Below are 57671 nucleotides of genomic sequence, written 5' to 3'. Positions count from 1 at the left end.
GACGGCTTGCATTCGTCACTCGACGGAGCGGTACAGGCGGAGTTCGAGGAACAGCTTTTTGAATCCGTCGATGCGTTGTTGTTGCCTGCCGTAGGCACTGATGATCAAGGGATCATCCAGAGTGTTTTTAGTGACCGACAAATGCAGCTGGCAGACAGCCATTTTGCAAAGCTGCCAAAACATTGCACAGTATATACAGGAATGGCGAAGCCTTATTTGCGTCAGCTATGCGAGCAGCATTCCCTGTCGCTCGTTGAGCTGTTTGACCGTGATGATGTTGCCATATACAATTCAATTCCGACAGCGGAAGGCGCCTTAATGATGGCCATTCAAAATACGGATATTACGATTCATGGGTCTTCTTCTATGGTGCTTGGTTTCGGTAGAACAGGCTTTACAATGGCACGAACGCTTCAAGGTTTGGGGTCCAAAGTGAAGGTCGGTGTACGGCGTTCAGAGCAGTTCGCAAGAGCGGCAGAGATGGGTTTTGAGCCTTTTTACATCAGTGGTTTATTGCATCATGTGAGCAATATTGACTTGCTTTTTAATACAATTCCGACTATGATAGTCACAGCACAAATTATCGCAAATTTACCTTCGCGAGCCGTCATTATTGACCTCGCATCGAAGCCTGGCGGGACAGATTTCCGCTTCGCTGAGAAGCGTGGCATTAAAGCGATGCTCGCACCCGGACTACCCGGTATCGTCGCACCGAAAACAGCTGGACGTATCATAGCGGATTGCTTATCTCAGTTGATTTTGGACGATACGATTAAGCGGGGGAATGGGATATGAATTGGGCTGGAATTACGGTGGGTTATGCATTGTCAGGCTCACATTGTACGTTTGCTGAAGTTATGCCTGAAATTAAGCGGTTCGTCGATGCGGGGGCCAATGTGGTGCCGATCGTTTCGAATACACTTATGACAACGGACACTAGATTTGGAAAGTCCGAGGATTGGCAAACACAGTTAAAAGCGATTACCGGAAATGAACTTATTTCGACCATTGTGCAGGCGGAGCCACTTGGGCCTTCTAAGCTGCTGGACGTTCTCGTCATAGCACCTTGCACAGGAAATACGACAAGCCGACTTGCAAATGCGATTACGGACAGCGCAGTACTTATGGCTGCAAAAGCCCAAATGCGCAACGGCCGTCCGCTGGTTCTTGCTATTTCGACAAATGATGGACTTGGTTTAAATGCCGCTAACATAGCGAAGCTATTAGTGGCTAAACATATTTATTTTGTACCGTTCGGCCAAGATAACCCGGTGCAGAAGCCTAATTCGCTTGTTGCCAGAATGGATTTGGTCTTGGAAGCATGCGAAGCTGCCCTATCTGGCAAACAGCTGCAGCCTCTGCTTGTCGAACGTCATTCATGACACACGGTTAGAGGGGAGACGACAACAGATGTCGTATCAGAAATTGTTTAACGTTGCAGTTGTTGGTGCAACAGGCGCAGTAGGAGAACAAATACTGAAATTACTTGCTTCCAGAAACTTCCCGATCCGAAAGCTTAAGCTGTTATCGTCTGCTCGCTCAGCCGGCACAAAAATTACATTTAAAGATCAGGAGCTTACGGTTGAAGAAGCAAAACCGGAAAGCTTCGAAGGTATCGACATCGCTTTGTTTAGTGCAGGAGGCGATGTTACTAAAGCATTGGCTCCACATGCGGTTAAACATGGTGCAGTATGTATTGATAACACCAATGCATACCGCATGGACGAAAACACACCGCTTGTCGTTCCTGAGGTAAATATTGAGAAGGTTAGCGAGCATAAGGGCATAATCGCTAATCCGAACTGCTCAACCATTCAAATGGTAGTAGCTCTTAAACCGCTACAAGACCGTTTTGGCATTTCGCGTATTATCGTTTCCACCTATCAAGCGGTTTCTGGTGCTGGAAATCTTGCCATTGATGAGATGCTTCGTCAAACTACAGCTTCACTTCAGGGTGAAGAGGTAAACCCAGCTATTCTTCCAGTAGGAGCACTGCCGGTTAAGCATCAAATTGCATTTAACGCGATTCCGCAAATTGATAAGTTTCAAGAGAATGGTTATACGCTTGAGGAAATGAAAATGGTTCGCGAAACGAAAAAAATTATGGGTGACGAGTCTATCCAGGTTACAGCTACATGCGTGCGAATTCCTGTCGTTTACGGTCACTCGGAATCTCTATATGTTGAGCTCAAAAACGACTACGATTTGGAAGAGGTTAAGCAGCTGCTTGCAGATGCACCGGGCGTTACGCTCGTTGATGATCCTGCTAATCAGCAATACCCGCTTGCGACTGATGCTGCCGGTAAGCCGGATGTTTTTGTTGGTCGCTTGAGACGTGATCTTGGTTCGGATCGCGGACTTAATATGTGGATCGTCTCCGATAACCTGCTCAAAGGAGCAGCATGGAATGCTGTTCAAATCGCTGAACATATCGCAAGAGGTTAATGTATTAAGTAAAAGGTAGTAAAGCTTGCTTCTTCCCTGGATCGATCATGGAGGATTATAATATGCGCATCCTGATTCAAAAATTCGGGGGCACCTCTCTTTCTACCGATCATGCCAGAGAACACGTAATTAGTCATATTACCAGAGAACGCAGCAGTGGCCTTGCTGTAGTCGTAGTCGTATCTGCTATGGGGCGTAAGGGCGATCCTTACGCAACGGATACCTTGCTTCAGGTTATACGTGATAATGGCGACAGGCTGCCAGCGCGTGAGCGAGATATGCTGCTAGGCTGCGGAGAAATTATTTCCGCAGCCGCTTTATGCAGCTTGCTCATTGCGAGCGGCATTCCTTCCGTTGTCCTAACCGGAGGACAGGCGGGCATGATTACTGACGAGCAGTATGGGCAAGCCCGAATCAAAGAGATTCGGCCAGATAAGGTGCTTCATCATTTACGTGAAGGAACCGTTGTAATCGTAACAGGTTTTCAAGGAAGCACTGCATTAGGAGATACGACAACACTTGGCCGCGGCGGAAGCGATACTTCAGCTACAGCATTAGGTGCCGCGCTTCGCGCTGAACTGGTCGATATTTATACGGATGTTAACGGGATTTTAACGGCGGACCCTAGATTAGTCGAGGAGGCGAAACCGCTTCCTGTCGTAAGCTATGCTGAAATATGCAACATGGCAAGACAAGGAGCTAAGGTTATCCATCCTCGTGCCGTTGAGATTGCTCAGCAGGCTCGTATACCGCTCCGAGTTCGTTCTACCTTCTCAAGTGAAACAGGCACATTAGTAACTGATTCAGCTGAGCTTAAGGCTGAGCTGGCGGTTAAGGATCGTCATGTTACAGGAATTGCCCATGCAGCAGGGATTACTCAAATATCTGTAAAGGCTATTGAAGGCCGAAATGATGTGCAGCTGCAAGTGTTTCAATCTATGGCTAAACATCATATTAGTGTTGATTTTATTAATGTAACGCCAAGCGGTGCAGTTTATACCGTATTTGATCATGATGCTAAACGTGCAGTTGATGTACTGAAGGAATGCGGCTTTGCACCTTCAGCTATTAAAGGCTGTGCTAAAGTATCCGTCATCGGCGGTGGTATGAATGGAGAGCCAGGCGTTATGGCGCGTATCGTGGAAGCGCTGACGGAGCAGGGCATTTCAATCATGCAATCGGCTGATTCTAATACAACGATATGGGTGCTCGTTCGTGAAGCGGATATGGTAGAGGCACTTCGTTCTCTGCACGCGAAGTTCGAGCTTCATCGATAGAGCAACTTTTTTGGGAGGAATTCAGATGGAATTTGGAAGACTAATTACCGCAATGGTAACCCCATTTGATGCGGACGGTCATATTGATTGGGAAACGACAGCAAAATTAATTGATTATTTGATTGAGGAGCAGCAAAGCGATAGTCTTGTCGTTTCAGGCACGACTGGCGAATCACCTACGCTCTCCGATGAAGAGAAACTGGAACTGTTCCGATTTGCTGTTAAGCATGCGAATGGTCGTTGCAAAATCATTGCTGGTACGGGCAGCAACAACACAGCCCATTCCATCCATCTGACAAAAGACGCAGAAGCAGCGGGCGTTGATGGCATTTTGCTTGTCGCTCCGTATTATAACCGTCCTAGTCAAGAAGGACTTTATCAGCACTTTAAGGCTATTGCTGAAGCAACAAAATTGCCTATTCTTTTGTATAATGTGGAAGGTCGTACGGGAGTCAACATCTCTGTCGAAACGACGCTTCGCTTAGCACAAATCGACAATGTTGTGGCGACAAAAGATTGTGCTTCAACAGATCAATTAACTCAAATTATTAGTGGTGCTCCTGCAGGATTTAAAGTATACAGCGGGGACGACAGTGCTACACTTCCTGCTTTGGCTATTGGCGCTTACGGAATCGTTAGCGTTGCGGGACATGTCGTTGGCGCGCAAATGAAACAATTAATCGAAGCCTATGTGAACGGAAATGTTCAGGAAGCTGCTCGAATAAATGGTATTTTACATCCAATTTTCAGAGGTTTATTCTATTGTCCTCATCCTGTACCTAATCCTGTGGCCGTGAAATTTGCACTTGGCTTAAAAGGTTTGCCAGTTGGAGGAGTTAGACTTCCGCTTGTTACTGTGACCGAGGCTGAGGCCGCATTCTTACGCAATTTACTGGTGTAAATACACGTAATCGTTGATTGCAGCCGGTGCATCCAGCATCGGTTTTATTTTTTTGGGAAGCATATTGCATAATAGCAATATCGTGTTTCACTTGTATTCCAGCTTTTTCTTCATGTATAATGATTTCAAGTGACTGGGTGCGGCAAATATTTGGAAATGAAATTAACGTCAGAGCGGCATCTGACGATAACAACGCATAGGTAAACAATGTTCGGCATTAATTACCTGTGGATCCGTACAAAATAAATATTGCTTTTCCATATTACGACAATACTTACGAGGCCATTATAGCTTCGCAATAATAATTAGATGCTTACGGAGCCGATCGCTTCGAAATATTTAAGAAAATGCTTACAAAGCTATTTTGCTTCGAAAATTAACCCAATGATTACGAAGCGAATTTCGCTTCGCAAAATTTTAAGGAGGAAAACACTTGTCTAAGAAGAACAACCAGGATAAATTGCTCATTTTTGCACTAGGCGGAGTTGGCGAGATCGGGAAAAACATGTACGTCATCCAATATAACAATGATATCGTTGTAGTTGACTCAGGACTTAAGTTCCCTGAAGAGGACATGCTCGGAATCGATATTGTTATCCCTGACATCTCTTACCTAACGGAAAATCGCGACAAAGTTCGCGGAATTATTATTACACATGGTCACGAGGATCATATTGGCGGTTTGCCTTATGTACTAAAAAGCTTAAATGTGCCATTATATGCAACAAAACTAACACTCGGACTTATCGAAGGAAAATTGAAGGAAGCGGGCTTGCTCGGAGAAACGAAACGTATTCTCATCAATGCAGATAGCGAAATTCAATTGGGCACGATTCGTGCATCCTTCTTCAGAACGAACCACAGTATTCCAGATTCCGTAGGTGTCAGCTTGGATACACCGGAAGGTACTGTCGTTCATACAGGTGACTTTAAATTTGACCATACGCCGGTGAATGAGCAATTTGCTGACTTGCAGCGTATCGCTGAGATTGGCAAGCGCGGCGTTTTGGCGCTATTGTCAGACAGTACAAATGCAGAACGTCCAGGGTACACGCCATCTGAAGCACAAGTTGGCGACAATCTAGAGGATATTTTCCGCAAATCGTCACAGCGCGTTGTCGTAGCAACTTTTGCTTCCAACGTACACCGGATTCAACAAATTATAAATGCTGCTATTGCAACAAAACGTAAGATTGCGGTTGTTGGCCGCAGTATGGTTAACGTTGTAGGTATTGCTTCTGATCTTGGCTACTTGAATATTCCAGAGGGAATGATTATTGAGCCGGAAGAAGTAAACAAATTAGCTGCTGATCGTGTTGTTATTTTGTGTACAGGCAGTCAAGGCGAGCCGATGTCGGCGCTTACTCGCATGGCACGTTCGACACATCGCAAAGTTGATATTTTACCAGGCGACACCGTCATTATTGCGGCAACACCAATACCGGGCAACGAAAGATATGTTGGTCGTACTGTTGATGAATTATTCCGCCTTGGTGCAAATGTTATTTACGGAAATGGTTCCGTTTCAGGCGTTCACGTATCTGGTCACGGCAGCCAAGAAGAACTTAAGCTTATGCTTAACTTGATTAAGCCAAAATACTTCATTCCTATCCACGGTGAATATCGTATGCTTCGTCAGCATGCGAAGCTTGGAGAAGCAATCGGGATTGAACGCGAGAACATCTTCGTTATTGATAACGGTGATACAGTTGAGTTCCAGAACGGCAGCGGCCGCAAAGGCTCGAAAGTACAAGCAGGAAATGTATTGATTGATGGATTGGGCGTAGGCGATGTTGGTAACATTGTATTGCGTGACCGCAAGCTTTTGTCGCAAGATGGCATTTTGGTCGTTGTTGTTACATTAAGCAAGCAAGATGGCGCGATCTTGTCTGGTCCAGATATTATTTCTCGCGGTTTCGTTTATGTTCGTGAATCCGAAGGTCTTCTTGATGAAGCCAATCGCATCGTAACATCGACGCTTACACGTTTGATGAATGATAAAGTAAATGAATGGGCATCGCTCAAAACGAATGTGAAGGATGCGCTTGGTCGTTTCTTGTACGAGCAGACTCGTCGTCGTCCAATGATTTTGCCAATCATTATGGAAGTTTAACATATAAATAATTAATGAAAAGAATCGCTTGTCCTATCCGCAATTGCCGCGGCGGACACAAGCGATTCTTTTTTTATGTAAGAACAGAAGACTTTTCTGCTTGGTTTGTCAAATCAAGAGATCTAGACTGTATTTTGTATAAATTTTTGATCAGACCTCATACTATGACGAGCATCATCATATGAGGGGGATATTTAAATGAATGGTCACACAAACATGCAGTTTACTTCAGAGCAGCCTGAACAACCTATTCCAGACGATAAAAAAAAGGCGAATGCTGTTGTAGAAACGATTCAGCAGCTTGGTCAGACAGCGGCTCCTGCATTAACGGAATCCAATATCTTTTGTATGACCATCATTGGGCAAGTGGAGGGACATCTCGTTTTGCCTCCGCAAAATAAAACGACTAAATATGAGCACCTTATTCCACAACTCGTAGCAGCTGAACAAAATCATAAAATTGAAGGTGTGTTTATCGTTCTGAATACAGTAGGCGGCGATGTCGAGGCAGGACTCGCAATAGCTGAAATGATTTCATCACTCAGCAAGCCAACAGTAACGCTCGTGCTTGGCGGAGGACATTCCATAGGTGTTCCGATTGCCGTAGCTGGCGATATGTCGTTTATTGCAGAGACAGCAACGATGACGATACATCCCATTCGTCTAAACGGTTTAGTAATCGGTGTACCACAAACCTTTGAATATTTGGATAAAATGCAGGAGCGCGTCGTACGTTTTGTAACCTCGCACTCGAACGTGACGGAACATACATTTAAAGAGCTTATGTTCAAGACGGGGGAGCTTACACGGGATATAGGAACTACGGTTATTGGGTCTGATGCAGTCAAGCATGGTCTGATTGATGCCGTTGGCGGCTTGGGTGAGGCGTTAAAGGAATTAAACCGAAGAATTGAGGCCTCCAAGCTCGGCAGAATTGAGGTGAATATCCAATGACACTTTATACGAATATGCCTCTTGAGGTTGTTCTGGAGGGCTTCAATGACGAAATGGAGCAATCGCAAGAGGTATGGTCAAATGGTGTAAAGATGCAGGTGACTCCCATCGCACCGGGAATGGGGAAAATTATTCGTTTAATAGATTGCAGCCTCGACGACTATCTCAATCCAAATTTAATGCCGGGCACGATTGTGAATTATAAATAATGAACAAACAAATGTTCGTGCAAATGTCTCATAGGAACATTTGCCCACCTATGGTATAATCTTTTACCAGAGGTGACGGATTTGGCAAAGAAAAAGAGACGAAAAAAATCAATTGGCACAAACTTAAAATATGAAGTATATGGAATTTTGCTTATTACAATATCAATTATTGCCCTCTCTGGAGAGGCGGCTGTCGGGCGCTCGTTATCCAAGCTATTTGGGCTTGTGCTCGGCAAGTTTTATTTTGTATTAGCACTAATTGGGATTGTCATTGGACTTGCAGTCATGATCAAACGCACTTGGCCTAAAGGATGGACGAACAAGCGAACAGGCTTGTTTATTATGGTGCTTGCGTTTACACTTATGAGCTCCATATCTGAAATTGATCAAAAGCTGAGCCCTACGGTTGATTTGACAGGGTCGAAGATTTTTAATCAGCTTAGCAGCGATTTGAAATTATCTTTAATAAGTGTACCGGCCGAAAATGATTTACCGATTAGAGACAAAGAAATAAGCGGTGGTTTTGTAGGCGCTATTCAATATTCATTATTTTTCTCTTTGTTCGGGTATTATGGCGCGAAGCTTATTATGTTTGTTATGTTCGCGATCTCTATCATGCTTATGACAGGTAAGTCTTATGTGGAGTTAGGGAGATTGGTTACGACTCGTGTCAATCGTATGTTCAAGCTGCTTGCAGCTAAATGGGAGAAGCGAGCTTCCCTGCGTGCTGCCGCAGCAGCACAAGCGAGTGCCAATGTTGGACAGGCTGATTTCGATGATGATGATGAAACAATTGATGACGATCATGAAAGTTATGTTGCTGCTCCTCCTAAGAAGAAGAAAAGAAGATCCTTGTTTTTCTCTTGGAGACAGGATCAAGATGAGGAAGAGTCTGATATATCCAGTCATCCACAGGATGAATGGGTGTTCGAGCCAAATGGAACGGATACGCTTGCAAGCGCGAAGCCTGCCTGGCAAAATGATATCGAACCGCCTTGGGAGAAATCCGGCGCTGATTTACATACAGAATTGAATCCAGATATTCATGAGCATGACAGCACGCCGCCATGGGAAAATGCTGGTGATGGTCTTATAATCGACCATGAGCCGCTTGTGCCTAATCGTGATGAAGCATGGGACCAAACGAATCCTATTCAGGAATTAGCTAATTCAGATCTGCTTAACGATACTCTGGAAGAGGCTGAGGATGATACAGATTTATTGGAGCCTGAAATAATCGCGGCTGGTGCTAATTCTTCAGAAGCGCTTGTGTATGAGGAAGATACGGAGCAACCGATTCCGAAACGTCCTATTGCCGAAGAAAACGCACCTAAGCCTTACCTGCTGCCGCCTTTTACGCTGCTTACTAAACCGAATTTAATGAGTAAAAATGCAGATGCATCCGACATGTACGACTCTCGCCGAAAACTGGAAGCAACGCTGGAAAGCTTTGGCGTACGTGCTAAAGTACTGGATGTTGTTCGCGGTCCAGCAGTAACTCGTTATGAAGTTCAGCCGGCAACGGGCGTTAAAGTAAGCCGAATTGTTGGTTTAACGGATGATATTGCTCTTGCGTTAGCGGCTAAGGATATCCGTATGGAGGCACCGATTCCGGGGAAATCAGCTATAGGGATAGAAGTACCAAATATGGAGGTTTCCGTCGTAACAATGCGAGAGGTAATGGAAACCACTGCGTTTCAAAATGCTGCGTCCAAATTGTCTATCGCGTTCGGCCGAGATATATCGGGACAGACGATTGTAGGCAACTTAGCCAAAATGCCCCATTTGCTTGTAGCAGGTGCTACAGGTTCCGGTAAATCCGTTTGTATTAACGGCATTATTACGAGTATTTTGTATAAGGCTGCGCCAGACGAGGTTAAATTTCTTATGATTGACCCAAAAATGGTTGAGCTGAACGTATACAATGGGATTCCGCATTTGCTCGCTCCTGTTGTTACGAATCCAAAGCGTGCTTCTCTAGCTCTAAAGAAAATTGTTGTTGAGATGGAAAGCCGCTATGAGCTTTTCTCCAAATCCGCAACTCGCAATATCGAAGGCTACAACAATTTAATGGCCGATAACCCTGCAGCTGTTCTACCTTATATCGTTGTTATTGTGGACGAGCTTGCTGACTTGATGATGGTTGCTGCAAACGATGTAGAGGACTCCATTGCAAGGCTTGCTCAAATGGCGCGTGCAGCTGGTATTCATCTTATCATTGCAACGCAGCGGCCATCAGTCGATGTCATTACGGGCGTTATTAAAGCGAACATTCCATCCCGTATTGCTTTTGGTGTATCTTCTCAGGTAGACTCTCGGACCATTCTTGATATGGTAGGAGCGGAAAAGCTGCTTGGTCGCGGTGATATGCTTTTCTTGCCGGTTGGGATGTCAAAGCCGATCAGGGTACAAGGGGCCTTTTTATCCGATCAAGAAGTAGAATCATTAGTAAACTACGCACGCGGTCAAGCCGAAGCGCAGTATAAAGAGGATCTTGTACCGGAAGTTGAGGAGGAATCAACGGATGGGAACGAAATGCTGGATGAGCTTTATGATCAGGCGGTACAAGTGATATTGGAAGCGAAGCAGGCATCGGTTTCCTTGCTGCAGCGGCGGATGAGAATTGGCTATACTAGAGCGGCAAGATTGATTGACCAAATGGAGGCTCGCTCTATTGTTGGTCCTTATGAAGGCAGTAAGCCGCGGGAAGTGCTAATTACACTCGATCAATTTCAAGCTGGAAGAGCTAGCTCATAATTTCCGAAGTTTGCAGAAAACGGAACGAAGTGCATAGAAGTGGGATCAACTTCTCATACTAAAGTTAGGTAACGCTACCTTAAGCGAACTAACTTGCAAGAGAAAGGCAGATCCCATCATGAGAAATCGTTTGATTTTGGTGACCTCGATTATCGTGCTGTTGTTGTTCGGTTCCTTTTCGTTACTGAGTGGAAAGCATGACGGAGTAAAGGAAACGTTCAGCAACGCCACCTTAACGGTAGGCTCAACTGGACAAGACGTAAAAGAATTGCAAGGACGGCTAAAGCACCTCGGTTATTTTAAAGGTGATATAGACGGTAAGTTTGGATCGAGCACAAAAAATGCGGTCACTTGGTTTCAATGGAAGTTTGGGCTTAAATCGGACGGTATTGTCGGTGCCAAAACAAAGCTGAAGCTTTGGGAAGCAACAAAAAAATGGACGCCATCAGCAGCAGCCCCGCCTGCTTCCGGTTCTAATTCTGGCGGTAAAGAAGATGCTGGTTCTTCCGGCAATAAGGCACCCATTGGAGGTTCCAACCGATTAGGCTTGTCGGAAAATGACATACAGATTATGGCTAATGCCGTATACGGTGAAGCAAGAGGCGAGCCGTATGAAGGTCAAATCGCAGTTGCTGCGGTTATTATTAACCGTATGAAGTCTCAAAGTTTCCCTAACACGATTTATGGCGTCATCTTTCAGCCTGGTGCCTTTACAGCGGTTGCTGACGGGCAAATTTGGCTCACGCCTAATGCGAAAGCGCGCGAGGCAGTTATGGATGCCATTAACGGCCAAGATCCTTCCGGCGGTTGTCTTTATTATTTCAATCCAGAAACAGCAACCTCAAAATGGATCTGGACAAGAACACAAATTAAAACAATCGGCAAGCATATATTCTGTATGTAACTATAAGCCATTCTCGAAAGGAAGCAGCCGTTACTGCCTAGTGCAGCAGTGGTTGCTTCTTCCATTTCCTATAGGTTAGAATGGTATAGTGATTTGTTTAATGGAATAGATTTACTCTATAACGCGCCGTTGAAAGGAGCAAACCGAGTGTCCACATTTGAAAGAGGGCAGCTGCAGCGCATTCGTCTGCATGTATTGCCTACAAAACGATTCAAAACGTTTGCCATTTCGTTATTTGCGGGACTTTCACTTGAAGAAGCAACAGTAACACCGGTTGCTCTTATTCCGTTTGTACTGAGAAGAGGCACGGCGAAATTACCAGAAACGATTACTTTTCGTGAGAAGCTTGACGATTTATATGGCGCAGGCTTTGGGTTTGATGTATATAAAAGAGGCGACTCTCAGATTGTCCAATTTCGAATGGATGTCATAAATGATGAGTTTGTTTCATCCGATACTCCACTTCTTGCAGAATCGCTGCAATTTCTAGGTGATGTAATAACAGATCCGCTCATAGATCAGAATGGTTTCCATCAGAAGTATGTAGATGCCGAAAAAACGACGCTCAAAAAACGTTTAGAGGCGATCGTAAATGATAAAATTCGATACGCCGCTGAGCGCTGCTTGGAAGAAATGTGCGCGGATGAGCCTTATCGTTTGCATCCACTAGGCAAGCTTGCTGAAATCGAATCCATTACCTCATCGTCACTATATGAATCCTATTTGCAGTGGCTGGATAATGCTGCGCTTGACTTGTATGTCGTTGGAGATACGACGCTTGAGGAAGTAACGAAGCTTGTGTCGAGCGCCTTCAAGTTGAAGGATGGTTCACCATCTGCTTATTCCACTCCTAATATCCACCACCCTGTTAAGGAAGTGAAACAGGTTACAGAACGGATGGAGGTCAGTCAAGGCAAGCTGAATTTAGGGCTTCGTACGGGAGTCGGGTATGTTGATGATGCTTATCCAGCTGCATTAATGTACAACGGCATCTTGGGCGGATACCCTCATTCTAAGCTTTTCTTGAATGTGCGCGAGAAAGAGAGCTTGGCTTATTATGCTGCATCCCGTCTTGATGGACATAAAGGGCTATGCACAATTCAATCCGGAATTGAGTTTGCAAATTACGAGCGAGCAGTTGTGATTATTAAAGAGCAGCTTGAAAGCATGCGTCAAGGAAAGCTCTCGGAGCTTGAGATGAATCAAACCAAGGCGATGATATCCAATCACCTCCGTGAGCTTCAAGACTCAGCGTATGAGATGATCGCTTATGATTTTAATGGCGTGTTAACGGGTAAAGATCGAAGTGCAGAGCAGCTGCTTGAGCAGGTTCAAGCGGTAACAGCTGAGGATATCGTTAAGGTTGCAGAGCAAGTACAGCTCGATACGATTTACTTTTTGCGCGATCGAAAGGAGGCATAAAAGGTGCAAACCCTAAATTATCCAAATGTTCAGGAAACCTTGTATCGTGAAGTGCTTGATAATGGACTTGAAGTTATCGTGCTTCCGAAGGAAGGCTTTCATAAAACGTACGCGACATTTTCTACAAAATACGGATCCGTTGACAACCGTTTTTCAGTTGGCAGCCAGCCGCCTGTAAAAGTGCCGGACGGTATTGCACATTTCTTGGAACATAAAATGTTTGAAGAGCCTACAGGTGATATTTTCGCAGTATTTGCCTCTCAAGGTGCATCGGCTAATGCCTTTACAAGCTTTGACCGAACCGTATACTTGTTTTCGGCTACGGAGCAAATTAACGCGAATTTAGAGACGCTTATCAATTTTGTTCAGAATCCTTATTTTACGGATACAAATGTGGAGAAGGAAAAAGGGATCATTGAGCAAGAAATCAATATGTACCGCGACAATCCGGATTGGAGAGTCTATTTTGGATTGATTGATGCGCTTTATCATGAGCATCCTGTTCATATTGATATCGCCGGCACTGTCGAGTCCATCAGGCAAATAGATAAGGAAACGCTATATCGCTGCTATGAAACGTTTTATCACCCATCAAATATGTTGTTGTTTGTTGTTGGCGGAGTGAAGGCGGAGGAAGTATTCCAGCTTGTCCGCGACAATCAAAATAGCAAGTCGTTTGAACCTCAAGGACCGATTGAACGTTATTTCGAGAAAGAGCCGGAAACAGTGAAAATTGCGCGTAAGGTAACGGAGCTTCCTGTATCATTGCCTAAATGCATGCTGGGCTTCAAAGAAAAGCAGACAGGTCTTGAAGGGGAAGCGCTTCTTCGTCAAGAAGTAACGACTAAGCTGATGTTGGATGCTTTAATTGGGCCTAGCTCTAAGCTTTATCAGCAGCTGTATGAAAATGATCTGATCTCTGATTCATTTGGAAGCGAGTATAATTCGAGTACGGGTTATGCTTTCTCCGTTATCGGCGGAGATACTCCAAATCCTGATGAGCTTATTAAGCAAATCCGAACGGCGGTTGAAGCCGTTTTGGTAAGCGGTATTGAGCCTACTGCGTTTGAAAGATCCAAACGTAAAAAAATCGGTGGATATTTGCGTATGCTTAACTCCCCAGAAGCAATTGCCGGTGAATTTACAAGATATCGATTCCGTGACAGCGACATGTTCGACGTCCTCGATTTCTATGAGAAATGTACACTTGAACAAGTGAATGAACGGCTCCGCGAGCATTTTGATTTCGATCAGCTTGCAGTATCCATTGTGGAACAGCCTTCAAAATGAAGACGCTCCAACAGATGACGGTTCTTATTACGGGGGGAAGCCGCGGCATCGGAGCAGCTATTGCTAAACGATTTGCAGCGGAAGGCGTAAATATCGTTATCCATTACTTGCAATCTCATGAAACAGCAAATGAAACGGCACGAATGTGTATGGCTCTTGGTGCGAATGTGTTAACCATTTCTGCTGATCTGCGCTCTAAGGAGCAGCTGGAGCGGATGCGGGAGAAGCTGGAGAGCCATAATATGCTTCCCGATATATTGGTTAATAATGGAGGAATTTCACATTATGGCATGTTAATGGATGTGACAGAGGAAGAATGGGATGATGTGATGGCGGTTAACCTAAAAGGAATGTTCCTTTGTTCGCAGCTATTTATGCCGAATATGATTGCACAGCGCTTTGGCCGCATCATAAATGTTTCTTCTATTTGGGGAATGTCAGGAGCTTCGTGTGAGGTTCTCTATTCCACGACGAAGGGTGGCATGAACGCCTTTACTAAGGCGCTGGCGAAAGAGCTGGCGCCGACAGGCGTTACTGTCAATGCGGTTGCTCCTGGTGCAGTTGAGACAGAAATGATGGATGGATTCAATGCAGAGGAAAAGGCAGCTATTCAGCAGGAAATTCCGGTTGGACGTTTTGGCTCAACAGATGAAATTGCCTCACTTGTATATTTTCTTGCACTGCCGGAATCTTCCTATATTACGGGCCAAGTCATTAGTCCGAATGGCGGATGGCATACGTAGTCGGTGGCAGCTGCTTCTTGGGACAAGCTTGTTGCATAATTAGAACAGTGTTTACGCATCATATGACTGTTGATGATTTTTTTCTATACCCTTAGGAGGCGAAGAAACATGTCAACCGTACTTTCTAATTTTGCAACATGGAAGCAATTTTTGGCAGAGCGTGTATCGCAAGCCAAAAAAATCGGCATGACGGAAGAAACGATTTCAAGCTTAGCTTATGAAATCGGTACTTTTCTCGACGAGAAGGTCGATCCGAAAAATGAGGAAGAACGCGTATTGAAGCAGCTATGGGACGCTGGCGATGAAGCAGAACGCAAAACACTTGCATGCTTAATGGTCAAGCTCGTTCAGGAGTCTTAGCAGCAATCGTACGAAATCGTCATCTTCCTTAACAGAAGCAGAAGCAGAAGAGCCTCCTCTAGGAGGCTTTTCTGCAATGTTTCTTTTTGGGTTGCAGGATTGTGACGAAACTTGTAGAATTATGTTTCATGATGTATGTAATCTTCTTTTACATACTTCTACAAGAACAGGTTTAGGACGGTGACCGCATTGGAATCGAAACAATGGTACATGGAATACAAAATACATAAAAACCGCCCGGGATTACTTGGAGATATCGCCTCATTGCTCGGTATGCTTGAGGTTAATATTATGACAATTAACGGTGTGGAAGATAGAACAAGGGGCATGCTGCTTCAAACTGACGATGATGAGAAGATTGAGTTGCTTGGCAAAATGCTGCAAAAAGTAGATAATATTACTGTTAACAAACTGAGAACGCCTACAATTGTAGATATTTTGGCAGTGCGACATGGACGCTACATTGAGCGTGACTCTGATGATCGCAAGACGTTTCGTTTTACACGCGATGAGTTGGGCATTTTGGTCGATTTTTTGGGTGAAGTGTTTAAACGAGACGGCAATCAGGTTATAGGAGTAAGAGGGATGCCGCGAGTTGGGAAGACGGAATCCATTATTGCAGGAAGCGTATGCTCGAACAAACGATGGTCCTTTGTGTCCTCCACCTTATTGCGCCAGACGGTTAGAAGCCAGATGTCAGAGGACGAAATGCAGCCAAATACGATTTTTATCATTGATGGCATCGTCAGTACGATTCGTTCAAATGAAAAGCATTACAGCTTGCTTCAGGAAATTATGGCTATGCCATCAACTAAAGTAATTGAGCATCCGGACATATTTATTAAGGAATCCAATTACGATTACAGCCATTTTGATATTATTGTTGAATTACGGAACAACCCAGATGAAGAAATTTCTTATGAGTCCTTTACAACTAACTATACAGACGATTTCTAATCGGAAGGAGGCCGTCTCATGTCTGACTTAGGAGAATTGCTTCGCAAGGCGAGAGAGCAACGTGGATTAACGCTTGATGATATTCAAGAAACGACAAAAATTAGAAAACGGTATTTGGAAGCGATTGAAAGTGGAGACCACACGGTTTTGCCTGGTCCTTTTTATGTACGAGCATTTGTGAAAAATTACTCAGAAGCTGTTGGGCTTGATCCGGACGAAGTGCTTCGTTTGTATCAGCATGAGGTGCCTGCAGCGCCGGTAGAACAAATATCTGAGCCGATTGTATCAAGATCACCAAGACGTGTGCAGTCCCAGTCTTCAGAAAGACTAGGGAAAATCGGCTTCAATGTGATGATGTGGTCGTTTCTTATTTTAATTGTTGTCGTCATCTGGGTGTATGTTATTAATAATGACACAGGTGGTGCCAAACAAACCGACAACAATACCAATATCACGGAAGTTTCAAAACCTCCAGCTACGAACGAGGGAGGAACCGCGGGTGGAAACGAAAACACGCCAACCGACAATCCAACACCGCCAACACCAACTCAAGCACCAACAACGGTTACTTTCGGAAGCAAAGTAGGCAAAGCGGATCAATATGATATCGGTCCTGTTGGCGTTGCCCATAAGGTTGAAGTTAAAGTGAGCGGCGGCAGAAGCTGGTTAGAGGTACGTTCAGACAGCAATCAAGGCGAGAAGCTTTATTCTGCGAATGCTGAGGACGGTAGTGTAGAATCATTTGAACTTACGGGTCCGCTTTATATCAATGTTGGTAGAGCAGATTTGACGGAAATTAAGGTTGATGGCGTTATTGTTCCTGACGGGGACAGAGCAGGCTCGAAGAAGCTGCTGCTTAAACCTCTAATTGACGAAAACGCTGCAACAGGTGGAAATACTGATACTGGAACTGAATCTGGCACTAACACAGGTACAGGTACAGGTACAGGTACGGAAACGAATCAAACGAAAACGGAATAATGATTACCGTAACAAAGGAGAGATTGAATTGGCATCAGAAAATGCATTTGATATTGTATCCAAGGTGGATATGCAAGAATTAGCCAATGCGATTAAGCAGGCGGAGCGGGAAATTGAAACACGCTTTGATTTCAAAGGCAGCAAGAGTTCCATTGCACTTGAGAAGGAAGATCTTGTTGTTGCTTCAGAGGATGAGTATAAGCTTAAGAGTGTGCTGGACATTTTATTATCCAAAATGGTAAAACGCGGAGTTCCAATTAAAAATATGGACTATGGAAAAATTGAAGGTGCTTCCGGCAATACGGTTCGTCAGCGCATTAAGCTAAGACAGGGTATTGAGCAGGATGTTTCAAAAAAAATTAATATACTTATCCGCGATTCAAAGCTGAAGGTAAAAAGCTTGATTCAAGGCGACCAACTGCGCGTTTCTGGAAAAAGCTTAGATGATTTGCAAGCTGTTATGAAGCTGCTTAGGGAAGCTGATTTGCCTGTAGAGCTTCAATTTACTAATTATCGTTCCTAACAAGCAAAAACACCTTCAGCGTCCTCTGGATGCCGAAGCAGCTTTGACGAAGAAATATAAGATGAGTAGGTGCAAAATATATACTTTCTTATATTTAAAAAGGCTTCGTTTCATCGGTTTCCGAGAAACGGGGCTTTTCGTTTTGGTAAAGCCATAGATGAAAAATGAGGCTTTAGCCGCTTTTGACACGTGTAATGGCATGTATTATACTTGTTTAGACAGCTTTACAGTTGGATCTGGGGGATACATAGATGAGAGAAAAAACACATGCGGTCACTCAAAGCTGCTTAACAAATGAATTGCAGCTGGGACAAAAATCTGATTTTTTTTACAAACAAAGGGTTCGCGTAACGCACACCTATGAGTTAGATCGATCTGAGGAGGGAATTGCGTGAATCTGGCGAACCGCATTACACTAGCCAGAATATTTTTGGTGCCGGTTATTATGTTTTTTCTGCTTATTAAAGTGGATTTGGGGTCGTTCACGATTTCTGACTTCTCCATTACATACAATCAAATTGCAGCGGCACTCATTTTTATTGTGGCAGCAAGTACAGACGGTCTAGATGGTTATATTGCAAGGAAAAACAAAATTGTAACTAACCTCGGCAAGCTGCTTGACCCTTTGGCGGATAAGCTTCTCGTGGCGGCAGTGCTCATTTCACTTGTTGAAATGGATAAACTTAATGCGCTGATTGCCATTGTTATTATCAGTAGAGAGTTTGCTGTTACAGGACTTCGTCAAATCGCACTTTTAGAGGGTTCTGTTATGGCTGCCAGCACTTGGGGGAAATGGAAGACGGCGATTCAAATTACGATGATTATCGCTCTCCTTATTAATAATTTCCCATTCAATTTTATTGATTTTCCATTCGATGTTATTGCAAGCTGGGTAGCAGCTGCTATTACGGTTTACTCAGGCATTGATTATTTCTTGAAAAACAAACATCTGATTCCGGTAGAATAATGGTAAAGCATCTTTCCGTCAAAAAGGGGAGATGCTTTTGCTTATATGGCTATAATTACTCATACATTTGAATATGAAGGAGAACTTGAATCATGAAAGCAGAAATTATTGCAGTCGGGACAGAGCTGCTGCTCGGGCAAATTGTTAACACGAATGCCCAATACTTATCGCAGAAGCTTGCAGAGTTGGGTGTAGACGTCTATTTTCAGACTGTAGTTGGGGATAATTCTGCTCGCCTGAGGCAAGCCATTGAGATCGGCAGAAGCCGAGCGGATTTGCTTGTTTTTACTGGCGGACTCGGACCAACACAAGATGATCTTACAAAAGATGTATTAGCTGATTATTTGAACCGTGAGCTGAGTATTCATGAGCCGTCTATGTCAGCAATTGAGCAGATGTTCAGCTCGCGCGGCATTCATATGGTGGAGAGCAATCGTCGTCAGGCTTTGATGATCGATGGCGGGGTTCCGTTGGAAAATACTACAGGCTTAGCTGTTGGCAACGGTTTGTCTGTTGATGGAACACTTTATTTGCTGCTGCCGGGACCGCCGCGTGAAATGAAGCCGATGATGGAAGATGCCGGTGAACGGTGGCTGCGTTCGATGATGGGAGAGGCCAATCCGCTTTATTCTCGCATTTTAAAGTTTGCGGGGATAGGTGAATCCAACCTCGAAGCTAAGCTTCTGGATCTGATTGATGGGCAGCTTGATCCTACGATCGCACCATATGCAAAGGAAGGCGAGGTTTCGATACGCATATCGACCAAAGCGAGCTCTTCCATTGAGGCTGATCTGAAAATCGATAAAAGTGTGCAGCAGATTAAGGAGCGGGTAGGCGAATATTTGTATGCAGAGCAGGATATCCCTCTGGAGGAGGAGGTTATACACCTGCTGAGAGCCTCAAGACGCAAGCTGGCGAGCGCGGAAAGCATTAGTGGGGGTTTGCTTGCCGAGCTAATTACAAACGTTCCTGGAAGCAGTGGAGAGTACGTAGGAGGGGTTGTCACCTACACCAATATAATGAAGCATCATTTGCTCAGCATTCCGATGACTCAGCTTGAAGGCGAAGGGGCTCCTGGAGCGATTAGCGATTCGACTGCCGCTTTAATGGCAGAGCGGGTTCGAGAACTCTCCGATGCTGATTTTGGCGTTTCTTTGACAGGAGTTGCTGGTCCAGCACAATCAGAAGGCAAGCCAGTGGGGCTTGTCTATGTAGGAATTGCCGAGCGCGGCAAACCGACCGCTGTTCATACGCTGAATTTGAGTGGCGGCAGAGGCATGATCAGAATGAGAGCAGTAAAGTCTGCTTTGTATCGTTTGTGGCTTGCGCTGCAAGCACGGTAATTTTGCTGATTAGGAATGGCAGATGCATGTTTGGCAAATGGATGATTGCCATAAATAATGTTTGTCAATTGACGGTTTGACCGTTATAATAAAGCTTAGTTATCGGAAGAACCGTAGCGAAGATTACCTTTGCTGCGGTTTTTTTATGTCCATTTAAGGGGGCGAAGCGAAAAGGCGAATGTATGTTCGAAAAAATGCTTGTCAACCTGCCGGAAAAAAGGTATCATAAAATTATAAATAAAGAAGGATGTGAGTTTCTTGTCGGATCGTCGCGCTGCACTAGAAATGGCTTTGCGTCAAATTGAGAAACAATTTGGTAAAGGCTCCATCATGAAATTGGGAGAATCCACACACATGCAAGTTGAGACCGTGCCTAGCGGTTCGCTTGCTCTAGATATTGCTTTGGGAATAGGCGGATTACCGCGTGGACGGGTTATCGAAATATATGGACCAGAATCTTCTGGTAAAACGACAGTAGCTCTTCACGCGATTGCTGAGGTTCAAAAAATTGGCGGACAAGCTGCCTTTATCGATGCCGAGCATGCGCTTGACCCGCTTTATGCAAGCAAGCTTGGTGTAAATATTGATGAGCTATTGCTTTCGCAGCCTGATACAGGCGAACAAGCTTTGGAAATTGCCGAAGCTCTTGTAAGAAGCGGTGCGGTAGATATTATCGTTATTGACTCCGTTGCGGCACTCGTACCGAAAGCTGAAATCGAAGGCGACATGGGTGATTCTCACGTAGGTCTTCAAGCTCGTCTGATGTCTCAGGCTTTGAGAAAGCTATCGGGAGCAATTAGCAAATCGAAAACAATTGCGATCTTTATTAACCAATTGCGTGAGAAAGTCGGCGTTATGTTCGGTAACCCCGAGACAACACCAGGCGGACGCGCATTGAAATTCTACTCGAGCGTACGTCTTGACGTTCGTCGTATTGAGACGCTGAAGCAAGGCAATGACATGATAGGTAACCGTACTCGTATTAAGGTTGTTAAGAACAAGGTTGCTCCACCGTTTAAGCAAGCTGAGGTGGACATCATGTACGGCGAAGGTATTTCCAGAGAAGGTACGCTTGTTGATATCGGTGTTGAGATGGATATCGTTCAGAAGAGCGGAGCATGGTTCTCTTACAATGGCGAGCGTCTGGGCCAAGGTCGTGAGAATGCGAAGCAGTATTTGAAAGATCACAAGGATGTTGCCGAAGTTATTGAAAAGCAAATTCGCGATGCGAGCAACTTGTCTGCAGCAGCAACTCAGGCTAATTTCAAACCTGATGAAGACGATGAAGAGTTCGAAGATCTAGAATAAATTGTCCGGCAATTATACGTGTTGATGCTTCGCCGTCCTGTTAGGGACGGCGAAGCTGTGTTTAGAGAGGATGTACCGTATGACCCAAAGGCATTCAAGAACCGAAGAAGAATGGATGATATTATCCGTTAAGCAAGACAAAAAAGAACGGAAATTATACCATCTCTTTGCCGAGTCAGAGAAAGCTATACTGTCCGTGCATGAAGATATATTGATTCGTTATCGATTGACCAAGGGACAACTTGTAACCGAAGCTCAGGCCGATGAAATACGAATGGAAGATGAGCGCTATCGGGGATATATAATGGCTATCGCTTATTTGGGAGCTAGACCGCGAACGAGAAAGCAGATTGAGCAATATTTGAATCGCAAGTTTTTTGAAGCTGACAATATTCAGTATGCCCTTGACCGTTTAGAAAGAGAGCATATTGTGGATGATGAACAATATGCACGCCAATTTGCGACCAGCCGACTTAAGAATCGCTTAAAGGGTCGACGGTTCATTCAGCAAGAGCTGCAACAGCGAGGCGTGTCGAAAGAAGCCGCAGCAGAAGCAATCGGTTCACTGGACCAGAAAGTGGAATTAGCATCTGCTAAGAAGGCTGCGGAGAAGAAATGGCGATCTTTAAAAGGCGAACCATTTGAGAAAAAACGTAAGCTTATGGGGTATTTAATGCGCAGCGGCTTTCCGGGAGATATCGTGAAAGACGTGATAAAGTCGATCGATCTGGATGGGGAAGAAGACTCATTCGAGGAAGATGATGGGCTTTTGCTTGACAATTGATTTTACGAAAAGATAAAATGAGGTTGTATTCCTTCATTATTGAATCAATTTTCCTTCCAAAAGTTGATTCAATACGATTATTTTCGTCAAATTAGTAAATGTTTAAACGGTTTGAAGCCGGTTGAAAACCTAATATCATCCCAAGCAGTGCCTTGGTGTATGCAACAAGGAGGTGAACAAGATGCCTAATGAGATCATTTGGATCTTGATCTGTCTCTTTGTTGGCGCAATATTCTTTGGGATTGGTTATTTTATTCGAAAGTCGATTGCCGAGGCCAAAATTTCAAGTGCTGAGCAGGCTGCTATTGTAATCGTAGAAAATGCGAAAAAAGAAGCGGAAGCTCAGAAGAAAGAAACTGTGCTAGAGGCAAAAGATGAAGTCCACAAACTTCGTTCCGAAGCCGAGAGAGACATTCGTGAACGTCGCAACGAGGCTCAACGTCAGGAAAGACGTTTGCTCCAAAAAGAGGAGTCGCTGGATAAAAAGTTAGAAGCGCTAGAACGCAAAGAAGAAACTGTAGCCAACAAAGAAAAACGGATCGAAGAAACGCAAGAGCAGATCGACTCCATTTACAAGCAACAGTTAAGTGAATTGGAACGTATATCGAGTCTGACAACGGAAGATGCGAAATCGATCATTTTATCCAATGTTGAACAGGAAGTACGACATGAGACAGCACAGATGATTAAAGAGATCGAGCAGCAAGCGAAAGAAGAGGCCGATAAGAAAGCCCGTGATATTATATCACTAGCTATTCAGCGCTGTGCGGCAGATCATGTGGCTGAGACGACGGTTTCCGTCGTAACCTTGCCTAATGAAGAAATGAAAGGCCGTATTATTGGGCGTGAAGGCCGTAATATCCGTGCTTTGGAAACATTGACTGGTATCGATCTTATTATCGACGATACACCGGAAGCGGTCATTTTATCTGGTTTCGACCCGATAAGACGCGAAATTGCCCGCACTTCTTTGGAAAAGCTTGTGGCTGACGGTCGTATCCATCCTGCCCGCATTGAAGAAATGGTTGAAAAATCTCGTAAAGAAGTGGATGAGCGTATCCGTGAATACGGTGAGCAAGCTACTTTCGAGGTTGGCGTTCATAGCTTGCATCCGGATTTAATCAAGATTTTAGGTCGATTGAAATATCGGACAAGTTATGGTCAAAACGTGCTGAAGCACTCAATGGAGGTCGCTTACTTGACTGGATTGATGGCAGCAGAGCTTGGTCAAGATGTTACGCTCGCAAGGCGTGCAGGCTTGCTGCATGATATCGGTAAAGCGCTTGACCACGAAGTTGAAGGATCACACGTTGAGATCGGCGTTGAGCTCGCTAAGAAATACAAGGAGCATCCTGTCGTTATTAACAGTATTGCCTCCCATCACGGTGATACGGAAGCCACTTCCGTTATCGCGATGCTCGTAGGAGCAGCAGATGCTTTGTCCGCTGCACGCCCAGGAGCTCGTCGTGAAACGCTTGAAACGTATATCAAACGACTGGAGAAGCTTGAAGACATTTCCGAATCGTTTGAAGGCGTTGAAAAATCATACGCGATCCAAGCTGGCCGCGAAGTGCGCGTCATGGTGCAGCCAGAGAAAATCGATGATACAGAAGCATTCCGACTCGCTCGTGATATTACGAAAAAAATCGAGAGCGAACTTGATTATCCGGGACATATTAAAGTTACGGTTATTCGTGAGACACGCGCGGTTGAATATGCAAAGTAAGTAAACAAAAAAATATAAGCTTTTCAGAAAAGTGGCTGCTAGTTAGCCACTTTTCTGTTTGCAGGCGTACAAAAAAGGAAGTGTAATGAATGAACGTATTATTTATCGGCGATATCGTAGGCAATGTAGGAAGAAGTGCGTTAAAGCGAGTACTGCCAGCACTTAAAAGTAAATATAACCCTCATATTATTATTGCGAATGGCGAGAATGCCGCTGCTGGTCGTGGGATTACAGCAACCATTGCTAAGGAATTTTTCGAATGGGGAATCCATGGCATAACGATGGGCAACCATACGTGGGATAATAAAGATATTTTTGAATGGATCGACAACGAGCCGCGCTTGGTTCGCCCAGCAAATTATGCAGAAGGCGCGCCTGGACAAGGCATGGCTTTTATTAAGGCTGGCGGAAAGCAGCTCGCTATTATTAACTTGCAAGGCCGCACCTTTTTACCGCCAATCGATTGTCCATTCCGCAAAGCAGACGAATTGATCGAAGAGGCAAAAGAGCAAACGAACAATATCCTTGTTGATTTTCATGCGGAAGCAACCTCGGAGAAAATCGCGATGGGATGGCATCTCGATGGCAGAGCTTCTATCGTGCTTGGCACACATACGCATGTACAAACGAATGATGATACGATCCTGCCTGGGGGCACGGCTTACATAACAGATGTTGGCATGGTTGGCCCTAAAGAAGGGGTGCTTGGCATGGAGCGAAACGCCGTTTTGCATAAATTTATTACGCAGCTGCCGGTTCGTTTTGTAGTGGATGAAGGAAAGTGGCATTTGCATGCAATCTCTGTTCAAATCGATGATGCGACGGGACAGGCACGGAAAATTGAGAAAATTCGTCTTACGGAAGATGAATGGCTTCTGATGTAATACTATGATTCTAGTGAAAGTTCTGACAATTCAGAACAGTTTGTTAATATGCGGAATAAAAGCAGGAATTTTTTAAACTCCCTCGAATACTATTTAAAAGTGGAATCCATCCAACAGTCCAAGGGGAGGTTCTTTTTATGGATGTATTAAAAGTTTCAGCAAAGTCCAATCCAAATTCCGTTGCAGGTGCGCTAGCTGGCGTTCTTCGTGAACGTGGTGGTGCGGAGCTGCAAGCCATTGGTGCTGGTGCGTTAAATCAAGCGATCAAAGCAGTTGCGATTGCTCGTGGATTTGTCGCTCCCAGCGGGGTGGATTTAATTTGTATACCGGCTTTTACTGACATTGTTATTGATGGGGAGGATCGAACAGCAATCAAATTGATTGTTGAACCTCGGTAGCAAGTCCAAGCGGCGTTATGGTGTAAGCCAATTGGATTAAAAAACAATCGTTCGCCTGTTTACGTCGTAGACAGGTTTTTTTGCTGCAAATTATAAACGGTGAGGTGCGTCTATGAAAGTGGTAGATTTCCATTGCGATGTGCTATGCAAACTGTTGATTGATGAAAATTTATATTTTCAAGGCATTAAGCCCGGCAAATTAGATGTTACATACGAGCGTTTAAAGGCTGCAGGAACGATCTTGCAAACTTTTGCAATCTATATTCCACAATCAATGAATGGTCGACTAGAGCCGATTTTGGAGAGTATAGATCGTTTCCACCAGATGGTATTAAGCTGCGAGGACATGGTGTGGGTAAGGACAACCCATGACTTGGATTCTTGTATTAAGGATGGAAAAATCGGAGCATTACTGTCGCTTGAAGGTGTTGATGGTCTTCAAGGACAAATGTCGCTGCTTCGCATTATGCATCAATTAGGCATACGTGCAGCTGGAATGACATGGAATCATGCGAATTGGGCTGCGGATGGAGCGATGGAGCAGCGTGGCGGGGGCTTGACCGCAAAAGGGAAATTGCTAGTAGAAGAATGCAATAATTTGGATATACTAATAGATGTATCACATTTATCTGAACGTGCGTTCTGGGATGTTGCTGAGCTTTCCAAGAGACCGATCCTAGCTTCTCATTCAAATGCAAGAGCAATCTGTGATCATCCGCGAAATTTGAGGGATGCACAAATTGAAAAAATAATTGAGATGCATGGAGTAGTAGGGGTTACTTTTGTGCCTTGGTTTGTATCCAGCGCGGAAGTCGTTGTCATCGATGATTTATTGCGTCATATTGAGCATATTTGTGAGCTGGGCGGAGCATCGCATATTATGCTCGGCTCTGATTTTGACGGAATTGATAGCTATATGAAACAATTAACGCATCCTGGAGAACTCGTTAATCTTCAAGAGGCACTTCTTAAACGATATTCTGAGCAGCAAACCGAACAGTTTATGTCCGGCAATGCACTTCGTTTTCTTAGGGAAAATCTCCCTTTTAACTAAAATGAATTCGATCTATTTGCGGTATGGGATTGATCGAAACAAACTATGCTTATATTAAGCGTTTACATCTTGATTTTTATAGATATGCGCTTTAAACTTGTTGTGACTGTTATGAATTATACTATATAATTACTTGATGAAATAGAATATTGCACGTTTTAGACAAAGAGGAGTTGGGCATTTTGATTAGTCAATTGTCTTGGAAGATCGGGGGACAACAAGGTGAAGGCGTCGAAAGTACAGACCGGATTTTTTCCACGGCGCTAAACCGTTTAGGCTATTATTTATATGGATATCGTCATTTCTCCTCGCGGATCAAAGGCGGACATACGAATAACAAAATTCGTATAAGCACGAAGCCGATTCGTGCTATTTCGGATGATTTGGATATTTTGGTTGCTTTTGACCAAGAGAGCATTGATTTGAATGCGAAGGAATTGCGTCCAGGCGGCGTTATCGTAGCAGATGCAAAGTTTAACCCAACGATACCTGAAGGCATAGATGCTAGACTGTTTGCTGTTCCGATTACGAAGATGGCTGAGGAGCTAGGCACTTCATTAATGAAAAACATGGTTGCCTCAGGCGCTTCTTGGGCGCTTCTTGGTCTTCCGCTTGAAGTATTCAATAAAGCGGTTGAAGAAGAGTTTGGACGCAAAGGCGCAGCTGTTGTAGAGAAAAATATCGAAGCGGTAAAAAGCGGCGCTGAGTTTGTGCTGGAGCAAGCGGGCGGACCGCTTGACGAATTTAAGCTAGATGAGGCGGATGGGCAGCAGAAGCTGTTCATGATTGGCAATGAAGCAATCGGTCTAGGCTCTTTGGCAGCTGGTTGCCGTTTGATGGCGGCTTACCCGATCACACCAGCTTCCGAGATTATGGAATATTTGATTAAAAAGCTTCCGAAATTCGGCGGAACAGTCGTGCAAACGGAGGATGAAATTGCAGCGGTAACGATGGCGATTGGTGCAAACTATGCTGGCGTTCGCACAATGACCGCTTCTGCGGGTCCTGGACTGTCCCTAATGATGGAGGCTATTGGTCTTGCAGGCATGACAGAAACACCGCTAGTCATCGTTAATACGCAGCGTGGCGGTCCTTCAACGGGTCTACCTACGAAGCAAGAGCAATCGGACTTGAACGCAATGGTTTATGGTACACATGGAGAGATTCCAAAAATCGTCATTGCTCCTGCATCGATTGAAGACTGCTTCTACGATACGATTGAATCGTTCAATTTGGCTGAGGAATACCAAGTACCGGTCATACTGATGACCGATTTGCAGCTGTCGCTCGGCAAACAATCCTGTGATCAGCTTGATTACAGCAAAATTGAAATCAAACGCGGCAAACTAGTCGAGAATGTGCCTGCCCTTGAAGGCCACGACTTGTTTAAACGCTATGAGCTAACAGAAGACGGTATTTCCCCTCGTGTATTGCCTGGCGAGAAGGGCGGTCTGCATCATGTGACAGGCGTAGAGCATGATGAAACTGGACGTCCATCGGAGAATGCAATGAACCGTCAGCACATGATGGATAAGCGATTGAACAAGCTGAATGATATGTACATTCGTGAAGCTATTCGTGTTGACGCACCTCATGAAACGCCTGATTTGCTTATTATCGGTATGGGTTCTACTGGCGGCACGATTGATGAAGCTAGAAGCTTGCTAACTCTAGATGGCGTGAAAACGAACCATATCACGATTCGTCAAATTCATCCGTTCCCAACTAAACCCCTGCTTCCTTACTTGCAAAATGCGAAAAAAGTAATTGTCATCGAAAATAATGCAACCGGACAGCTGGCAGGACAAATTAAAATGCATGCTGGTTTTGCAGAAAAAATCGATAGCTTGCTTAAATACGACGGTAACCCATTTTTACCTTCCGACGTTCACAAAGCATGTAAGGAGTTGAGTTTAGATGGCAACGTTCAAAGAGTTTAGAAATAATGTAAAACCTAACTGGTGCCCAGGCTGCGGAGACTTTTCTATTCAAGCGGCGATTCAACGTGCAGCAGCTAACGTAGGACTAGAACCTGAGAACCTAGCGGTTATATCAGGTATTGGATGTTCAGGCCGGATCTCTGGCTACATTAACGCATATGGCTTTCATGGCATTCACGGCCGCGTGCTGCCTATCGCACAAGGTGTAAAGCTTGCTAATCGCGAGCTTACCGTAATCGCTTCAGGCGGAGACGGAGACGGCTTCGCTATTGGTATGGGGCACACGGTTCACGCGATCCGTCGCAACCTGAATGTGACTTATATCGTAATGGATAACCAAATTTATGGCTTAACCAAAGGTCAAACTTCACCGCGCAGCGCGGAAGGCTTCAAAACAAAATCGACGCCGGAAGGCTCGATTGAGTCGACGCTGTCACCGCTTGAGATTGCGTTGTCTGCGGGTGCAACATTTATTGCTCAATCATTCTCGAGTGATTTGAAGCAGCTGACGAAATTAATCGAAGAGGGAATCAACCACGAAGGTTTCTCCTTGATTAACGTATTCAGCCCATGTGTTACCTTCAACAAAATCAATACGTACGACTGGTTTAAGGAAAATATCGTGAACTTGGAGCAATTCCCTGATTACGATCCAACAAACCGCGTGCAGGCGATGAACAAGATTATGGAAACAAACGGCATGCTTACAGGACTTATCTATCAGAATAAAACGCGTAAAGCCTATGAAGATTTGATTACAGGCTTCAAGCCCGAGGCTCTAGCTAAGCAAAATATCAAAATCACCCCAGAAGAATTCGATAAGCTTGTTGCCGAATTTAAATAAGTGGTATGATAAGCATGCGGCCAAAAGGCCGTATGCTTTTTCTTTCAACTCTGTGGAAAACAACAAAATTAAATCAGGAGAGTGACAACATGATACATAGAGGAGTACCAATCGGAGTATCTGCAAGACATATTCATTTATCACAGGAGCATGTTGAAATATTGTTTGGGGCAGGTTATGCGTTAACTGAAATGAAGCCATTGTCTCAGCCAGGACAATACGCTGCGAATGAAACGGTTGCGGTTGTGGGTCCAAAAGGAACATTTGGAAAAGTGAGAATTCTCGGACCTGCACGCAAAGAGACGCAGCTCGAAGTATCGCGTACGGACGCATTTGCGTTAGGCGTTAACCCGCCAGTTCGGGAATCAGGTAATACAAAAGGCTCTGCAGGCATTAAGCTTCAAGGACCTGCTGGAGAGGTTACAATCGAAGAGGGCGTCATTGTAGCGGCTCGTCATATTCATTTCCACACAAGCGATGCTGAGCGGTTTGGTATTGCGGACAAGCAGTCGCTGCGGGTTCGTTTCGCTGGCGAGCGCGGTGTCGTATTCGAAAATGTTGTTGCACGTGTATCTGATCAATTCGCACTTGATATGCATATCGATACAGATGAAGCAAATGCAGCAGGCGTGAAAAACGGAGATATGGCTGAAATCATAGATTAGTCAATAAAAAAAACAGCTTCCCTGTCGTCAGAGACGATGAGGAAGCTGTTTTTTTTGTTTGGAAAGATGGAATTAATGTCCCATCATCATGGATACTTCAGGTTTATTCTCAGCATTGGTGCCATCTTCTTGCTTCGGTCTGCGAAGCAGGAAGGCTGTGAGGGCGCCAACGATTGAAATGGATGCCAAGATGAAGAACGTATCCCCGTAAGAGGAGTACACTACATTTGGTCCTGGGTTAGTTACACTGTAATGCTCTACTCTGCTAGCGAGAATCGTCGACAAGCCAGCGATTGCAAAGGAAGTCATAACCTGCTGCGCAGCTGCGGTCAGCGAGGTTACGCGGCTAACGAGCTCCTTAGGAGCGGATTGCATAATATGTGTGTTAAGCGGCATCATCGACAAGCCCATACCTGCACCGAGAAGAGCAATCGGAATCATAAGAGTGAGAAGAGTCGTGTCCGCTGAAAGCTGGCTAAGGATGAAGCCTGCAATCGTAACAATGGATAAACCGGCAATGACGATTGGACGAGCACCGAAACGGTCAAACAGCTTGCCGCCGATCGGCATGAAAATACCTGCTGCTAAAGCTTGTGGAAGCAAAATAAGTCCAGTATCAAATGCGGAGTAACCTTTGGCGATTTGCAAGAAAATCGGAATTAAGAATAATGTTCCGAATAATGCGATTTGAACAATCCACTGCAAAATAATGCCGCGTGTGAAATTGCTTGATTTAAAGACGCGAAGCTCAAGCAAAGGCTCCTTGCGCTTCAGTTCTATGATGATGAAGAGGATAAGCGAAATACCGCCTACGATCATACCGATCAAAGCTTCAGGCGAGGTCCAGCCGCTGCCTGCGCCGCCTTCACCGCCGCCAGCAGAGCTTACGCCATAAGCAAGACTGGCAAAAGCAAGTGGGGCAAAAATCATACCTAAAAAGTCTAGGGAAGGAACATGTTTGCGTTCAATTTTTGGCAAGGTGCGAAACCCTACGATAACGGCAATGACACCAATCGGTAGATTGATAATAAATATCCAATGCCAAGATACATAATCAACGAGCCAGCCTGCTACTACAGGTCCAAGAGCGGGAGCTAACAGCATTGGAATACCGATCATACCCATAACTGCTCCTTGTTTGCCAGGAGGGCTGAGTCTAAAGGTAAAGGCCATTGCGATTGGAGCAACCATACCGCCGCCAAGACCTTGAATGATACGGAATACGATAAGCTGTTCAGCGGTTGTTGCTAATGCACAAAGACCGGAACCAATCGTAAACATAATGATTGAGAACAAAAAGACTTGTTTGGCGCCAAAACGATCTGACATCCATCCCGCAAGCGGAATAACAGCAGCCTGTGCAAGTGCATAACCCGTAATGGTCCACTGAACAAGCGACATCGAGCTTTTGAAGTCGGCCATTAAGCCTGGCATAGCGACATTCATTGCGGTGCCGTCCAAAATAACCATGAACATACCGACGATAATGGCAATCAGCGGTGCAATAATATTGCGCATGGACATCGGATCACCAGCAGGTGCTGCTTTTTTTAAAGCTGAAGCCATTTTATTTCCTCCTATCCAAATATGAGGGTCTATCCAACTATTGTTGACCTCTGCGTACCAGCAGGCTACAATAAAAGGTGACCGCTTCTATGAGCGGACAATTGTCCGCATTACTGAATAATAAAGACGAATGGGGCAATTGTCAATCGTAAGATTTGTAAACGCGGGAAAAGGAGATAGGAACGATGACTGCACCAGAAAACAGCAGAACGAAACAAGCGCTCAGCAAAGCGATTTTGCGTACGGCTAATCACTTGTTTACGGAGCATGGGGTAGAATCGGTCAGTATGCATCAAATCGCCAAATCAGTCGGTATTGGACAAGGCACCTTGTACCGGAGGTATTCAAACAAAGGTGATTTGTGTATGGATATGATGAAAGAGAATTTTGAAATTTTCATCAATGAGATCGACGCGTATTTGACAGAAGGGGCTATGCTGTCCGTACATGAGCGATTGAGCGGAGTAATGTGCAAAATTATAGCGTTTATCGATAAGGAATCGAAATGGCTTGGCGTGATGCAATCTTTTAATAAAATCGAACTTGAACATCCTAAAGGTGATTTTTTCCAATCACCGCCTTATCTATATTTGCATAGTGTCCTGCGCGGCTTGCTTGAGGAAGCAATGGAGAAAGAGCAAATTAAGCCTGTTGATCCTTGTTATGCTGCACATTCCTTTATATCCATTCAATCCCCGCATACGTTTAGGCAATTGCGGTACGTGATGGGCTACACTTGTGAAGAAATACAGGATCGGTTTTGCAAGACATTTATTGATCCTTTATTTCGTTAATTGAATACTATTGTAAAAAGGAGGGCAGCGTATAAGCTGCCCTCTCTTTTATTTGTCTTGAAATTATAGCTGATGCGCAGTCAGCACTGGAGAAATAATGTATAGTGTATCTTCGTTGTTGGTCGGCCTAACTAAGATCGGTTTATTTTTTCCTGTAAATCGCAACAACACTTGTGTGCTGTCAATCGCTTGCAAAATATCTCTCATATATTTTCCATTGAAAAAAACAACAAGCGGCTCACCAAAAATAGGGTTAATGGCGAACTTTTCGGAGACATCGCCTATCTCAGCTGCTGCTGCAAATAATTCGACTTCACAAGATGAAATGCGCATCCCGATGGCATGTGTATCACTAACGAGCAAGCTGACGCGTTGGACGGCCCGAAGAAAAGGAGCAGTGTTCATCGTTATTTCGGTTGAAAAGGTTTGTGGCACTAATCTTTCAACTACAGGAAATGTTCCTTGAATAAGCAGCGATTGCATACTGAAATTTAATGTGTTGAAGGAAATGACATGGTCTGAAATCGTAATTTGTGTTTTGCTAGATCCATCTGACAACATTTTGGAATAATCGGACAAATGTTTTGCTGGAATAACAAACGGAACTGAATCTGAGCTGTTTTCACTTAGATTTGAGGTGCTTGTAGCAAGCCGAACGCCATCGGTAGCAGAAAGCCTCAGCTTTCCATTAATGGTTTGACAAGAAATTCCTGTCAATATCGGTTTCGCTTCAGAAGTGGAAGCTGCAAACGAAACTTGCTTCACAATCTTTTTAAACGCTATATTATCGATTTGAAATTTAGCTTTATTCTCCAAGCTGCGCATATCTGGAAATTGTGAAACATCCATTGTAGCCAGACTGTATATAGAATGATCTGATTCAATATGTATAAAATTATGTTTTAACTCTGCGAGTTTTACTTTGCTTTCATTTGAAAAACTGCGGACAATATCGAGCAAAAGACGAGCGGGGATAACTGTACTTCCTTCTTTATCAATTTTAAGCTGGTCACATTGACAAGGGATAATATATTGAAGAGCCATAGATGCATTGCAGGCTGTGAGAGAAAGACCATGGGCTCCGGCTTGAATTTTAATGCCTAAAAGAATAGGGGAAACTGCTCTTAATGCCAAACCAGCAGCAATATGCTGAAGTCCAATATGCAACGATTGCTGTCTCACTTCAACAAGCATGATTGTCACCCGTCTTTACAATAATTTGTCGTGTGTATTTAATGATGACTCTATTATTCCGCGAATTACTTCAGACCGGGAGAGACCAGATGTTTTGCACTGATTTTCAAGCTCGCTCCAGACCTCATTGGTGAGCGTCAAAGAAATTTTTTTAGTCTCCCCAAATCCCTTTCTTCCGGCACCAGCACGAGGTCCTCCACGGGAAAACATGATGGAAACCTGTCCTTCTTCGTCGGGCACAGCAATTTTAATCTTTTTTCCAGCCATAAAACTACTCCTTTTTCGTTTGAATAAGGTTACTCTAATCAATAATCTATATATTAACTTTAGCATGTAAATTATGACATTGCAATGTGGGTTCTAAAACATTAATCAATGTCCATTTGTATGACTGCCATTTGACTATACATAGCAATAAAAATGATAGTAAAAGAATGAAACCATTTCTATAAGCTTTTTTTGATTTGCTTGTGATGGATTAGGCGGGGGCGTTATGATATAATTTCTAATTGATATGTTCAAATGAATAAATATAATTGATTATGGAAATTGCAGATAAAGGAAGTGAATCCCCATGACGAAGGAGACCAAAAGCACACCAGACTTAAAATCTGGCACGGGTGTTAAGGACTACTCCAAGTATTTCGATTTTTCGGATGCAAAGATTTTACGAGAAGAAGATGGCATGACTACCGTTCGAATTAAAGGTCGGAATATACAAATCAACTCTGCTCCCAATCACAAGGATGAGAAGAAGCGGGGCAAAGAGGATATCGAGGTGCATTATGACTTTGCGATCCCTGCTGAGCTTCGATCGATGGGTATAGGCAAGTTTTATTTAATCCAAACGTATGGCTGCCAAATGAACGAGCATGACACTGAAGTCATGAAGGGCATGTTCGAAGAAATGGGTTATACAGCTACTGAGGATCGAAATCTTGCAGATGTGATCTTACTTAATACATGTGCCATCCGTGAGAATGCTGAAGATAAAGTGTTTGGCGAGCTTGGCCATTTGAAAGCGCTGAAGACGGAGAAACCGGATTTGCTGTTAGGTGTTTGCGGCTGTATGTCACAGGAAGAATCGGTTGTTGGACGTATTTTGCAAAAGCATTCTTTTGTAGATATGATCTTTGGTACGCATAACATTCATAGACTTCCATACTTGCTGCAAAATGCTTATTTCAGTAAGGAACTGGTCGTTGAGGTATGGTCCAAGGAAGGCGATATTATCGAAAATATGCCTAAGAAACGCGAAGGAATGCGTGCTTGGGTTAATATTATGTACGGATGCGATAAGTTTTGTACGTATTGCATCGTGCCATATACACGCGGGAAAGAGCGCAGCAGACGTCCAGAAGATGTTATTGCTGAAGTGCGCGACTTAGCTAGACGAGGATTTAAAGAAATTACATTGCTTGGGCAAAATGTTAATGCTTACGGCAAGGATTTTGAGGACATCAACTATCGCTTTGGCGATCTGATGCATGATATGTCCAAAATTGACATTCCGCGTATTCGCTTTATGACGAGCCATCCGCGTGATTTTGACGATCATTTGATTGAGGTGCTTGGAACAGGCGGCAATTTGGTTGAGCATATTCATTTGCCTGTACAGTCCGGCAGCACCGAAATATTGAAACGAATGAGCCGCAAGTATTCTCGCGAGATGTATCTAGAGCTGGTTGCTAAAATTAAAAAAGCAATACCTGGTGCGATGCTCACTTCAGATATAATCGTTGGTTTCCCTGGTGAAACAGACGAGCAGTTCGAGGATACGATGACGCTGGTGAAAGAAGTTGGCTTTGATTCGGCTTATACTTTCCTTTACTCTCCGCGTGAGGGTACACCTGCCGCTAGTATGGAAGATAATGTTCCGCTAGAGGTGAAAAAAGCTCGTTTACAGCGTCTCAATGCACAGCTTGCTGCAAATGCGAGAGAAAAGAATGAGCAGCTTCGCGGTGAAATTGTCGAGGTTCTCATTGAAGGCGAAAGCAAAAACAACGCTAACGTCCTTTCCGGACGGACGCGTACGAATAAATTAGTGCATTTGGAAGGTCCAAAGGAATGGGTTGGCCAGTTTATTATGGCTAAGGTTACCGAGGCACAAACTTGGTATATCAAAGCCGAAAGTATAGAACAGGATGCACAAGAAGCCGTTAGCTAACGGTAAAACAGGAGAGATGACAAATGGCAGAGCAGCATACAGCAGATAATCAAGCAGCGCAATGTGACCATGATCATGAGCATGGCGAAGGCTGTGGAATTCCGAGTTTCCATACTCGCGATCTCATCGTTCGAGAGGATATTTCGAAAAAAGCGAAAGAATTAGCAAATCTCATCTTTACTTCAGAGGAAGTACAGCACTACCGCCGTGCAGAGCTGCAAATTAACGGCAATGAGCGTGTGCAGCAGTTGATTACAAAAATTAAGAAAAAACAAAAGGAAGTTGTTGCATTCGAGACCACTTTCAAAAATGCAGACATGGTTAAAAAGATCGAAGGCGAAATGGAAGAGCTGCAGGACGAGCTTGATGGCATTCCTATCGTGTCCGAGTTCCAACAAAGTCAAAGCGACATCAATTATTTGCTTCAGCTCGTTATTTCGATCATCCGTGATACAGTGTCTGAGAAAATCAACGTTGAGGATGCGTCAGAGCCAGCCCCTGAAGAGTGCAGCGACTAAAATAAGCTAGACTAGCGTTATAAGCCGTATGTATTGCAGCTCCTTTTTTGGGATGCAGACATGCGGCTTTCATTTTTACATATGAAATGCAACTTTTTCCAAATTAACAGAACTGGCGGAAGGGATAAATCCAAATGAAATATAGACAAATAAACCAAAACACTGAAGAAGATTTTCAAGATTTAGAATTCGATATCATTGAAAGCCATCTGATAAATCATCGAAATTATTTTCTTGTTCATGGTCAATATGGAAATGAAATTGTTGGCTTTGAAGTGTTAATAAACAAGGATATGATTCCTGGATGGAATCAGGGAGAAATCAATCAAGAGGCATTTTATTTTGAGGGAATAACTCTTAAATCAATTGGTAAAGAATCAGATGCGTTCATTACGGCTTTGTTGGAGCTCTATGGCTATGAGGGAGAATTAAAGTGTGATGATGAAATCTCATTTACATGTTTTGCACTAGAGGGTGACCCTAGAAATATTGCAAATGAAGATATTAAGTTTAAGGTCTTTTTCGATGATAATAATGAACTTGATTTGTATTGCGAAATATATATGAATATATCGGTACAGAATAAGGTTTTTGAATTGAAAGAAAAGGATACTGAATATCGCGGGAACATTTTAAGAACTTTAGGAAAGTAACTCACGAGGCATATCGAAGTAGATGTCTAAAACAAAAACCGCTATATTCCGATTCAAGATGCATAATCGGATAAAGCGGTTTTTTGCTTTCATAGAACAGCGGTTTTAAACGTTAAAAGTTGTTATCTCTTCGCTGTTTCTTACGGTTGACGAGCGTATGTGGACAATGTAAGGTGTTAAAGAGGTTGCTAAAATAGCGCCTGCCAATGATTTAAGTGCATCACCGACAATGAACGGATAGAATCCGACCGTCATCGCTTTCTGGAACGAAAGGTCCAGAGCATTCATAAGCCATGGAATGCCTAGAATGTATGAGGTGATGGAGCTGAATAGCTCGAAAATGATGAAAAAAACAATAAAAGCTAAGGCTTTATTTCCCTTGGACATTTTACTGCGTAGAAACCCGCCAATCGCTAGGCTAACCAATAGCGAACAGAATGGGAAGGCGAATATAAAGCCGCCAGTAGGTCCTGTTAGATGAGGAATACCGCCTTGCCCACTAAATAGGGGCAGGCCGATAGCAGCAAGCAAAATGACGATAAATATGCTGAGGAAAGCGTTGCGCGGCGTCAGAAAGAGACCGGCTAATCCAACAGCCAAGGTTTGAAGAGTAATCGGGACAAATGAGCCGCCGAACTTTATTGTCAAAGAGCTCATGACGATAAACAAAGCTGCGAACAAAGAAATAAAGACGAGTGAGCGAATGTTGCTGGTTTGCATAATGATGTTAGTCTCCTTTATGTACTTGCGGTAATATTGTTAACCATTTATATTTAAAACAGGTTAACAAATCGAATTGTAGCATAGCCTATCGTTTTCGGGAAGAGGTTGGGTGAAATTTTTTGAATCAGAGCAATCAGGTACAATTGAAGCAGGTTACCGTTACGCCTCCGGCAATAGGTGAAGGACAAAAACGGAAACCAATAATAAAAGATATTTCGCTTGTTATAAAAGAGGGAGAATGGATTACTCTGCTTGGCTGCAATGGAAGCGGGAAAAGCACAGTTGCGAAAGTAGCTGCTGGTTTTCGGGTAGCAGGCGTCAGCGGTCAAGTTTTAAGGAACATTCAGACTGCTGCAAAGGGGAAGCCGATTCCAATTGTTATGCAGCAGCCTGAGGCAGCGATGATCGGGGCAACGCCTCTCGAGGATATTATTGTCATGCTGGAGCAGAATGAGCAGGAAGCGGCCAGTATTCAATCTGAAGCCGAGCACGCGCTGCAAAGAGTAGGCATGGGTGAGCGAATGCATCAACCGATTGAAACCTTATCCGGAGGGCAGAAGCAGCTCGTTGCGATAGCTGGGTGTTTGGCACTTAAAGCGCCTATGCTTGTACTTGATGAGGTAACAGCGATGCTGGACCCTGAAGCAGCAATCTCAGTGCTGGAGCAAACGAGAAGTTTGCAGCAAGCCGGAATTACGGTCATTTGGATTACGCAGAAGCTGGAGGAGCTGCAGGCGGGAGATCGAATCGTTGCGATGAATGCCGGTACGATTATGTACGATGGCGGGGTAGAAGCCTGGTTTGCTAGATCGGCTGCGGGAGCAAGGGATAGTTTTTGTGAGCAGCTTGGTTTAGAGGCTCCTTATTGTGCTCAGGTGGCATGGGAGTTAGAGGAGCAGGGTGTGAAGCTTTCGCCTTTTCCGTTCACAGCAACTATGCTGGCAGAGGCGGTGAAGCAATATGGGCGATGACTGGCAGTTAAACGGCATTAGCGTGCACGCGGAGAATGACAATAAAAAACAGCTGCTAAAAGAAGTACATACGTCCTTTAAAGCAGGTGAAATCACACTTTTAATCGGGCGAAATGGTGCTGGGAAGTCAACGCTGCTTGAGACATTGGCGGGCATACGATCGATTCAAAGCGGAAATATTGAGCTTGGCACCGATCAGTTATGGATGGAGAATGGCCGCCGCAGCCGTCTAAATCCTGAAGTGGTGCTTAAGCTTGGCATATCGATGCAAAATGCGGAGTCACAGTGGTTTGCGTCATCTGTACGAGAAGAAATGGTTTATTCTCTTAAGCCCTATAAGCTCGATTCATCCATAATCGAGGAGAGAATCGCGGAAGCTCTTGCGAGAGCAGGGCTGCCAGTGGAGCTGTTGGAGCGTGATCCATGGACGCTCAGCGGCGGTCAGCAGCGACGGCTGTCACTCGCCTGCTTATTGGCGTGTGAGCCGGATTGGCTGCTGCTGGATGAGCCGACGGCGGGGTTAGACGCCGTCGGTATTCGCCGCTTGTGCGCGGTGCTGGAAGCGCACAGGGCGGCGGGGCGCGGAGCGGTCGTGGCAACGCACGACCTCGATGCGCTGCTGCCGCTGGCGGACGCGGTCGCCGTCGTTGACGGCGGCACGGTCCGCGCAGCGGCTAAGGCGGCGGCGATCGCGCATGCCGCCTCTGCGCCGCAGGCGCTTCGCGCGCTGGACGCGCTGCGCGAGGAAGCGGCTATGCCGCTGGAGCAGTTCATCCAGCGCGCAGACGCGGATGAGGCGCCTTGGCCGGCGCCGCAAGAGCTTGCTGCGGCGATTTCCATTGCACTCGCGAGTCGAGCCGTCCAGAAATCAGAAGAAGCAGCCGTTGTTGTAGCAAATGGTATAGCATGCAGCTTAGATACTGAGCACAACAAGCCAAACACGTTTTTAAAAGAAGAACCAAAAGAAGAATCAAAAGGTAAGCTCGCTGAAAAAACGAAAACAGAGTTTTCTCAATTAGGAGCTACCAAACCATCGGTTCTGCTTCGTTCAAATTATTTTGATCCTCGTGCGCTTGTACTCGTTTATTTATTTCTATCTGCGAGCATTTTTGCGCAAAAAACAGCATTGGAGCTAACGGTCGCAGCTGTTTCAACGCTATTGCTTTTAATTCCGTTTCGTACACTCATTTGGCCTTGGAGACGAGTCATTCGCGCGTATGCCATTATGATTATTATTTTTTGCGTAATAGCAGGAATTGGCATTCGACCGCTTTCCTTTGATTTGGACAAGGTTTGGCCAATAGTTATTCGATTAGGCAAGCTTTTGTTGATTATGCTTTTAGGCCTGCCTATGCTAAAGCTGATGACGCCTCTACGACTTCAGCGCTCGCTTGAGCAAACCTTCGGTTTCCTAGACAGGCTGAAGGTGCCCATTCATTCCTTTGCAATCATCGTCACTCTTATTTTTCGGTTTATTCCTTTACTAACAGGAGAGTGGGAGCGGTTTGCGAAGCTGGCTCATGCGAGAGGAAAGGCAGTTACGCCTCTTAAGACGGTACCGATGAAAAGGCTTCTACCGATTCTGATTCCCTACGTACGTTCAATATTGCGTCTTGCGGAGCAAATGGCGGATGCGCTTGAAGCACGCGGCTTTGGTTATGCGAAGCGAAAGCCGACCTATAGCTTTCGGCTTCGCTTCGGACGAGCAGATGCTCGTCTAATGAGTATTGCAGCAGCAGCAGGCTCATTGCTATTTCTTTTTGCTGTATTGTTTTAAAAGAGGGAGAACCTGCGAAACCCAACGTCCATCTTCATCAGCAAGCAGCGTATGCCATCCGTGCAGCGCTGCTTGCTTTGTGTTTTTAGGATGATCATCAACAAATAAAACAAAGCTGTCAGGCGGCAGCTGTTCATTTACTTTGTCAAAAATAGCTGGATGAGGTTTTTGGAGTGCTGCTTCACTTGAGATTGTGATACTTTTCAAATAAGGCTTGATAGGTGTAATGATGGGTTCAACCCATGCAGGTAAATGATTGCTTAACACATGAATATCAGCAACAGCATTCCAATTGCCGATTTCTGAAATGGCAGGAAGCGGCAGTAGGCATCTATCGATAAAACTTCTGGCTAGCGCACTAGTTAAGTTTGGCGTATACTCTGCAATCCATCTCCAAAATTGTTTCTCTGTTATTTGGCCTGTCCATAGCCGCTCGCTAATTTGCTGCTTATATTCGGAGTAAAGTTGTTCTTCAGAAACGATCGCTTCCGCAGCTAGCAGCTGCCAGAAGAGCGGCGACAGGTTTGTCGCCAACACGCCTCCAATATCGAGCACGAGCTGCGGCTTAATCATCCGCTTACCTCCTCTGCATGATTCGTGCGCGCGGCAAACTTAGCTTTGCGATCTGACATCGCCCACTTGATTACCAGTGCAAATGCGAAAGCTCCAAGCAGTGAGCCAAATAGGAAACCTCCGTTCAATCCCCAGCTTTCATTGAGCCAACCAGCAAGGAATGGTCCAGAGAACATTCCAATGGCATATAGCGCTTGATATAAGCCCATTGCTGTTGCACGGCCAGGAAGCTCGACATCTCGAATCGCTAGTCCCAGCAGAAGCGGCATATGTAAGCCTTGCGCAAAACCATTAATCGTTTGCGTTGCGACAAGTACACCAAAAGAATCCGCAAACACCATAGCTCCTGTGCAAATAGTACTCAATATAAAGCCAGCGCCAATCGTACCCCAATAGCCGAATTTAGGCGTAAACCACCTCGCTGTAACGAGTGAGGCAAAAGCATGGGGGAGCATAAAAGAAAATACGAGCAAGGTGAGCTTCAGGCCGTCTGCACCCATTTCTTGAGCTTTGAGCGGTGTAAATCCGAACATCGTTATAAAAAGAATGCCATGAGCAAGGATGGACAACAAAGAAACCTGCAGCAATGTTTTAGTTTTTACCACATTCTTGATCATGGCAAACGACATTCCTGGCTGTTCCTTCAGCTCCGAGCGAGGCTCTTTCAGCATGAAAGCGAGCACTAGACCAAGGACAGCAATGACAGCGCCTACAATAAATGGAGCACTTGAGCTAAAACCATCCGTTAACCATCCGCTAAAGAGCATACCGATCATTTGTCCGGATACCGTCATCACGCTAATATTGCCCATTGCACGACCTGTCTGCCCGGCTCCAAAATAGCTGGCATAAAGCACGGTGAACGCGACCCAAGTAGATGCGCAAACGCCTGCCATCAATCTGCCAGCAAGCGGCCATACCCATGAATCAGGGATGAGGAACAGCAAACAGCTTATCGCAGCGGTTAGCATCCCTAATAGGATGAAAGGCTTGCGCTTTCCGAAACGATCTGACAAAATGCCGAGCGGAAATCTTACGAACATTTGAACAAAACCATAGCTTCCAAGCACGATGCCGATAAAAGGCAAGGACAATCCCCGATCACTAAGGTAAGGTGAAAGCGTAGGGACATATACATACATGGAAGTCCAATATAAAATGGTTATAGTAGTAAAAAGCAATCTTTGTGCTCCAGAGATTTGATTCATCGTTGTGGAAGCCCCCTTTGCTTTCACTTTATCGCAAGTCTGGTTCGGTTGTCACTTCCTATTTTGGGCGCTATAATGAAAACTTTGTACAGCAAAGAACGTATTAGGTAGACAATTATTTTTATTTTTACAAGAAAAAAAAACACTAACTGATGAGGAGAATGTTCATGCAAACAGAAAAACGCACAACAAAAAGCTGGATGAAAGAAGTAAGAGAATGGGTCGTTTCACTTGGTATTGCCGTTGTTGTAGCGCTTTTGTTCCAAAACTATGTTTATGCTCAATCGGAAGTACATAATGTATCTATGCAAAATACGCTGGTCGCTGGACAACGATTAATCGAAGACAAATGGTCTTACCGGCTTCATGAACCTCGTCACGGCGACATCGTTATTATTAGCGGGCCCGAGAGCGATTTGCGTTTAATAAAACGTGTCGTGGGCTTGCCTGGAGACGTGGTTGATATACAAAACGGGGAAGTATATTTGAATGGCGAAAAAATCGAAGAGCAATATGTTAAGGGTCAGACAGTAGCTGGCAGTGTTTCAGTGCCTTTTACAGTTAAAGAAGGACAGCTGTTTGTTATGGGTGACAATCGTGAGCATAGTATGGATAGCCGTGAGCTTGGTCCAATTGCTAGATCCAGCATCGAAGGCAAAGCCGTATTCCGTATATGGCCGCTGCCTAAGTTCGGTACACTGAGCGAATAATTATTTTATAGCATTAAATAAAAACGTCATTAATTAAATAAACAAAACCATCAAACGTAATACTTTTGTAAGAAATGGTTACAAATTCGTTTAGAAATAGCCGTTATGATTAACCATAGAAACAACGAGAGAAACACACTTAACAAAAAAGCAGCAGCGAGGCGTGAACAGGATTGTCCATTCGAGTAAAGCTGTATATGTCATACTTGGCGATGATTTTTGTACCGATCATATTAATGAGTGCTTTTATGATATTTATTTTTTATGCTCGCGGAGTTGAGGATGTTCGTCATTATTATGAAAATGAAAACAGAGAGCCTTATCTTCAAGCCTTGGTGTATGGCGAATTATCCTATGTGCTCCGCAATGATTCCGGTGAGCTCGAGAAGAAGGAATACGTAGCCGAAATTCAAGAGCGATTAGGTAAGCTATGGGCAGGACTTCTTATTTCCAGGGATGGAAAGATTACTTCTGTAGCGCCTTTCTTGGATCAGTCAGCTGTTCATGCTGATTGGCAGCAATTATTGGACGAGCCGCCTTCGAAGGTTGCATTTAATTCATTTCGATTCGAAACGAGTACCGTCGATTTTATTTATCCTGATGGGGGAGAGGGTCGTGCTGTCCTATTCCGTCGAAATGATACGGTTCCTATCTATTGGAGACCGGTCGGCACAGCTTTCAGTTTAGCTTTTATTGGATTAACGAGCTTGCTGCTTACTTACTTTGTATCAAGAAGCATCATTCGTCCCATTAAGAAACTAGAAGCCGCAGCTCTACAAATTAAGGATGGCGATTTGTCTCACAAGGTTGAGGCCACGACGAAAGGTGAAATCGGACAGCTAAGCATCGCGTTTGAGGATATGAGGATAAGATTGAAGCAGTCGATTGATCAAAGCCTTCAGTATGAAGAAAACCGTAAAATGCTGCTGTCTCATATCTCGCATGATTTGAAAACGCCAATATCTGCGATTAAAGGGTATGTTGAAGGGATCATGGACGGTATCGCGAACACGGATGAAAAGCGGAAGCGCTACATGGAGACGATTTATCGTAAAGCTACAGATATGGATCAATTAATTGATGAGCTGTTCCTATTCTCGAAGCTTGATCTTCAAACGGTTGCCTTTGATTTTAAAGTGATGGACATTAAACGCTACTTAGAATATTTCTTGGATGAGCAGCGGTTTGATCTAGAAAAATCAGGGGTAGGATTGCAATACATCGAGCATGGTTCTGATCCGCTGATGATCGCAGCCGATCCTGACAAGCTAAGCCGTGTTTTAACTAATATACTGAACAATTGTGTCAAGTATATGGGACAATCTTCTGGTCTCGAAAAACATAACATCGTTGTTCGAGTAACAGAACTGGAGGAGCACGCTCTGATTGAAATTGAGGATTCAGGTCCCGGAATTGAGAAGGATGATTTGCCTTATATCTTCGATCGTTTCTATCGCGCGGAGCAATCACGCAATTTAGAGACAGGTGGAAGTGGTCTCGGTCTTGCAATCGTCAAACAAATTATTGAAGGGCACGGCGGTACGGTCTGGGCGGAAAATGCAGAGCATGGAGGTGCGTTGTTCTGTCTAAAATTGCCTAAGTCAGTATCCGTCAAAACGGTGGGTGGTCATGAAGAGCATACTAATTATTGAAGATGAGAAAGCCATTGCCGAGCTGGAACGAGATTACTTGGAAAGTTACGGTTTTAATGTTCAAATTGAAGGGAGAGGTGATATAGGACTTGAGAAAGCGCTCGAAGGAAAGTTTGATCTTATCATATTAGATGTAATGCTTCCTAAAATCGACGGCTTTGAAATTTGTCGTCAAATTAGACAAACGATCAATATTCCAGTGCTGATGGTAACCGCGAAAAAAGAGGATATTGATAAAATACGAGGATTAGGACTTGGCGCTGACGATTATATGACCAAGCCCTTCAGTCCAAGTGAGCTGGTAGCACGCGTGAAAGCTCATTTGGCTCGTTACGAGCGTTTGACAGCTGACAAAGGGGAGCGAGGCGAGCATATTCGCATACGCGGATTGTTTATCGATAAGCCTTCACGAAGAGTCATGATTCATGAGCAGGAAGCGATGCTTACTTCAAAGGAATATGAGCTTCTGCTGCTTTTAGCTTCACACCCTAATCGCGTGTTTGAGAAAGAAGAGTTGTTTGAACGTATTTGGGGGCTTGATTCAAATGGAGACGCAGCTACGGTTACGGTTCATATTCGGAGGCTGCGTGAGAAAATTGAGCATGACCCATCCAAACCTCAATATATAGAAACAATTTGGGGAGTGGGCTACCGTTTTAAAGTATAGATAGAAGATGAGGAGTGGGAGAGATTGAAGAGCATCATCCGATTTTCGCTTAATAACAAATTTGCTTTATGGATTTTGACGCTGCTTGTGTTATTTGCTGGACTTTATTCAGGAATGAATATGAAAATGGAAACGTTGCCCGATATTACGGTTCCAATCGTAAGCGTCACAACTGTATTGCCGGGTGCTGCACCTGAAGAGGTAATGGAGAAAATTACGAAGCCGATTGAGCAGCGGACTCGCAATCTTAAAGGTGTTAAAGTCATTAGCTCAACATCCTATGAGAATGCTTCATCTGTCGTTATTGAGTACTCCTATGAGACAGATATGGAAAAGGCGGAAGCGGAAGTTAAAAATATCCTATCCGAGATTAAGCTTCCAACAGGAACGCAAACCCCATCCGTTTCACGGATCAGCTTGAATGCATTCCCTGTCCTTGCGATGAGTATCTCCAATGAAAAGATGAATTTGGAGCAGCTTACGAAGGAAATAGAAGAAAATGTGTTGCCGCGCTTTCAAGGTATTGAAGGTGTAGCGAGCATTCAAGTTTCTGGACAAAATGTTAAGGAAGGTGAACTATCCTTCAAAACGGATAAGCTAAAGCAAATCGGCTTAACCGAAGAGATGGTGAAAGGCATCATCCAAGCGTCAGCTATTTCTGTACCGCTAGGTATTTATGAATTTGGCGAGACAGAGAAGGCGCTGGTCGTTGATGGAAACATAACGACAGAGAGTGATTTGAAAAACTTAGTCATCGTGCCAGGTGTTAAGCTTAGCGATGTTGCTGATTTAAGCATCGTAGGCAAAGCAGAGTCTATTTCTCGTACGAATGGCAAAGACTCCATTGGTTTTAACGTAGTCAAAGCGGCTGATTCGAATACGGTTGACGTTGTTAATAATGTAAAAGCAGAAATAAAAGAGCTTGAAGGCAATAATGATGGTTTGTCTATTGTAACGACACTAGATCAAGGCAAGCCGATCGAGGATTCCGTTCACACGATGTTAAGCAAGGCGGTAATCGGCGCATTGTTCGCTGTCATTATCATTATGATTTTCTTGCGCGATATTCGTTCCACGATTATTGCTGTTGTTTCGATTCCACTTTCCATTCTGATCGCTCTTCTGATTTTGAGTCGGATGGATATTACACTGAACATTATGACACTTGGTGCGATGACCGTCGCGATTGGGCGGGTAATCGATGACTCGATTGTCGTTATCGAGAATGTATATCGACGAATGGCGCTCCCTACAGAGAAGATGAAGGGCAAGGAATTAATTCTTGATGCGACGAAGGAAATGTTCGTACCGATTTTGGCTTCCACAATCGTAACGATAGCCGTATTCTTGCCTCTTGGACTTGTTTCGGGCATGATTGGTGAAATGTTCCTGCCGTTTGCATTAACGATTGTATTTGCTCTACTAGCATCATTGCTTGTTGCCATTACGGTTGTACCAATGCTGGCGCATATGATGTTCCGCAAAGGGATGAAAGCAGGCAAGGCGCATCACGATAAGCCGGGCCGCTTAGCGGAATGGTATAAAGGTGCACTTCGCTGGTCTCTTGATCATAAATTGGTTACTTTTGGTTTAGCAACACTTCTACTTATCGGAAGCTTGTTCCTGCTCCCAGTGATTGGAACGAGCTTCATCGCTGGCGACGAACAGAAAATGATGATTGTTTCCTATAATCCAGCACCTGGAGAAACACTTGAACAGGTAGAGAAAATGGCTCTTGAAGCTGAAAAGAAATTGCTCGATCGTGAAGGTGTTACAGTCGTGCAATATGCAGTCGGCAGCCAAAATCCATTTAGCCCAGGAGCTTCAAAACAAGCGTTATTTAACCTTAGCTATGATGAGGATTATGCTGGTTTTACTGCTGAGAAAGAAAAAATTGTACCTATGCTGCAAGAGCTAGGCGGCAAAGGCGAATGGAAACAGCAGGATTTCGGAGGCGGAGGTCTTGGCGGATCGGGCATATCGATGCTTGTGTATGGTCCGGATATGAACACGGTTCAGCCTATCGTGGATGACCTTATGAAGAAGCTTGCAGATCATAAGGATTTGAAAAATATTGATTCCAGCTTATCAGAAACGTATGAGCAGTATCGCCTTGTAGCTAATCAAGAGAAGCTAAGTCAAAACGGATTAACAGCAGGCCAGATTGCAATGGCACTTAGTCCGGTTCGCGAGCGTCCCGTTCTGACGACAGTAGAAGTGGATGGCGAGGAATTTAACGTTTATGTGAAGGTTGATACAAAAACCTATACGAATAAATCAGATCTAGAGAATGTGAAATTGACTACTCAGTTAGGTACTGAAGTTGCTTTGAAAGATGTCGTGACTATCGAAGAAGGTGAATCGCCAAATACGATAACAAGACGTGATGGTCGTATGTATGCTGAGATTTCAGCAGATGCAACTTCATCTGACGTCGGCAAGGTTTCGGCAGAATTGCAGAAAATGATTGATGAGACTGATCTTCCTGCTGGCGTCGATATCGAAATGGGCGGAGTAACGGAGCAGATCAATGAGTCATTTATGCAGCTAGGCTTAGCAATGCTTGCAGCGATTGCTGTCGTTTATCTCGTGCTTGTCATTACATTTGGTGGAGGACTTACACCATTCGCAATTCTGTTCTCCCTTCCGTTTACGATTATCGGTGCACTAGTAGCACTGTTAATTGCAGGAGAAACACTGAGCGTTACCGCAATGATCGGTGCCCTGATGCTCATTGGTATCGTGGTCACGAATGCGATCGTCCTTGTTGACCGTGTTATTCAAAAAGAGAGAGAAGGACTTTCCGTCCGCGAATCACTTATTGAAGCAGCGGGTACACGTCTTCGTCCGATTCTAATGACGGCGATTGCAACCGTTGGTGCATTGCTTCCGCTTGCATTTGGATTCGAATCAGGCGGTTTGATTTCTAAAGGTATGGCGGTTACCGTAATTGGCGGCTTGACGAGCTCAACACTGCTCACGCTCATTATCGTACCTATCGTTTATGAGTTCTTGAACCGTAAACGCAAACCACGCACTGCAGAAGAAGCATAACGATTCGAGATAGCAGAGAGGCTGTCACAAGGTCATTGACCTTGTAGACAGCCTCTCTTTTTAGTTGTTCCGTTTGCATAATGGGCGACTAGGTAAATGGATTAGTAACACTAGCGGAGCTTTTTTCATACGTATATGTCATGAACGATTATCGGCATATGACCAGTTTGGGTTGTTCTCATTTTCATTTCCTATTTTGTGAGTGCCGATGATAATCACATGAACATATAACGGAGGCTACTAAGATGAATGAATTTAAGAACGATCTTCAAAATTTGAACATGGATGCATTTAAATCGAGTGGAATGACGCCGAATGCTGGTCAAGGTCAAATGGATCCAAATAATGCTCGTTTGTGTATCGGCTTTTGTATTGGTTTTTGTATCGGGTTTTGTTCATGCGGCGGCTGTGGCGGGTGCGGCGGCTGCGGAGGTTGTGCAAGATGCGGTGGCTGTGCTCGCTGCGGAGGCGGCTGTGCCCGCTGTGCTGGTTGTGCCCGTTGCCGTTAGTTAACTAAATATTCAGATGTAAATAGAAGGTTCAAGACACCCCTGCAAACGCATTTCGGGATGCTGGGGTGTCTTTCTATGCGAGTGCAGGTATGACGGACAAATAGCCATACATATCTTTATAGAGGAACTCTTGTTACGAAAAGCCAGATTTCAAAATAAGGAGGAATGAATTTTGGATCCTTCTATGCGCCTTAAAGTGAGAGGAGATACTTTTTTTCTCCCGAGCTCGGACGGAAGTGTCTATTTCCGCAACAATATTGGTTCATTTCGGATGGAAGGCAATACGATTGATCAATGGATAGAGAAATTAATTCCGGTGTTTAATGGCGAGCATTCGATGCATGAAATAACGGATGGATTGACAGTTCAATACCGTGATCATGTTTATGAGATTGCAAAAGTGTTGTATGCGAATGGTTATGTCCAAGATGTAAGTCAAGATAGGCCGCATCAGCTTCCGAGCCATATTGTTAAGCAATATGAGGCTCAGATTGAATTTTTGGACAGCTTTGATGGGTCTGGGGCATACCGTTTTGAGCTGTTTCGAAAGTCCAGCGTGCTTGTTGTCGGGAACGGGAATTTTTTGGTGTCAGTAGTGAAATCATTACTTGAATCCGGCCTTCCTCAATTTCACTTCATCAATATGAACTCGGAAACGACGGGACCTAGACGAATTACGGAGTTGGTGCACCATTACAGACCATTCGATTCAGAGGTCAAGGTGGACGAGATCAGCTTGCCGAGGGATGGGGGAGTGGAATGGTCGTTAGTAATACAGCCATACAATGCAATATTTTATGTGTCAGATCCAGAAGGGGAAGCTGAGCTTCAATCTCTTAACCAAGTATGTCTACAAAATAATAAAGTGCTGCTGCCGGCTATAATTCTAGGGCAGGCAGGTCTAGCGGCTCCGCTCGCCTATTCAAATTCGGAGGGTGACTGGGAATCAGCAAGGCGCAGAGTCCATTATGCTTCTATCTATAAGGAAACAAATGATTATGCTGGTTCATCTGTTGCGGAATCGCTGCTCGCTAACGTGATCGTTTTTGAATGGCTAAAAACAGCTGCAGGTGTAACGAAATTACAAAATAACAAACTTTTTCTGCTGAACCTAGAGACGCTGGAAGGCAAGTGGCATCCGTTTCTTCCCCATCCGTTAGCCAATGAAAAACAAAAGGCGAAGAAGATTGAAGATTATGAGCTTCTTTCGGAAGAGAGCACGGGAAAACGTGATTCAAGCGGATTACTCCCTTTCTTCAGTCAATTAACATCCATGGAGACGGGCATCTTTCATATTTGGGAGGAAGGAGAGCTTCGTCAGCTGCCGTTGTCGCAATGCCGGGTTCAGTCAGTTGATCCTCTAACAGAAGGCCCAGCGCTGCTGCTCTCGGAAATTGTATGCAACGGTATTAGACATGAGGAGGCACGCAGAGAAGCGGGGCTTGCTGGAATTGAAGCCTATGTGTCTCGTATGGCCAATATATTCATCAACCAGACTCCTGAAATTGGCTCTGCATTAGAGCCTGTGTTTATGGGCGTAGGAGCAGGGGTGACGATCGAGGAAGGCGTCTGCCGCGCTTTGCAAAAGTATTTATCCGAAGAATGGATAAGGCAATACAAAGCAGAACCTCCTTCTATCACATCGATAAAGCTTAGTCATGTTGAGGATGAACGATGTCGTTACTATATAAAAGCGCTAACCACGATGCAAGGATCCCCTTCCTTTGGCATCAGTGAGACTTTAATTGGTTTTCCAGTTGTATGGCTGAGAACTAGCGATTGCTGGTATCACGCAGTTGATTTAAATGAAACGAGGGCACTTCGCAGAGTTTTATTGGGCGCATTGCTGGACATTCAGAACAAAGATTCTCTCTTTAAAGGGAAAATAAATCAATTGGCTTCTGTAAATGTGAAGGAAGACGAAGTGGTGAACCTCTCCATAACCGAGTGTGATCCATTTGAGCATCGAGAGGTACTGAAGAATGCATTGCTGCATCTACAAAATAACCAAAAGCGTCTTCTTGTGTATAACTTAACTTCGGAAGCTTTTTTCAATGAGGAGCTAGCGGGAGTATTCGGCATCTCGCTCCGAGAGGAGACAGAAGAGTGAGCGCTAAAATGGCAATTGTGGGCGAAGGGCTGCTCGCAGATTACGTAACCGATCTATTATCTGAATTTTGTGAGGTTGAACGAGTGAGCGATCTGTCGTTTGGTGTTCCAGAAACGGCAGAGTTTGCGCTCGTACTGAGCGATGGCTATGATTCAGCTTCTCATCTGATGGCAGAGGAAATGTTTAAGCAATCGGGGACACCATGGCTGCGCGGCTTTGTATCCTTTGGTGAGGGCGTAATTGGTCCGCTTGTCATTCCCGGGACAGCAGGCTGCTCGCAGTGCGCTGATCTGCGGCGTTTGATGGCTGGAAATGATCGAAAAGAAATGTGGGAGCTGCAGCATCTTTTTATGCACGGTGAAGTTTATCCGGATATTTGGTCTTCTCGAAGCGGGCTTCTGCATGTGGCTCATCATATTGCTGTTGAAGCTGAACATTTCCTCCTTAACAACAAGGCTCATCTCGCAAATCGTGTAAAGCTGGTACATTTGCAAACGCTCAACAGTTCGGTTCATTTTTATTTGCCTGATCCGCTTTGTACGATTTGTGGAGAAATACCTGATGATTCGGCTATAGGTTCGCGAATTAAGTTGCATCCAAGCCCCAAAATTAGCGAAAATAGCTATCGAACTCGTTCGATGAGTGAGCTGAAAGCTGTATTAGCCAATGATTATCTGGACAATCGCACAGGGTTTTTGAATGGAAAAATGATTGACCTGATGTCGCCGTTTGCGGATTCGAGCATTATTTTACCGATGTTTTCGGGAGATGAAGGCTGCGCTGGCCGTACAAATTCATTTGCAGACAGTGAAATGACAGCCATACTAGAAGGTTTAGAACGTTATTGCGGTATATCACCTAGAGGAAAGAGGACAGCGGTTCATGACAGCTATGAGCATTTGAGTGAGATTGCCCTTGATCCCGTTCGGGTAGGCGTGCATGAGAAGGAACAGTATGCGCGTCCCGATTTTCCATTTCAACCATTCGACCCGAGCAGAAAAATCGATTGGGTGTGGGGTTATTCTTTTTTGCAGGAGAAGCCTATTCTCGTGCCGGAGCTGCTCGCTTATTACAGCTCCGGCTGCGGCCACGGATTTGTATACGAAACCTCAAATGGCTGTGCTTTAGGAGGTAGCCTGGAGGAAGCTATTTTTTACGGAATACTGGAAGTAGTTGAACGGGATTCATTTCTCATGACCTGGTACGCACAGCTTCCGCTTGATCCTATAGATCCTTATTCCTCCGGAGATCTGGAATTAACCTTAATGGTGGAGCGTTTACGAGATGTCACCCAATATGATGTCCATTTATTCGATTCGACTATGGAGCATGGCATTCCAAGTGTATGGGTGCTTGCCAAAAACAGAACGGAAAATGGCGTTAATATGATTTGTGCTGCTGGGGCGCATCCCGATCCAGTGCGGGCAGCCAAAGGAGCCATCCATGAGATAGCGGGCATGCTGCTCGCGTTTAATGAGAGGTTAGAAGAAAACCGTGAGCAGTATGAACGTATGCTTCATGATCCTTTTCTAGTTCGGCAAATGGATGATCATTCGATGCTGTACAGCTTGAAGGAAGCTGAGGAACGTTTGAACTTCCTTCTTCAAAATGAGAGGCCGCTCCGTACATTCGAAGAGGCATTTAAACCAAGGCCAAAGCATGCAGATTTGACAGATGAATTAAACGTATTCCTCAAAGTTTTCCGTGAATTAAATTTAGAGGTTATCGTGATTGATCAAACGACGCAGGAAACGCTGAGAAATGGGCTCCATTGTGTAAAGGTGCTCATTCCAGGTATGCTCCCGATGACGTTTGGTCAACATCTTGTCCGCTTGAGAGGACTTGAGAGGGTGTTGCGAATACCAGCTGAGCTGGGTTACATCAAGGAGCGGTTAACGCATGAGCTGCTTAATCCTTATCCGCATCCGTTTCCATAAGCACTGACTGCTGTCATGCAATGGATCTCGGCGAGTTGGCACTTAGGAGGGGAGATATGAGTCTGAAGGCTTTTTTGCACCAATTGCAATATGATCCAGACAAAACCAAACCTCAAGATGTGGAAATTGATTGGGATAACGCTCCTCTACCGTACAAATTATATCGTCATGTACCGGCATTTCCTCTCGCTTCGGATGTTCCGCTTACTTTGACGGGCAAACGGGAACATACGATGCCAACGCTACGGGATATAGGCCATTTTCTTTGGTATACGTTCGGGCTGACACAGCTTAGCCAATCTGTTCTTGAACAACATACAGGGGAGGAATGGGAGGACTCCTTGCAGCTTTGCAGACGTTTTGTTCCATCAGGCGGAGGGCTGTATCCAAGCGAAGTATATCTTTATTTGAAGCTGGATGAATTACCTAACGGAATTTATCATTATAATGTGGCACATCATCGTTTGATGCTGCTGCGTGAAGGCCAATTTGATCGATATTTGGGCAATGCGCTAGGTGATCGGTGCGACATAACAAACTGCTTCGGAGCCGTATTTGTGTCCACTTATTTTTGGAAAAACTTTTATAAATACAATAACTTCTCCTATCGATTGCAAGGATTAGATGCTGGCTTGCTCGTTGGTCAGATGCTTGAAGTGGCTAAACGTTATGACTTTGAGGCGGGTGTTTACTTTCAGTTTCTAGATGGTGCAATCAATCATATGCTTGGTCTACCTGATACGGAAGAAAGTGTATACGCTACGATTCCTCTTGCGATAGATGCAAATATGGAATGGTTCCACCATGGTGATAACGCGGAAAAAAATATTTCTTCAGATGAATTATGCAGTATGCTTCCGTTCATTAGACATGAGCAGTACATGCGATCAAAAAAGGTATTGGAATATCCGTTGCTGATTAAGCTAAATGAAGCATCCATCATGGAATCCGCACGCGCGTTTAAACAGCTAGAGGGGCAGCAAATACTAGCCAGCAGTAGAGATGTTTATGCTTTACCGAGCGTAAATCGGATGACGTATGATCTAGCATCGGTATGCAGGCAGCGCTACTCGCCAGAAAATGAATATGTATTGCAAACCGTGAGTCTAACAGATTTGGCAGAACTATTGCAGGAGATCATGAATTCTTATAAGTATCGTAATGATTTGGATGGTTTAGTGCGGAGTCCACCGTCGCGCGTCCATTTATATGGCTGTTTTTATGGGGTTGATGGGATTCAAGATGGAGCGTATTACTATGATGATGCGGCTCACGCGTTGCAGCTTGTCCGTGCGGGTGACCAAAGGCCATGGCTTCAGTATGGCATGTCTTTGGATAACGTGAATTTATTCCAGGTGCCGCTTACTTTTCATGTGGCAGGTGATCTGGAGCATTTTCACAAGGAGCTGGGCTTTCGCGGCTATCGTATTCAACAAATGGAAGCGGGAATGCTCGTTCAACGTCTGCTGCTTGCCGCTTCCGCATTGAGAATGGAAGGACGCCCGCTGCTAGGATTCGATGTTAGCTCCATGAATGAACTTTATGGATTAACGCCAAATGGACAAACGAGTCTTATTCAAATTCCTATTGGCCAATGTCGACCTCGCTCACGACTTGAAGGCAGTTTGTCGCAATAGTTGATGAGGAGACAAAGGGGCAGATTGAATGATGGCAATCATTCAATCTGCCCTTTTTATGTTTTGCTTTTTTAACCGTTAGGCTGCTCGGCTGCTGCCTTTTTCTGAAGCTCCCCAGCTGGCTGGCATGTAACAGGGAAGCAAACATGGTGCGGATGGTGTTGCATCATGGGGTGAAACCAAGCATGATGATAATCTAAAGTCGAGAGCTCCCATCCATCATGAGGATGATGGTGATCGTAGTGCATGTGCTCATCCCACATCTCATGCATCATGGGATGATAATCATCCATCATGTGATGAAAGTGATGCATATGGTGGAAATCCTCCATCATCGGATGAAAATCATCCATCATGGGATGGAAGTGATGCATGTGATGAAAGTCATGAAAGTCGTGCATGTAAGGATAATGATGCATTTGACTTAAATCAACACAGCAATGAGCTGGAGCGGGAGCGGGAGCGGGTGCCGTCTGTACATTCACAGTTTCCGGTCCCAAATTGGCCTGGGCAGGGCTTGTTTGCATTTGTTGAAAATACTCAGGCATAACAGCCGATTGCGGCATATAAGATTGATTGCGTATCATGGTGTGCCTCCTTTTTATCATACTCTACAATATGCTTTGAATGAAAAAAGGGCACTTATCCCTATAAATTGGGCTGCAGCCTTTAGGAATGAAGAATAGGACGAAGCGAAGAGGGTGACGCTAGTACCATCACAATCCATGAAATAGGTGGTTGCAAAATGATAATTAATATTGTAATTAAGGCTGTGTTCGCACTGCTTAGCTTTACGCATACGGAAGTGTTTGCAACAGAAGCGGTTCATTTGCATGCGGAGCCGGCCTACGCAAAGTGGGGAAAGCTGGCCATGCAAGAAACGTCAAAAGCATACGAGGATGCTTCAATTGTTAATTACAAATACGAAGGAAGAAAAAAGCTAACTAATGGAGAATCAGAGGAATGTTTTGTTCTACTGTTAAATAGAGATGCCAAGCAATTTGCTATTCGCGTTACGATTAGAATAAACACGATTACGGACAAACTCATAGATGTGGAATTGAAAGAGCAAATGAATGGAACTTAATTGAAACAAAACAGCTGCCAGCTTCGTAATATAAGCAAATGTTTTAAATACACGCTTCTTGATGAAGCGAGAGGAGCATAATTATGCTAATTTCAACAACACCAACAATAGAAGGCCGTCCTATTCAAGATTACATAGGAATCGTAACAGGAGAGGCGATTATGGGTGCAAATGTCGTTCGTGACTTTTTTGCATCGATTACAGACATCGTTGGAGGACGCTCCGGCGCGTATGAGAGCAAGCTGAAGGAAGCTCGTGACGTAGCCATTGATGAGATGAAAAATCAAGCTGCTAAGATTGGAGCAAATGCAATCGTTGCGATTGACATTGATTATGAGGTTGTGCGTGAAGGAATGTTAATGGTAGCTGTCAGCGGAACAGCAGTACGCCTGTAAAATAATTTACCATAAAATTGGAAAACGATAAAACGATGATCACCTTAAGCACAGCTTATATGATCAAGTTTTGTCGTTTTTTTTTTTGCATTTTATGATTATTTAGAAAAAGAAGCAACAATTCAATTGTAAAATCCGTTAAAATAAGGATGTGTATAAATGGAAGATCAAGTAAAGAGAGGGGTCAAATGGTGAACCGTTTTATTCATTTAAGAAATCGAACCATCGCATATGCGGTCATGATTACTTTGATTGCAGCTTTCTTAGCGGGAACTGGCAACGCACAGGCAGCAGCAACGGAGAAGGGAATTTTATTGGAAACGAGTGTCGGATTTCAGGGCTACATGAAACAATCCGAGTGGTATCCTGTTAGGCTTACACTGACAAATCAGACAGCTGAGGATTTGAAAGGCGAAGTTGTTATATCTATAGTAGGCTCTAATGACTTGATCATACCCACAGAGCTGCCTCTAGGCACAGCCATACAATTAACAGCATCTATTCAAGGCGAGCTTCTTAATCGGAGCAACAGTAAAATACGATTTTATATGGACTCCTACAAATCCGGCAAACTTATTCCGATTTTCGGCAACGATTACATAGATGCAAGAACGGCTAACAGCTACACCATTGGTGTCATATCTCGTGACCCGGACACTTTGAATTTTATGCCATCGTTAAATCAACGAGGCTACGAAATAACGGTCATTCCGATTGCGCAGAAGGAACTGCCCAGTGACCCCATTTTACTCAAAACACTCAACACGATTGTTATCAATGATATGCCAACCACAGGTTGGGATGAAGTACAGGTTAAAGCCATAACGGATTGGGTACAGCAAGGCGGCACACTTGTGTTAACTGGAGGCGTAGGCTATGGCAAAACCGCAGATGCCTTTAAACAGATTGCACCGCTAGAATCGTCAGGCACATCGACCATATCCAGCGCGGATTCACTTGCCATCTTCGGAGGTACCGCACTTGCACTTGAAAAACCTTTGGTCGTCTCGACAGGTCGTATAATAGATGGCAAAACGGAGCTTGCTGAGAATGGTCTGCCGCTTGTCGTATCCCGTGAACATGGATTTGGCAGCGTAATTTATATCGCTTTTGATCCATCACTTGAGCCTATGTCTACATGGACTGGCAGCGCGATGCTATGGGCGAAGGTGCTTAAAAAAAATTTGACGCCGCTTCAACCTGGCACGATGAGCATCAACAATAATATGAAATGGAATATTGAAAGCATTATAGATGAGTTCCCGTCGATTAAACCGCCCAATTTTATGCTGCTTATGTGGATGTTTATCGGCTATATGATCATCGTTGCGCCGGTACTGTATATAATTTTAGCTAAGGCAGATCGCAGAGAGTGGTCTTGGTGGCTTATCCCTGCTTTTTCGGTTATTACCGGTTTCGCAATCTTTTTCTTTGGTGCTGAAGATAAGCGAAATTTATCAGCCCATACGATTGAGATCATTGAGTTGACTGGACAAGGAGACGCTGTACGATCAGGTGCAACTGCGGTGTTCATTCCAACTGGGGGAACAGTGACTGCAGAATTTGATAAAAGAGTAAATTTATCTTTTTACACCAATTACAACCAAAATGGAAATCAGAATATGGATGATAAAACGCAATTGATTTCCGAAAATGATTCGACTACAGCACTATGGCGCTCCGTTCCCTATTGGTCGACACGGAAACTATGGATAGAAAAGCAAACGATGAGTAGTGATACGGGGCAGTTAACTCTTGCTTATAAGCAGATCAGACATGCGATTGAGGTAACTGCTACTAACAATACGACAACTAATCTTACGAATGTTTCCATGCTAATCAATGGGCAAGCTCAGCTCTTTGGCGATTTGAAGGTCGGCGAGAGTGGGCAAACGACAATTACAACGAGTACGGTTAATCAATCAGGCTATTTCCCTTATGGTCAGATGATGTTTCCTAATCCAACTAACCGAGGCAATGACGGGTATAATCGAGAGCGACAGCTTGTAGACAACTT

The 57671-nt window shown here is 44.4% G+C and carries 53 protein-coding genes (2 of these 53 running past the window's edge); 46 read left to right on the top strand and 7 right to left on the bottom strand.

Features of this window, described 5'->3' with window-relative positions:
- The 29 genes from dpsA to pduL all read left to right on the top strand — a co-directional run.
- Positions 1-795 carry the 3' portion of a dipicolinate synthase subunit DpsA gene (gene dpsA, locus ACIFSR_RS03205; RefSeq protein ID WP_430054915.1) on the top strand. Its footprint begins 105 nt before the window's first position, so the window shows 795 of its 900 coding nt (coding positions 106-900); the start codon falls outside the window, past its left edge; its stop codon occupies positions 793-795.
- On the top strand, positions 792-1382 hold the full coding sequence (locus tag ACIFSR_RS03200; protein ID WP_339208967.1) for a dipicolinate synthase subunit B: 591 nt from the start codon (positions 792-794) through the stop codon (positions 1380-1382). The genes dpsA and ACIFSR_RS03200 overlap by 4 nt, the downstream gene beginning before the upstream one ends.
- A 28-nt stretch (positions 1383-1410) precedes the next feature.
- A complete protein-coding gene (asd, locus tag ACIFSR_RS03195; protein WP_339208968.1) occupies positions 1411-2445 on the top strand; it encodes an aspartate-semialdehyde dehydrogenase in 1035 nt (344 codons plus the stop codon).
- Positions 2446-2507: 62 nt separating this feature from the next.
- On the top strand, positions 2508-3722 hold the full coding sequence (gene dapG, locus ACIFSR_RS03190) for an aspartate kinase (RefSeq protein ID WP_430054913.1): 1215 nt from the start codon (positions 2508-2510) through the stop codon (positions 3720-3722).
- Positions 3723-3747: 25 nt separating this feature from the next.
- Entirely contained in the window at positions 3748-4623 is an 876-nt protein-coding gene (dapA, locus tag ACIFSR_RS03185; RefSeq protein ID WP_076269197.1) for a 4-hydroxy-tetrahydrodipicolinate synthase, read from the top strand.
- A 433-nt stretch (positions 4624-5056) separates the two neighbouring features.
- On the top strand, positions 5057-6736 hold the full coding sequence (locus ACIFSR_RS03180; protein ID WP_053375776.1) for a ribonuclease J: 1680 nt from the start codon (positions 5057-5059) through the stop codon (positions 6734-6736).
- A 216-nt stretch (positions 6737-6952) separates the two neighbouring features.
- Complete coding sequence (locus tag ACIFSR_RS03175) at positions 6953-7690, top strand: ClpP family protease (RefSeq protein ID WP_430055122.1); 738 nt, start codon at positions 6953-6955, stop codon at positions 7688-7690.
- Positions 7687-7899: a YlzJ-like family protein gene (locus ACIFSR_RS03170; RefSeq protein ID WP_339208972.1), complete on the top strand. Its 213-nt coding sequence runs from the start codon at positions 7687-7689 to the stop codon at positions 7897-7899. The genes ACIFSR_RS03175 and ACIFSR_RS03170 overlap by 4 nt, the downstream gene beginning before the upstream one ends.
- An 81-nt stretch (positions 7900-7980) precedes the next feature.
- The gene (locus ACIFSR_RS03165) at positions 7981-10656 is read left to right on the top strand and encodes a DNA translocase FtsK (protein ID WP_430054909.1); all 2676 of its coding nucleotides are present in this window, start codon (positions 7981-7983) and stop codon (positions 10654-10656) included.
- 118 nt (positions 10657-10774) lie between these two features.
- Positions 10775-11560 carry a spore cortex-lytic enzyme gene (gene sleB / locus ACIFSR_RS03160; protein ID WP_076269200.1) on the top strand — a complete coding sequence of 262 codons (786 nt, stop codon included), beginning with the start codon at positions 10775-10777 and terminating at the stop codon, positions 11558-11560.
- Positions 11561-11707: 147 nt separating this feature from the next.
- Positions 11708-12982 carry an EF-P 5-aminopentanol modification-associated protein YfmF gene (yfmF, locus tag ACIFSR_RS03155; protein ID WP_339208974.1) on the top strand — a complete coding sequence of 425 codons (1275 nt, stop codon included), beginning with the start codon at positions 11708-11710 and terminating at the stop codon, positions 12980-12982.
- 3 nt (positions 12983-12985) lie between these two features.
- Positions 12986-14272, top strand: a complete 1287-nt coding sequence (yfmH, locus tag ACIFSR_RS03150) for an EF-P 5-aminopentanol modification-associated protein YfmH (RefSeq protein WP_076269201.1) — start codon at positions 12986-12988, stop codon at positions 14270-14272.
- Entirely contained in the window at positions 14269-15015 is a 747-nt protein-coding gene (gene ymfI, locus ACIFSR_RS03145) for an elongation factor P 5-aminopentanone reductase (protein WP_076269202.1), read from the top strand. The genes yfmH and ymfI overlap by 4 nt, the downstream gene beginning before the upstream one ends.
- 108 nt (positions 15016-15123) lie before the next feature.
- Entirely contained in the window at positions 15124-15375 is a 252-nt protein-coding gene (locus ACIFSR_RS03140; protein WP_076269203.1) for a DUF3243 domain-containing protein, read from the top strand.
- A 189-nt stretch (positions 15376-15564) separates the two neighbouring features.
- Positions 15565-16332, top strand: a complete 768-nt coding sequence (locus tag ACIFSR_RS03135) for a DUF3388 domain-containing protein (protein ID WP_076269204.1) — start codon at positions 15565-15567, stop codon at positions 16330-16332.
- An 18-nt stretch (positions 16333-16350) separates the two neighbouring features.
- Complete coding sequence (locus tag ACIFSR_RS03130) at positions 16351-17313, top strand: RodZ domain-containing protein (RefSeq protein ID WP_430054904.1); 963 nt, start codon at positions 16351-16353, stop codon at positions 17311-17313.
- 28 nt (positions 17314-17341) lie between these two features.
- Positions 17342-17836 carry a YajQ family cyclic di-GMP-binding protein gene (locus tag ACIFSR_RS03125; RefSeq protein WP_076269206.1) on the top strand — a complete coding sequence of 165 codons (495 nt, stop codon included), beginning with the start codon at positions 17342-17344 and terminating at the stop codon, positions 17834-17836.
- 251 nt (positions 17837-18087) lie between these two features.
- Positions 18088-18231 (top strand): hypothetical protein, encoded by a 144-nt coding sequence (locus ACIFSR_RS03120; protein ID WP_179089831.1) that lies wholly within the window; start codon positions 18088-18090, stop codon positions 18229-18231.
- On the top strand, positions 18228-18803 hold the full coding sequence (gene pgsA / locus ACIFSR_RS03115) for a CDP-diacylglycerol--glycerol-3-phosphate 3-phosphatidyltransferase (RefSeq protein ID WP_138751526.1): 576 nt from the start codon (positions 18228-18230) through the stop codon (positions 18801-18803). The genes ACIFSR_RS03120 and pgsA overlap by 4 nt, the downstream gene beginning before the upstream one ends.
- 92 nt (positions 18804-18895) lie before the next feature.
- The gene (locus ACIFSR_RS03110; protein ID WP_430054900.1) at positions 18896-20146 is read left to right on the top strand and encodes a competence/damage-inducible protein A; all 1251 of its coding nucleotides are present in this window, start codon (positions 18896-18898) and stop codon (positions 20144-20146) included.
- 258 nt (positions 20147-20404) lie between these two features.
- Positions 20405-21454, top strand: a complete 1050-nt coding sequence (gene recA, locus ACIFSR_RS03105) for a recombinase RecA (protein WP_054028920.1) — start codon at positions 20405-20407, stop codon at positions 21452-21454.
- A 79-nt stretch (positions 21455-21533) separates the two neighbouring features.
- Positions 21534-22238 carry a regulatory protein RecX gene (locus ACIFSR_RS03100; RefSeq protein ID WP_339208982.1) on the top strand — a complete coding sequence of 235 codons (705 nt, stop codon included), beginning with the start codon at positions 21534-21536 and terminating at the stop codon, positions 22236-22238.
- Between the two features lie 181 nt (positions 22239-22419).
- The gene (rny, locus tag ACIFSR_RS03095) at positions 22420-23964 is read left to right on the top strand and encodes a ribonuclease Y (RefSeq protein ID WP_076269209.1); all 1545 of its coding nucleotides are present in this window, start codon (positions 22420-22422) and stop codon (positions 23962-23964) included.
- Between the two features lie 89 nt (positions 23965-24053).
- Positions 24054-24848, top strand: a complete 795-nt coding sequence (locus tag ACIFSR_RS03090; RefSeq protein WP_430054896.1) for a TIGR00282 family metallophosphoesterase — start codon at positions 24054-24056, stop codon at positions 24846-24848.
- A 137-nt stretch (positions 24849-24985) separates the two neighbouring features.
- The gene (locus tag ACIFSR_RS03085; RefSeq protein WP_006036664.1) at positions 24986-25246 is read left to right on the top strand and encodes a stage V sporulation protein S; all 261 of its coding nucleotides are present in this window, start codon (positions 24986-24988) and stop codon (positions 25244-25246) included.
- A 112-nt stretch (positions 25247-25358) separates the two neighbouring features.
- Positions 25359-26300 carry a dipeptidase gene (locus ACIFSR_RS03080; protein ID WP_430054894.1) on the top strand — a complete coding sequence of 314 codons (942 nt, stop codon included), beginning with the start codon at positions 25359-25361 and terminating at the stop codon, positions 26298-26300.
- A gap of 182 nt (positions 26301-26482) precedes the next feature.
- Complete coding sequence (locus tag ACIFSR_RS03075) at positions 26483-28240, top strand: 2-oxoacid:acceptor oxidoreductase subunit alpha (RefSeq protein ID WP_430054891.1); 1758 nt, start codon at positions 26483-26485, stop codon at positions 28238-28240.
- Positions 28218-29084, top strand: a complete 867-nt coding sequence (locus tag ACIFSR_RS03070; protein ID WP_076269213.1) for a 2-oxoacid:ferredoxin oxidoreductase subunit beta — start codon at positions 28218-28220, stop codon at positions 29082-29084. Before ACIFSR_RS03075 ends, ACIFSR_RS03070 begins: the two co-directional genes overlap by 23 nt.
- Before the next feature lie 89 nt (positions 29085-29173).
- Positions 29174-29749: a phosphate propanoyltransferase gene (gene pduL, locus ACIFSR_RS03065; protein ID WP_372239009.1), complete on the top strand. Its 576-nt coding sequence runs from the start codon at positions 29174-29176 to the stop codon at positions 29747-29749.
- A gap of 72 nt (positions 29750-29821) precedes the next feature.
- On the opposite strand, the gene ACIFSR_RS03060 is transcribed toward pduL, so the two are convergent.
- The gene (locus tag ACIFSR_RS03060) at positions 29822-31315 is read right to left on the bottom strand and encodes a DHA2 family efflux MFS transporter permease subunit (RefSeq protein ID WP_430054888.1); all 1494 of its coding nucleotides are present in this window, start codon (positions 31313-31315) and stop codon (positions 29822-29824) included.
- 185 nt (positions 31316-31500) lie between these two features.
- Between ACIFSR_RS03060 and ACIFSR_RS03055 the strand changes: the two genes are divergently transcribed.
- Positions 31501-32109: a TetR/AcrR family transcriptional regulator gene (locus ACIFSR_RS03055; RefSeq protein WP_339208993.1), complete on the top strand. Its 609-nt coding sequence runs from the start codon at positions 31501-31503 to the stop codon at positions 32107-32109.
- 63 nt (positions 32110-32172) lie between these two features.
- On the opposite strand, the gene dnaN is transcribed toward ACIFSR_RS03055, so the two are convergent.
- Positions 32173-33303 carry a DNA polymerase III subunit beta gene (gene dnaN, locus ACIFSR_RS03050; protein WP_430054884.1) on the bottom strand — a complete coding sequence of 377 codons (1131 nt, stop codon included), beginning with the start codon at positions 33301-33303 and terminating at the stop codon, positions 32173-32175.
- Positions 33304-33318: 15 nt separating this feature from the next.
- Positions 33319-33570 carry a hypothetical protein gene (locus ACIFSR_RS03045; RefSeq protein WP_430054882.1) on the bottom strand — a complete coding sequence of 84 codons (252 nt, stop codon included), beginning with the start codon at positions 33568-33570 and terminating at the stop codon, positions 33319-33321.
- Between the two features lie 307 nt (positions 33571-33877).
- On the opposite strand from ACIFSR_RS03045, the gene miaB reads away from it, so the two are divergent.
- The 3 genes from miaB (at position 33878) to ACIFSR_RS03030 (ending at position 36641) form a co-directional block, all read left to right on the top strand.
- Positions 33878-35470, top strand: coding sequence for a tRNA (N6-isopentenyl adenosine(37)-C2)-methylthiotransferase MiaB (gene miaB / locus ACIFSR_RS03040; protein ID WP_430054880.1), 1593 nt, complete (start codon positions 33878-33880; stop codon positions 35468-35470).
- A 23-nt stretch (positions 35471-35493) separates the two neighbouring features.
- Positions 35494-35988, top strand: coding sequence for a RicAFT regulatory complex protein RicA family protein (locus ACIFSR_RS03035; RefSeq protein ID WP_076269237.1), 495 nt, complete (start codon positions 35494-35496; stop codon positions 35986-35988).
- A 134-nt stretch (positions 35989-36122) separates the two neighbouring features.
- Entirely contained in the window at positions 36123-36641 is a 519-nt protein-coding gene (locus ACIFSR_RS03030; RefSeq protein ID WP_430054877.1) for a hypothetical protein, read from the top strand.
- Between the two features lie 105 nt (positions 36642-36746).
- Here the strand turns inward: ACIFSR_RS03030 and ACIFSR_RS03025 are convergent, their stop codons facing one another.
- On the bottom strand, positions 36747-37361 hold the full coding sequence (locus ACIFSR_RS03025; protein ID WP_430054873.1) for a biotin transporter BioY: 615 nt from the start codon (positions 37359-37361) through the stop codon (positions 36747-36749).
- Between the two features lie 122 nt (positions 37362-37483).
- Here ACIFSR_RS03025 and ACIFSR_RS03020 point away from each other — a divergent pair, with 122 nt between their 5' ends.
- The gene (locus ACIFSR_RS03020) at positions 37484-38335 is read left to right on the top strand and encodes an ATP-binding cassette domain-containing protein (protein ID WP_430054870.1); all 852 of its coding nucleotides are present in this window, start codon (positions 37484-37486) and stop codon (positions 38333-38335) included.
- Positions 38325-40112 (top strand): ATP-binding cassette domain-containing protein, encoded by a 1788-nt coding sequence (locus ACIFSR_RS03015; RefSeq protein ID WP_430054868.1) that lies wholly within the window; start codon positions 38325-38327, stop codon positions 40110-40112. The genes ACIFSR_RS03020 and ACIFSR_RS03015 overlap by 11 nt, the downstream gene beginning before the upstream one ends.
- Here ACIFSR_RS03015 and ACIFSR_RS03010 read toward each other — a convergent pair.
- The gene (locus ACIFSR_RS03010) at positions 40086-40685 is read right to left on the bottom strand and encodes an HAD family hydrolase (RefSeq protein WP_430054865.1); all 600 of its coding nucleotides are present in this window, start codon (positions 40683-40685) and stop codon (positions 40086-40088) included. The genes ACIFSR_RS03015 and ACIFSR_RS03010 overlap by 27 nt on opposite strands.
- The gene (locus ACIFSR_RS03005) at positions 40682-41893 is read right to left on the bottom strand and encodes an MFS transporter (protein ID WP_430054863.1); all 1212 of its coding nucleotides are present in this window, start codon (positions 41891-41893) and stop codon (positions 40682-40684) included. Before ACIFSR_RS03005 ends, ACIFSR_RS03010 begins: the two co-directional genes overlap by 4 nt.
- A gap of 167 nt (positions 41894-42060) precedes the next feature.
- Here ACIFSR_RS03005 and lepB point away from each other — a divergent pair, with 167 nt between their 5' ends.
- The 8 genes from lepB (at position 42061) to ACIFSR_RS02965 (ending at position 54172) form a co-directional block, all read left to right on the top strand.
- A complete protein-coding gene (gene lepB, locus ACIFSR_RS03000; RefSeq protein ID WP_430054860.1) occupies positions 42061-42603 on the top strand; it encodes a signal peptidase I in 543 nt (180 codons plus the stop codon).
- 173 nt (positions 42604-42776) lie between these two features.
- Entirely contained in the window at positions 42777-44255 is a 1479-nt protein-coding gene (locus tag ACIFSR_RS02995; protein WP_430054859.1) for a sensor histidine kinase, read from the top strand.
- Positions 44233-44922 (top strand): response regulator transcription factor, encoded by a 690-nt coding sequence (locus tag ACIFSR_RS02990; protein WP_076269246.1) that lies wholly within the window; start codon positions 44233-44235, stop codon positions 44920-44922. The genes ACIFSR_RS02995 and ACIFSR_RS02990 overlap by 23 nt, the downstream gene beginning before the upstream one ends.
- Positions 44923-44946: 24 nt before the next feature.
- Positions 44947-47976: an efflux RND transporter permease subunit gene (locus ACIFSR_RS02985; RefSeq protein ID WP_339209016.1), complete on the top strand. Its 3030-nt coding sequence runs from the start codon at positions 44947-44949 to the stop codon at positions 47974-47976.
- A gap of 315 nt (positions 47977-48291) precedes the next feature.
- Positions 48292-48489: a hypothetical protein gene (locus ACIFSR_RS02980; protein ID WP_430054857.1), complete on the top strand. Its 198-nt coding sequence runs from the start codon at positions 48292-48294 to the stop codon at positions 48487-48489.
- 171 nt (positions 48490-48660) lie between these two features.
- Entirely contained in the window at positions 48661-50598 is a 1938-nt protein-coding gene (locus tag ACIFSR_RS02975) for a putative thiazole-containing bacteriocin maturation protein (RefSeq protein WP_430054855.1), read from the top strand.
- Complete coding sequence (locus ACIFSR_RS02970) at positions 50595-52535, top strand: TOMM precursor leader peptide-binding protein (RefSeq protein WP_430054852.1); 1941 nt, start codon at positions 50595-50597, stop codon at positions 52533-52535. The genes ACIFSR_RS02975 and ACIFSR_RS02970 overlap by 4 nt, the downstream gene beginning before the upstream one ends.
- Before the next feature lie 56 nt (positions 52536-52591).
- Complete coding sequence (locus tag ACIFSR_RS02965; protein WP_430054849.1) at positions 52592-54172, top strand: SagB family peptide dehydrogenase; 1581 nt, start codon at positions 52592-52594, stop codon at positions 54170-54172.
- Positions 54173-54243: 71 nt separating this feature from the next.
- Here ACIFSR_RS02965 and ACIFSR_RS02960 read toward each other — a convergent pair whose 3' ends face one another.
- Complete coding sequence (locus tag ACIFSR_RS02960; RefSeq protein ID WP_430054846.1) at positions 54244-54759, bottom strand: hypothetical protein; 516 nt, start codon at positions 54757-54759, stop codon at positions 54244-54246.
- 158 nt (positions 54760-54917) lie between these two features.
- On the opposite strand from ACIFSR_RS02960, the gene ACIFSR_RS02955 reads away from it, so the two are divergent.
- From ACIFSR_RS02955 to ACIFSR_RS02945, 3 genes are all read left to right on the top strand, one after another.
- Complete coding sequence (locus tag ACIFSR_RS02955) at positions 54918-55259, top strand: DUF3889 domain-containing protein (RefSeq protein WP_339209024.1); 342 nt, start codon at positions 54918-54920, stop codon at positions 55257-55259.
- Between the two features lie 83 nt (positions 55260-55342).
- Entirely contained in the window at positions 55343-55654 is a 312-nt protein-coding gene (locus tag ACIFSR_RS02950) for a YbjQ family protein (protein ID WP_076269253.1), read from the top strand.
- Between the two features lie 188 nt (positions 55655-55842).
- Positions 55843-57671, top strand: the 5' portion of a protein-coding gene (locus ACIFSR_RS02945; protein WP_430054843.1) for a hypothetical protein. 535 nt of this gene lie beyond the right edge of the window; the window shows 1829 of its 2364 coding nt (coding positions 1-1829); its start codon is at positions 55843-55845; the stop codon falls past the right edge of the window.

This window comes from Paenibacillus sp. NRS-1760 (genome assembly GCF_050467785.1).
Lineage (GTDB): Bacteria > Bacillota > Bacilli > Paenibacillales > Paenibacillaceae > Pristimantibacillus.
The sequence above is the reverse complement of the archived record's forward strand: the minus strand, read 5'-3'. Positions and strand labels throughout refer to the sequence as shown.

Excerpts from the sequence above, each read along its gene's own strand:
- ACIFSR_RS03200 (WP_339208967.1), top strand. The coding sequence starts at position 792 with ATGAATTGGGCTGGAATTACGGTGGGTTATGCATTGTCAGGCTCACAT.
- asd (WP_339208968.1), top strand. The coding sequence starts at position 1,411 with ATGTCGTATCAGAAATTGTTTAACGTTGCAGTTGTTGGTGCAACAGGC.
- dapG (WP_430054913.1), top strand. The coding sequence starts at position 2,508 with ATGCGCATCCTGATTCAAAAATTCGGGGGCACCTCTCTTTCTACCGAT.
- dapA (WP_076269197.1), top strand. The coding sequence starts at position 3,748 with ATGGAATTTGGAAGACTAATTACCGCAATGGTAACCCCATTTGATGCG.
- ACIFSR_RS03175 (WP_430055122.1), top strand. The coding sequence starts at position 6,953 with ATGCAGTTTACTTCAGAGCAGCCTGAACAACCTATTCCAGACGATAAA.
- ACIFSR_RS03170 (WP_339208972.1), top strand. The coding sequence starts at position 7,687 with ATGACACTTTATACGAATATGCCTCTTGAGGTTGTTCTGGAGGGCTTC.
- sleB (WP_076269200.1), top strand. The coding sequence starts at position 10,775 with ATGAGAAATCGTTTGATTTTGGTGACCTCGATTATCGTGCTGTTGTTG.
- ymfI (WP_076269202.1), top strand. The coding sequence starts at position 14,269 with ATGAAGACGCTCCAACAGATGACGGTTCTTATTACGGGGGGAAGCCGC.
- ACIFSR_RS03140 (WP_076269203.1), top strand. The coding sequence starts at position 15,124 with ATGTCAACCGTACTTTCTAATTTTGCAACATGGAAGCAATTTTTGGCA.
- ACIFSR_RS03130 (WP_430054904.1), top strand. The coding sequence starts at position 16,351 with ATGTCTGACTTAGGAGAATTGCTTCGCAAGGCGAGAGAGCAACGTGGA.
- ACIFSR_RS03120 (WP_179089831.1), top strand. The coding sequence starts at position 18,088 with ATGAGAGAAAAAACACATGCGGTCACTCAAAGCTGCTTAACAAATGAA.
- ACIFSR_RS03110 (WP_430054900.1), top strand. The coding sequence starts at position 18,896 with ATGAAAGCAGAAATTATTGCAGTCGGGACAGAGCTGCTGCTCGGGCAA.
- ACIFSR_RS03100 (WP_339208982.1), top strand. The coding sequence starts at position 21,534 with ATGACCCAAAGGCATTCAAGAACCGAAGAAGAATGGATGATATTATCC.
- rny (WP_076269209.1), top strand. The coding sequence starts at position 22,420 with ATGCCTAATGAGATCATTTGGATCTTGATCTGTCTCTTTGTTGGCGCA.
- ACIFSR_RS03090 (WP_430054896.1), top strand. The coding sequence starts at position 24,054 with ATGAACGTATTATTTATCGGCGATATCGTAGGCAATGTAGGAAGAAGT.
- ACIFSR_RS03085 (WP_006036664.1), top strand. The coding sequence starts at position 24,986 with ATGGATGTATTAAAAGTTTCAGCAAAGTCCAATCCAAATTCCGTTGCA.
- ACIFSR_RS03080 (WP_430054894.1), top strand. The coding sequence starts at position 25,359 with ATGAAAGTGGTAGATTTCCATTGCGATGTGCTATGCAAACTGTTGATT.
- ACIFSR_RS03070 (WP_076269213.1), top strand. The coding sequence starts at position 28,218 with ATGGCAACGTTCAAAGAGTTTAGAAATAATGTAAAACCTAACTGGTGC.
- pduL (WP_372239009.1), top strand. The coding sequence starts at position 29,174 with ATGATACATAGAGGAGTACCAATCGGAGTATCTGCAAGACATATTCAT.
- ACIFSR_RS03060 (WP_430054888.1), bottom strand. The coding sequence starts at position 31,315 with ATGGCTTCAGCTTTAAAAAAAGCAGCACCTGCTGGTGATCCGATGTCC.
- ACIFSR_RS03055 (WP_339208993.1), top strand. The coding sequence starts at position 31,501 with ATGACTGCACCAGAAAACAGCAGAACGAAACAAGCGCTCAGCAAAGCG.
- dnaN (WP_430054884.1), bottom strand. The coding sequence starts at position 33,303 with ATGCTTGTTGAAGTGAGACAGCAATCGTTGCATATTGGACTTCAGCAT.
- ACIFSR_RS03045 (WP_430054882.1), bottom strand. The coding sequence starts at position 33,570 with ATGGCTGGAAAAAAGATTAAAATTGCTGTGCCCGACGAAGAAGGACAG.
- miaB (WP_430054880.1), top strand. The coding sequence starts at position 33,878 with ATGACGAAGGAGACCAAAAGCACACCAGACTTAAAATCTGGCACGGGT.
- ACIFSR_RS03035 (WP_076269237.1), top strand. The coding sequence starts at position 35,494 with ATGGCAGAGCAGCATACAGCAGATAATCAAGCAGCGCAATGTGACCAT.
- ACIFSR_RS03030 (WP_430054877.1), top strand. The coding sequence starts at position 36,123 with ATGAAATATAGACAAATAAACCAAAACACTGAAGAAGATTTTCAAGAT.
- ACIFSR_RS03025 (WP_430054873.1), bottom strand. The coding sequence starts at position 37,361 with ATGCAAACCAGCAACATTCGCTCACTCGTCTTTATTTCTTTGTTCGCA.
- ACIFSR_RS03015 (WP_430054868.1), top strand. The coding sequence starts at position 38,325 with ATGGGCGATGACTGGCAGTTAAACGGCATTAGCGTGCACGCGGAGAAT.
- ACIFSR_RS03010 (WP_430054865.1), bottom strand. The coding sequence starts at position 40,685 with ATGATTAAGCCGCAGCTCGTGCTCGATATTGGAGGCGTGTTGGCGACA.
- ACIFSR_RS03005 (WP_430054863.1), bottom strand. The coding sequence starts at position 41,893 with ATGAATCAAATCTCTGGAGCACAAAGATTGCTTTTTACTACTATAACC.
- lepB (WP_430054860.1), top strand. The coding sequence starts at position 42,061 with ATGCAAACAGAAAAACGCACAACAAAAAGCTGGATGAAAGAAGTAAGA.
- ACIFSR_RS02990 (WP_076269246.1), top strand. The coding sequence starts at position 44,233 with ATGAAGAGCATACTAATTATTGAAGATGAGAAAGCCATTGCCGAGCTG.
- ACIFSR_RS02980 (WP_430054857.1), top strand. The coding sequence starts at position 48,292 with ATGCTGGTCAAGGTCAAATGGATCCAAATAATGCTCGTTTGTGTATCG.
- ACIFSR_RS02965 (WP_430054849.1), top strand. The coding sequence starts at position 52,592 with ATGAGTCTGAAGGCTTTTTTGCACCAATTGCAATATGATCCAGACAAA.
- ACIFSR_RS02960 (WP_430054846.1), bottom strand. The coding sequence starts at position 54,759 with ATGATACGCAATCAATCTTATATGCCGCAATCGGCTGTTATGCCTGAG.
- ACIFSR_RS02955 (WP_339209024.1), top strand. The coding sequence starts at position 54,918 with ATGATAATTAATATTGTAATTAAGGCTGTGTTCGCACTGCTTAGCTTT.
- ACIFSR_RS02950 (WP_076269253.1), top strand. The coding sequence starts at position 55,343 with ATGCTAATTTCAACAACACCAACAATAGAAGGCCGTCCTATTCAAGAT.